A 57,671-nucleotide genomic window follows, 5' to 3' on the forward strand; every position below is an offset into this window, starting at 1 on the left:
GCTGCTGGGGAGGTTCGACGCCCGCCCACGAACTCGGCCACAACCTCGGCGCGGTCAACAACAGCGCCCCGCACACCAGCCGTGGCGGCCACTGCGTGGACGAGTGGGACATCATGTGCTACTCGGACACGCCGTACTACCCGCAGATGCAGATCCACTGCCCGAACCGCAGCAGCGACGACCGGCTCGACTGCAATCACGACGACTACTTCAACACCAACCCGCAGCCGGGCAGCTATCTGACGACGCACTGGAACATCGCCAACAACCAGTTCCTGCTCAGCAACGGCGGCAGCAACCCCAATCCCAACCCGACGCCGAGCCCGACGCCTTCCCCCACCAGGACGACCGGGCCGACGCCGAACCCGACCACCACGACGCCCGACCCGAACCCGACGACCGGTCCTGATGTCGTCGTGAGCCAGGTGACGCAGAACTCCGCGGTGCTCACCTGGAAGCCGGCCTCCGGCGCCACCGGGTACGACCTGCTGCTGGACCAGAAGGCCATCGGCAACGTCAAGGCCACCACCGTGCGCGTGGTCAGCCTGAAGCCCGGCACGCAGTACAAGGTCGCCGTAGCCGTGCACGGCGCGGACGGCAAGGTCTCCGCGCCCGGTCGCCAGGCGGCGTTCCGTACCCAGCCGGCCGGCGGAACCACGGCCGGCCCGGTCGAGCCCGGCAAGCGCTACCTGATGCTGAACAGCTTCACCGGACAGGCCGCCGACATGTACGGCGCCTCCCGTGCCAACGGTGCGGTGCTCATCGGCTACCAGCGCCACGGCTACACCAACCAGCAGTGGCTGTTCGAGAACGTCGGCGGCGGTTACGTCCGGGTCAAGTCCGCGGTCTCCGGCAAGTGCCTGCAGATCGGCGGGAAGCCGGTCGCGGGTCAGTGGATCGCCCAGCAGCCGTGCGGCACCGCCGCGTCGCAAGCGTGGAAGATCACTGCCAACGCCACCGGCTACACGCTCGGCGTCAAGGGCTCCCCGCTCGTCCTCGGCGTGAGCAACCGCGACTACTACGGCGGGGCGTTGCTGGAACTGCAGCAGCCCGGCAACCAGGCCTGGCAGCGCTGGACGTTCCAGCAGTCCACGTCCTGACGACGGCCGGAACCACATGAACTGACGGGCCCGCCCCACCGGGCGGGCCCGTCGGCACTCCTGTGGGCCCTCCCGCCGCCCGTCCCGCCGTGTCTCCCGATCCTCCCGAAAGCCGGTCCCCGATGCCCCTCCCGTCCCTCCGCCTGCTCCGGCCGCTCACGGCCGCACTGCTGATCGCCCTCACCACCCTGCTGTCGCTGCTGCCCACGGGCCCGGCGTCCGCCCACGGGGACACCATCCACCTGGAGATCACCGGCAATGCGGAGGGCCGCCTGACGGTCACGGCCACCTGGGACGAGGACCACCACCCCGTGGACGAGAAGGTCGCCGCGACGCTGCAGGCGACGGCGGCGGACGGCCGGCAGGTCGGGCCGTGGGCCCTCACCCCGCTGGACATGGCGCAGGGCACCTACACCGTCGCCGTACCGCTGCCGCCCGGCACCTGGCAGATCGCGGCGGAGTCCGCGTTCCCGGCCATCGGCGCCGGTAGGACCACCCTCAAGGTCACAGCCGTTCCGGGCCGCCCGGCGCCCAGCACGTCCGCCACCACGCCTGCTCCGCCGGTCTCCGCCTCCGCAGCCCCGGCCCCCGGCCACCCCACCGCGGCCGCCGGCACCGGCGATGACGGATCGTCGTCCGCCCTGCTGACAGCGGCCATCGCCGCAGCGGTCATCGCGGCGGTCATCGCCGCCCTCCTGATCACCCGTCGTCGCCGATCGGGTCCCCAGGAGTAACAACGGGAACCTGTCTGGCGGGACGAGGCATCAGACAGGTTGCAGCGAAGGCGTTGCAGGCGAGGCGTTGAAGCGCTTCGACTGAACTCTGGACACCAGCTTGGGCCGCGTCTAGTGTCGATACGCGGCAGCTGTCACAGGACAGGGTCGCGAATGTTGTCGAAGCGCTTCAATCGATAGGTTGTCCTGTGCAACCCCTTCGCCCTCGTCGGATGGAGACCCTCCATGGCCACGCTCGCCGAGGTCGCCCGGCACGCCGGTGTCTCCGCCAGCACGGTGTCGTACGTTCTCAGCGGCAAGCGCTCGATCTCGGAGGGGACCCGCGACCGCGTCGAGCGCAGCATCCAGGAACTCGGCTACCACCCCAACGCGGGAGCCAGGGCGCTCGCCAGCAACCGGTCGCACATCGTGGCGCTCATGGTGCCGCTGCGGACGGACATGTACGTGCCGGTGATGATGGAGATCGCCATCGCCGTGGCCACCACGGCACGTCAGTACGGCCATGACGTGCTGCTGCTGACCGGCGAGGAGGGCCCCGCCGCCGTGCGACGGGTGATCGGGAGCGGGCTGGCGGACGCCATGATCGTGATGGATGTCGAACTGGAGGACGAACGCGTCCCGCTGCTGCGGGATTCGGTCCACCCGTCGGTCCTGATCGGGCTGCCGGCCGATCCCTCCGGACTGACCTGCGTCGACCTGGACTTCACCGCCACCGGAGAACTGTGCGGGGATCATCTCGCCGACCTCGGGTACCGCGACATCGCGGTGATCGGCGAGGCTCCCGCGGTCTACCAGCGGCACACCGGATTCGCCGAGCGCACGATGGAGGGGTTGCGCCGGCGCGCCCGTGAGCGGGACCTGCGGCTCATCCACCGCCCCTGCGACGGCAGCTACGAGTCCACCGCCGGGGTCCTGTCGCGCATCTTCGAGGAGCGGCCCCGCACCAGCGCCCTCGTGGTGCAGAACGAGTCGTCCGTCGGCCCCCTGCTCAGCCTGCTCCAGCAGCAGGGCCGGGCGGTCCCCGAGGACGTGTCGGTGATCGCGATCTGTCCCGACCAGGTCGCCGAGCAGGCTTCCGTACGGCTCACGTCGGTGGCCATCCCCGCCCAGGACATGGGGCGCCGGGCCGTCGAGCTGGTGATGGGCAAGCTGGAGGGCCGCGAGCCGCGACCGCTCACGCTGCTCCCGCCGCAGCTCACCGTGCGCGGCAGCACCGGGCCCGCACCCGCCGTCTGAGATCTTCCACTCTCCTCCCGGGTCCCGCAGCCCACGGCGCCGGACCGCGATGCCGCACGCCCTGAGATCCCTCGCGCTCTGAAGGAGACCCCACCGTGAGTCAGACTCCGCCCGCCGTGTCCCTCGCCCAGTCCTCACCCACGGCCGGCACGTTCAGCGAACGCGCGGGCGGCCTGGAGTGGACCGGACGCCAGGAGACACTGCGCGTCGAAGCCTGGGGCCCGGACGCGATAAGGGTACGGGCCCGGCTCGGCGGCCCGCTGCTCGACGATCTGCCCGGAGCCCTCCTGGACGAGCCGCCGTCCGCCCCGTCCGTGGCTATCAAGATCGAGGACGGCCACGCACTGCTGGTCAACGGCGCGATCACCGCGACCGTCGACGCGGAGGGCATGCTGCGCTTCCTGCGCACCGACAGCGGCGAGGAACTCCTCGCCGAGGAGCGGGCGCACTTCTGGTGGCCAGGACCGCGGCTGCGCACCGCGACCGGCAACGGCTACCACCGCATCGAGCAGCGCTTCCGCGCCTACGACGGTGAGCGGTTGTACGGGCTGGGCCAGCACCAGCACGGCCTGCTCGACCAGAAGGGCGCCGTCATCGACCTGGTGCAGCGCAACTCCGAGGTGACGATCCCCGTCCTCACCTCCAGCCGGGGATACACCTTCCTGTGGAACAATCCGGCGATCGGCCGCGTCGAACTGGCCGCCACCGGCACCCGCTGGGTCGCCGACAGCGCACGGCAGACCGACTACTGGATCACGGCGGGAGATCCGGCCGCCGCGCAGCGCCGCTACACCGCGGTCACCGGCCGCACCCCGATGCTCCCCGAATGGGCCGCCGGTTTCTGGCAGTGCAAACTGCGTTACCGCACCCAGGACGAACTGCTCGGCGTCGCCCGCGAGTACCGGCGGCGCGGCCTGCCGCTCGCCGTGATCGTCTGCGACTTCTTCCACTGGACGCACCTGGGCGAGTGGAAGTTCGACCCCGCCGAGTGGCCGGACCCCGCCGCGATGACCCGCGAACTCGCCGAGATGGGCGTGCAGCTGGCCGTCTCCGTCTGGCCGTCCGTCTCGCCGCTCAGCGAGACCCACCAGCCGATGGAGCAGGCCGGGCACTTCATCGGCACCGAGTACGGTCCGATGGCGCATGCCGACTGGCCGGACAAACAGGTCGCGGAGCCGGTCCAGGTGGCCTTCTACGACGCCACCAATCCGCATGCCCGTGCATACGTGTGGCAGCGGATCAAGGACAACTACCTCACCCCTTACGGCATCAAGGCGTTCTGGCTGGACGCCTGCGAGCCCGAGCTCAAGCCCGGACACGCCGCCAACCTCCGCTACCACGCGGGCCCCGGCCTGGAGGTCGGCAACCTGTATCCGCGCGAGAACTCCCGCACCTTCCACGAGGGCCTGCTCGCGGCCGGGGACGAGGAGGTGGTGACCCTCAACCGTTCCGCGTGGGCCGGCAGCCAGCGCTACGGCGCCGCCCTGTGGTCGGGCGACATCGGCACCGACTTCCCCACACTGCGCGACCAGGTGACGGCCGGACTGCATGTCGCGCTGTCCGGCATCCCCTGGTGGAACACTGACATCGGCGGCTTCCACGGCGGCGACCCGGACGACGGCGCCTACCGGGAGGTGCTGGTGCGCTGGTTCCAGTACGGCGCCTTCAGCCCGCTCTTCCGGCTGCACGGCTTCCGCGACCCCGGCATGCCGCTCGGACCCGACATGACCGGCGGCCCCAACGAGGTCTGGTCGTACGGCGAGGAGGCGTACGGGATCCTCACCGGCTACCTGCGGTTGCGTGAGCGCCTCAAGCCGTACCTGCTGGCGCAGATGCGCACCGCGCACGAGGACGGCGTCCCGCCGATGCGCCCGCTGTTCCTGGAATTCCCCGAGGACGAGACGGCCTGGGGCGTCGGTGACGCCTTCCTCCTCGGTCCCGACCTGCTGGTCGCCCCCGTGCTGGAGGCGGGTGCGCGCGAGCGCACCGTGTACCTCCCGCGCGGCGCGCGGTGGACCGATGCCTGGACCGGCGACGCGTACGAGGGCGGGCGGTCCGTGACGGTGCCCGCACCCCTGGAACGCATTCCGCTCTTCCTGCGGGACGGGGCGGAGCTCCCGATTCGCCCGTAGGGCCGCAGCGCAGCGCCCCCGGCGGTCGGGCCGGGGGCGTTCTCGCGTCCGCGGGATCAGCGGGATCAGCTGGATCAGCGGGAGAAGTCCAGCCGGTCCAGGCGTACCGGGCCGCGCAGACTCAGGTGCAGGTCGTGGACGCCTGCCGGAACGGCGTCGAGCGGTACCCGCACGTCCGCGTAGGCGTAACGACTGCCGGTCACCGGCACGTCGACGGTCGCCAGCGCCGTGCCGTCGCCCAGGCGCAGTTCGAGCGATGCCCCGCTCGGAGCGGCCTCTTCCCGGGAGACCCGCACCACCACCGTGTCCGGCCCCTCCCTGCCGAAGTCGCAGCCGCGGAAGAGCAGCCAGCCCGGCTCCGTACCGCCCGGAGTGACCGCGTCGCCGCGCTCCTTCGACCGATCGACCAGCACCACGCCGCCCTGCTCGTCGAAGTCCGCGCCCGCGAGGCCGCGCCCGCGCACCTGGCGCGGGGCGGGTGGCTCGCCACCGACCGTGAGGATGCGCGTCACGCGGATGTCGGCACTGGACGCGCCGGCCTGGATCTCGTACGCGCCCGGGCCGACGGTCCACAGCCCGTGGGCCACGTCCCAGAAGCCGAGCCGGTCGAGCGGCACGGTGAAGGCGAGGGTGCCGGACTCACCGGGCGGCAGGGACAGCCGGCCGTACCCGATGAGGCTGCGGGCGGGCCGCCGCACCCCGGTGTCGGGCGCCCCGGCGTACAGCTGGACGGTCTCGGTGCCGGCGGTACGGCCGGTGTTGGTGACCGTGAGCGTGCCGGAGACCATGTCGCCCTCGAGTGACAGGTCCAGTTCGCGGTAGTCGAAGGACGCGTACGACAGCCCGTGGCCGAAGGGGTAGAGGGGCGTTCCCCGGAAGTAGAGGTAGGTGGCGCCCGCGCTGATGATGTCGTAGTCGAGCAGGTCCGGCAGGTGCTCGTCGGCGGCGTACCAGGTCTGGGGCAGGCGTCCGGACGGGGAGACGTCGCCGAACAGCACGCGGGCGAGGGCGGTGCCCGCCGACTGGCCGCCGTGCGCGGTCCACAGCAGCGCGGGAAGCGCGGCATCGGCCTCAGCGACGGCGTAGGGGTAGCTGGAGGTCAGGGCCAGGACCGTGCGCGGGTTGGCGGCGTGGGCGGCGCGCCAGAGGGCGTCCTGCCGCTCCGGCAGGGCCAGCGTCCGGCGGTCCTCGGTCTCACGGCCGTTGATGTGCGGGTCGTTGCCCGCCACGACGATCACGGTGTCGGCGGCGCCAGCGGCGTGCGCCACCTCCTCCAGGCCGCGCCCGGTGATCTCCACTGTGAACGCGGTGCCCTGGTCGGCAACCTTCAGCCCGTCGGCGGTGACTTGGATGTACCGGCCCGTACCCGGGTGTTCGAGGAGGTGAGCGTCGCCGTGCTGCTCCAGCCTGAACGTCTCCTGCACGATCCAGCCGCCGGGCTGGTCGGCGGCGGCGCGCACACAGCCGTCCTCGGCAACGGTCAGGTGGCGGCCGGAGGGCGCCCGCAGCGTCAGCAGGCCCTCGCCCCACTCCGTCAGGGTCAGTTCGGTGGGCCGGTCGCCAAGGCGCACGGGGGGCAGGTCCGTGCGGCCGGTGAGGTGTGCCGGGTTCAGGGAGGCCTCGCCCGCGCGGGAGGCGACGTCCGCGGCGGGCTCCGGCACCTGCACCCAGCCGTCGGCCGTCCGCAACCGGACCCGGTCCGCGCCCTCGGCGAAGATCACCCGGTCGGCGCCCAGGCGCTCGCGCAACGCGTCCACCAGCGAGGCGCGCCGGATCAGGCTGCCGCTGTACCAGTCCGTCTTCACCTCGTCGGCGAGCGGGCCGACCACCGCGACCGTTCGCGTACCGCTCCCGTCCAGCGGCAGCAGCCCGTCGTTCTTGAGCAGCACCACGTCGGCCTCCGCCGCCCGCAGCGCGAGCGCGCGATGGGCAGGGGTGTCGTAGGAGCTCAGGTCGGTGGCCGCGTACGGACCCCGGTCCGGGTCGAACTCACCGAGCCGGACGCGCAGGGCCAGCAGCCGGCGTACCGCGGTGTCGATGTCCTTCTGGTCGATCAGGCCGCGCCGCAGCGCACCGTTCAGCCTGTCGGTGATCTTCGACGAGTCCTGGTCGTGGTCGGTGAAGCTGTCCACTCCGGCGCGCAGCGCGGCGGCCGTCGCCTCCTCGTGCGAGTCGAAGTAGTGCTCGGAGTCGACCAGGTTCGACGGGGCGCCGGCATCAGAGCAGACGATGAGATCCTGGCCGGTCCACCGGCGCAGCTGCTCGTCGAGCAGCGGGGAGACGTGGTTCGGGCGGCCGTTGACCAGGTTGTACGCGGGCATCACTCCGGCGACGGTGCCCGCCTCGATGGGTCCGCGGAAGGCGGGCAGGTCGTATTCGTGCAGCACGCGGGGGCGCACGGAGGAGGAAGTGGTGTCGCGGGCGGTCTCGTTGTTGTGCGCCAGCCAGTGCTTGAGGACCGGCGCGGTGCGCCAGTGGACCGGGTCGTCGCCCCGCAGCCCGGAGGTGTAGGCGGTGGCGAGATCGGAGGTGAGTCGCGGGTCCTCCGAGTACCCCTCCTCGTTGCGGCCCCATCGCGGGTCCCGCAGCAGGTTGACAGTCGGCGCCCAGACGTTGAGCCCCACGCGGGAGTCGCGCGAGCGCATCGCCCGCACCTCGGTGCCGACGGCCTCCCCGACCGCGCGCACCAGCTCCGCGTCCCAGCTCGCACCGAGACCGACGGCCTGGGGGAACACGGTGGCCGGGCCGCTCCAGGCGACGCCGTGCAGCGCTTCCTGTCCGGTACGGAAGGCGTCCAGGCCCAGCCGCGGCACCGCGGGGGCGAACTGGTGCAGCATCGCGATCCGCTCGTCGGGTGTGAGCCGTCCGATCAGGTCCTCGACCCTGTCGGCCAGGGGGAGTCGCGGATCGCGGAACGGCAGGTCGTCGGTGGTCACACAGGCCCCTTCGAGTAGAACAGGCGCGGAACGACTATGGGCTTCGAAGCGCTTCGATGCTGGTGTGAGGGGTCGGCACTGTCAAGGCATACGACGGTAACGGCCCAAAGTCCCCAGTCCCTTGCCGGTGCGGTCGGCGATTCCGCGCACTGCGGACTCTTGCGCGGCCCGCCACACACACTTAACCTCATCGCAACATCGAAGCGCTTCGACCGATGGTTCCCCATCTTCTGCCAGACCCCATTGAGATGCCGGCCGGCGTGCTCCGCCACGTGTCCTGGTGCCGCCACGAAGGGTTGACGCAATGCCGAACTCCCAGGCCCCGGCTCCGGCCGAACCAGCCACTCCCAGCCGGAGAACCTTCCTCACCGGCGCGATAGCCGTAGCCGCGATCACCGCGGGCGGCCCCCTGTTCACCGCGTGCTCGTCCTCGAAGAGCACGAGCAACAAGGGAAGCGTCGCCACCGGCGACGCGCTGAAGAAGGTGCTGCCCGCCTACGTACCCTCGACGCTGGTCGCCCCGGACGTCCCCGGCGTGAACGGCTCGAGCCCCGGCTTCACCAAGCTCCCCGACCCGCTGGTCGTCTCGGTCAAGGCCAAACCCGGCAAGGGAAGCACCTTCAAGGCGATGACCCCGATCTGGGGGACCGTCCCGAAGAAGGACAACGCCTACTACAAGGCGGTCGACGAAGCGCTCGGAGCCACGGTGGAGTTCGACCCGCTGGACGGCACCACCTACCAGGAGAAGATCGGCGCGGTGCTCGCGTCGAGCGGCATCCCCGACCTGGTCACCATCCCCGGCTGGAACATGCAGGGCCAGATCCGCAACGCCATCGAGAACAGGTTCGCCGATCTGGGCCCGTACCTGTCCGGTGACGCCGTCAAGAAGTACCCGAACCTCGCGGCCATCCCCACCGGCGCCTGGCAGATGGCGGTCTTCGGCGGCAAACTGCGCGGCCTGCCCAACTCCGGCGGCGTGCTCGGCAACGCGATCTTCTACCGCAAGGACCTCGTCGACGCCGCCGGCGTGGCGCTGCCGAAGACGGCGGACGAGATCGTCTCCTTCGGCAAGTCGGTCACCGACGCGAAGAACAAGCGGTGGGCCTTCGACGACCTGTGGACATGCATCCAGAAGCTCTACGGCGTCCTCCCGGACGCGCCGCACTACTGGCAGCTCAAGGACGGCAAGCTCGTCCACAAGATAGAGACCCAGGAGTACCGCGAAGCGCTCGCCTTCGCCCGCAAGCTCCACGACCAGAAACTGGTCCACCCCGACGCCGACGCGGGCAAGGACGGCGACGCGAAGATCCGCTTCACCTCCGGCCAGACCGTCATGTACCAGGACGGCACCGGCGGCTGGTACGGCATGGTCTCGGAACAGTCCAAGCAGAACCCGAAGTTCGACATGCAGGCGCTGGACTACTTCGCGGCCGACGGCGGTACCCCGCTGCTGTGGCAGGACGACCAGGCCGGGATCTTCAGCTTCCTCAACAAGAACCTCCCCAAGGAGAAGATCGAGGAACTGCTCGCGATAGCCGACTACGCGGCCGCCCCGTTCGGCTCGAAGGAGTTCCAGCTCGTCAACTACGGCGTCGAGGGCACGCACTACCACCTCAAGGACGGCGCCCCGGCCTTCACCGACCAGGGCGTCCAGGAGGCCCAGCCCGCCACGCTCTACTTCCTCGCCGCCCCGCCGCCCTCCATCGCGCACCCCGACCAGCCGCAGATGGTCAAGGACTACGCGGGCTGGATGGCACGCCAGGCACCCCATCTGAAGAAGCCGATGTTCTACGGCATGCAGGTCGTCGAACCCACCCGCTACGCCTCCCTCTACACGGGCTTCGACGACCTGCAGAAGGACATCCGGCGCGGCCGCAAGCCCGTCAGCGCCGTCGAGGACGCCGTCAGCACCTGGAAGAAGAGCGGCGGCGAGCAGTTGCGCGCCTTCTACCAGGACATCCTCGACAAGAACGGCAGCGGGGCGTGAGGACGAGGGTCCGTGTCGCCGCGGGGCTGCCCCGGCACCCCGGCACCGACGGCACGGCCCGGCAGGAGCACGCCGCCCCGGCGGCGGCTCCGACGCCGAAGCCGCCCGCCCCCGGCATCACCCGCCGGCAGCGCTTCCGGCGCGACCGCACCCTGCTGCTGATGACGGTGCCGGCCGTCGTCCTGCTGCTGATCTTCAACTACGTGCCGCTGCTCGGCAACGTGGTGGCGTTCCAGGAGTACGACGTCTACGGCGCCGGCATCACCGGCAGCCCCTTCGTCGGCTTCGAGAACTTCCAGCGGCTCTTCGAGGACTACCGCTTCTGGGAGGTGATCGGCAACACCCTCAGCATCACCTTCACCCAGCTGATCCTCTTCTTCCCGATCCCCATCGCGCTGGCCCTGCTGCTTAACAGCGTCTTCAACGACCGCGTCCGCGCCTGGGTTCAGGGGATCGTGTACCTGCCGCACTTCTTCTCCTGGGTGCTGGTCATCACCGTCTTCCAGCAGATGTTCGGCGGCGCCGGACTCATCGCCCAGCACCTGCGGCAGCACGGCGTGGACGGCTTCGACCTGATGACGAACCCGGGGCTGTTCAAGTTCCTCGTGACCTGGCAGGCGGTCTGGAAGGACGCGGGCTGGGGCGTGATCGTCTTCCTCGCCGCGCTGAGCGCCGTCAACCCGGACCTGTACGAGGCCGCCGCCGTCGACGGCGCCAACCGCTGGCGCCGCATGTGGCACATCACGCTGCCCGCGCTGCGCCCGGTGATCGCACTGCTGCTGGTGCTGCGCGTCGGCGACTCGCTCAACGCGGGCTTCGAGCAGATCCTCCTCCAGCGGGACGCGGTCGGACCCGGTGCCTCGGAGATCCTCGACACCTACGTCTGGTGGACGGGCATCAAGACCGGCGACTTCGGCTACGCGGCCGCCGCCGGAATCTTCAAGGGCGTGTTCAGCGTGCTCCTCGTGCTGCTCGCCAACCGGGCCGCCCACTTGCTGGGCGAGCAGGGGGTGTACTCCAAGAAATGACCGCCATACTCACCGACCCGGACAGCCGGGGCGCCACGCCCCTGGAGAAGATCGACAGGACCGGCGGACGACCGGTGTGGGAGGAGCAACCCAGCGCGATCGGCCAGGGGATCAAGGGGCTCTCCCTCGTCGTCGTCTGCCTGTCCATCCTGGCGCCGCTGTGGGTGGTGGTCGTCACCAGCCTGTCCGACAGCAGGACCATCACCGAGGCCGGCGGCCTGGTGCTCTGGCCCAAGACGATCACCTTCCGGTCGTACACCGAACTGCTGAGCGGCGGGATCGTCACCCGCGCCGCCCTGGTCAGCATCGTGGTCACGCTGGTCGGCACGGCGTTCAGCATGGCGGTCTCCATCCTGTGCGCCTACGGGCTGTCCCGTACCGGCTCCTTCGCCCACCGCCCGATCCTGATGACGCTGATGCTGACCATGTTCTTCGGCGCCGGACTGATCCCCACCTACCTGCTGGTGACCGGTATCGGACTCCAGGACAGCTACTGGTCGATGATCCTGCCCAGCGCGATCAGCGTCTTCAACATCCTGGTCCTACGCTCCTTCTTCATGGGCGTGGCACCGGAACTCATCGACAGCGCCCGCATCGACGGGGCCGGCGAGTGGCGGATCCTGTTCCGGATCATCATGCCGCTGTCCCGAGCGGTGATCGCCGTCGTCTCGCTCTTCTACGCGGTCGGCTACTGGAGCCAGTGGTTCAACGCCAGCATCTACATCAACGACAGCGAGAAGTACCCGTTGCAGATGATCCTGCGGCAGATCGTGCTGAAGCAGGAAGTCCCGCCCGGCGCCATGGGACAGGCGGTCAGCAGCGGCGCGATCTCCAGCCTGTCGGTGCAGATGGCGGTGATGGTACTGGCGCTGGTGCCCGTCGCCGTGCTCTCGCCGTTCGTCCAGAAGCACTTCCACAAGGGCATGCTCATCGGCGCCGTCAAGGGCTGACGCCCCGTCCGACCCTCCGCTCACTCCCCCAGCACAGTGAGGTCTTCGTCATGCCCCTGCCCAGCCGACGCGGTGTGCTGCTCGGATCGGTCGCCGGTGCGGCCGCCGCCGCCCTGCCCGCGGTCCCGGCCCGTGCCGCGCAGCCCGACACACACCCGGCACGGCCCCACCGCTGGCGCACCGTGGCCATCGGCGGCGCCGGCTTCGTGACCGGCGTGCTGTTCCACCCGGCCGTGCGCGGCCTCGCCTACGCCCGCACCGACATCGGCGGCGCCTACCGGTGGGAGGAGCGCACCGCGCGGTGGACCGCGCTGAACGACTCGCTGGGCTGGGACGACTGGAACCTCCTCGGCGTCGAAGCGATGGCCGTCGACCCGTCGCACCCCGACCGCCTGTACCTGGCGGTCGGTACCTATGCGCAGTCATGGGCCTCCCCCGGCGCCGTACTGCGGTCCGACGACCGGGGCGCCACCTGGTCGCGCACGGATCTCACGGTGCGGCTCGGCGCCAACGAGGACGGGCGGGGAACGGGCGAACGCCTCCTCGTCGACCCGCGGAACAGCAGTGTGCTGTGGCTGGGGACCCGGCACGACGGACTGTGGAAGTCGTCCGACCGCGGCGCGAGCTGGGCCCGCGCCGAAGCCTTCCCCGGCGCGCCCTCCGCCACCGGGCAGGGCGTCACCTTCCTCGCCGCGGCCGGACGCGTCCTCTACGCGGGCTGGGGCGACGGAGGCAGCGCGCTGTACCGGACGACCGACGGCATGACCTGGGAAGCCGTACCCGGTCAGCCCACCGGGGCCAACGTCCGTACCCCACAGCGCGCTGTCCACTCCTGCGGCATTCTGTACGTCACCTACGCCGACGCTCCCGGGCCCAACGGCATGGCCGACGGCTCGGTGTGGAGGCTCGACACCGCCGCGGGCACCTGGCGCGACATCACTCCGGTGCAGCCCGCCGAGGGAGACCGGTTCGGCTATGCGGGCCTGGCCGCCGACGCCCGCCGCCCCGGCACGGTGATCGCTTCCACCAACAACCGCTGGGGTTCGGTCGACACCCTGTTCCGCACCACCGACGGCGGTCTGACCTGGACTTCGCTCAAGGACACCGCCGTCCTCGACGTAACCGGAACACCGTATCTCCGGTGGGGCGAGGCCGCGCCGAAGTTCGGCTGGTGGATCCAGACCGTCGGCATCGACCCGCACGACTCCCGCCACGTCGTCTACGGCACCGGCGCCACCGTGTTCGGCACCCGCGACCTGGTCCATTGGGCCCCGCAGATCCGCGGGCTGGAGGAGACCGCCGTCACCAAGCTCATCTCCCCTCCTACCGGAGCCGCCCACCTGCTGTCCGCTCTCGGCGACATCGGCGGCTTCTACCACGACTCCCTCGACTTCTCCCCCGCCGCCGGCATGTACACCGGCCCCGTCTTCGGCTCAACCACCGGCCTGGACCAGGCGGCGCTCAAGCCCTCGTACGTGGTCCGCACCGGCTGGTCGTCGACCCGGAACGGCGCCTACTCCGAGGACGGCGGCCGCAGTTGGACGCCTTTCGCCGCCCAGCCCGAGCAGGCCGCGAGCGCGCCCGGCCCCGTCTGCGTCAGCGCCGACGGCCGCACGCTGCTGTGGTCGCTGATCCACTGGAGCGGCACCACCTATCCGACGCAGCGTTCCACCGACGACGGCGCCCACTGGACCGAGGTGGGCACCTTCCCCCAGGGCGCCACCCCGGTGGCCGACCCCGTCGACCCGGCCCGCTGCTACGCCTACGACACCGGCTCCGGGACGCTGTTCGTCTCCACGGACGCCAGCGCGGTCTTCACAGCCGCCGCCACCGGACTGCCCGCCGGCGACACCCAGTACCGCATCGGCGCCGCTCCCGGACGCTGCGGCGATCTGTGGCTGTCGGCCAAGGACAGCGGTCTGCTGCGGTCCACCGACGGCGGCGCCACCTTCGTGCGCGTCCCGGGCGTGGAGGCCTCCTACACCCTCGGATTCGGCAGGTCCCTCACCCCGCGGGGATATCCGGCGCTCTTCCACGTCGCCCGGATCAACGGGGTCACGGGTGTCTTCCGCTCCGACGACGCGGGCGCCAGCTGGCTGCGGATCAACGATGACGCCCACCAGTGGGGCTGGACCGGACAGACGATCACCGGCGACCCCCGTATCCACGGCCGTGTCTACCTCGGCACCAACGGCCGCGGCATCCAGTACGCAGACGCCCTCTGACCTCCCGACGAAGCGAGTGTCCTCCATGCCCGATCTGAACGACGCCGCCCGCGGCCGGATCCTGTTCGGCGGCGACTACAACCCCGAGCAATGGCCCGAAGAGGTGTGGCAGGAGGACGTCCGCCTGATGCGTGACGCGGGGGTCAACACCGCGACCGTCGGGGTCTTCTCCTGGGCGCGACTCGAACCCCGCCCGGGAGCACGCGACTTCAGCTGGCTCGACCGCGTGCTGGACCTGCTGGACGCGAACGGCATCGGCGCGGTGCTGGCCACCCCCACCGCCTCGCCGCCGCCCTGGATGGGTGCCCGTCACCCCGAGACGCTGCCCCGCTCCGAGGACGGCTCGGTGATCTGGTACGGGTCGCGCAACCAGTTCTGCGCGAGCTCGCCCGTCTACCGCGACTGCGCCCGCCGGATCACCGAGGACCTCGCCGAGCGCTACCGCGATCACCCGGCACTGCGGATGTGGCACATCAACAACGAGTACTGCACCAGTTGCTGGTGCGACGAGACCGCCCGCCACTTCCGCCGCTGGCTGAGCGCGCGTTACGGATCGCTGGAAGCCCTCAACGAAGCCTGGGGCACCGCCTTCTGGAGCCAGCGCTATGACTCCTGGGAGGAGATCGTCCCGCCGCGCAAGGTCCAGTACATCGTCAACCCGACCCAGGGCCTGGACTTCCGCCGCTTCACCTCCGACGCGCTGCTGGAGTGCTTCACCGCAGAACGGGACATCGTCGCCCGGCACAGCCCCGGGGTACCGGTCACCACCAATTTCATGCCGATGTGGATCGGCCAGGACGGCTGGACCTGGGCGAGCCGCGAGGACGTCGTCTCGGTCGACATCTACCCGGATCCCAAGGACCCGCACGGCGGTGCGTACGGCGCGATGGTCCAGGACCTGACCCGCTCGCAGGCCGACGGCCCGTGGATGCTCATGGAACAGGCGGCGGGCCCGGTCAACTGGCGGGGGGTAAACCACCCCAAACCGCCCGGCCTGATGCGGCTGTGGTCGCTGCAGGCCGTCGCGCGCGGCGCCGACGCCGTGTGCTTCTTCCAGTGGCGGCAGTCCCGCCAGGGCAGCGAGAAGTTCCACTCCGGGATGCTCACGCACACCGGTGCGGGCGGCCGCACCTTCCAGGAGGTCAAGGGCCTCGGCGCGGACCTGGTCCGGCTGGCGGCCGCCGTGGGCGGCCGCGTCGAGTCGCAGGCCGCGATCCTGCACGACTGGAACGCCTGGTGGGCCGGCCAGCAGCCCGGCCGCCCCTCCACCCGTCTCGACTACGAGCAGGTCCTGCGCTCCTGGCACCAGGCGCTGTGGGAGAGCGGAATCACCACCGACTTCGCCCACCCCGAGACGGATCTGAGCCACTACCCGCTCCTGCTCGTCCCCCACCTCTACCTGCTCACCGATGCCGCCCTGGACAACCTGGCCGGCTACGTCCGCGGGGGCGGCACCCTGGTCTGCGGCTTCTTCACCGGAGTCGCCGACCAGGACGACCGCATCCGTGCCGGCGGCGTGGACGTCCGGCTGCGCGAACTCCTCGGCCTGGCCGCGGTCCACGAATGGTGGCCGCTCGACGACGGGGAGACGGTCACCCTCGAGGACGCCGCCCTGGGCACCTTCCTCGGCACGCTCTGGTCGGAAGACCTCGAAGTCTCCACCGCGCACCCGGTGGCCGTCCACAAAGGCGGCGTCCTGGACGGCCGCCCCGCCGTGACCCGCCACCCCTACGGAGACGGCACCGCCTGGTACGTGTCGGTCCTCCCCGAACCCGCGGCGCTGCGGGCCCTCCTCACCCGCGCCGCCGACGAGCCCGGTGTAAGGCCCCCACTGCCTGCCCTCCCCACAGCAGTGGAGGCCGTACACCGCGGCGACCTGCTCTTCCTCCTCAACCACGGGCGGCACCCGGCCACGGTGCCCGTCCCGGGCGCCCACACCGACCTGCTCACCGGCCGCGACCTCACGGACGAGATCCACCTCGACCGTTACGGCGTCGCCGTCCTGCGGCGGGCCGGATCGTGACCGCGATCCGCCGGCGCGGCAACTGGGATCCGCTCCCCGCCGCCCGCTGGGAGGACGCCTTCCTCACCGGCAACGGACGGCACGGTGCGATGGTGCACGGCGACCCGGCCGACGAGCAGGTGGTCGTCAACCACCACCTGCTCGTCCGGCCCAACGGCGCCGAGGACCGCCGCGCGCCGCACCTGGCCGACGGACTGGAGCGACTGCGCGACGACATCCTGGCGGGGCGCGCCGCCGAAGCCGTCCACCGCACCGTCGGCGACCGGCCCCTGCAGTGGGTCCGCCCCTTCCACCCCGCCTTCGCCGTCCGCGTCCGGCGACCGCGCACACCAATCACCGGCTACCGCCGCGCGATCGACTACCGCACCGGCACCGTCCGCACCACCTGGACCCAGGACGGCGGCCGCTGGACCGCCGAATGCTTCGTCTCGCGCGCCGACGACGTGATCGTCCATCGCCTCACCCCGCCCCCGTACGGCACGATCACCGCGGAGATCCGCCACGACGTACGGCTGCCCGGAGCCCCTGACGAGCTCCACGTGCAGAGCACCGCCGCCGACTGCGGAGAGCGGGTGGCCGAGGCGCTGATCTCCACCTCCGTGCGCTACCCGCACAGCGACCTCGGGTACTCCGGCTGGACCCGGGTCATCGCTCGCGCGGGCACACTGCGCACGTCGGGCGGCACGACGTCCGCCGAAGGCTGCACGGAGCTCACCCTCCTCACCCGCGTCGCCCCCTGGAGCGCCCCCGGCGCGCCCGCGGCGCGGCGGTCCTTTGAGTCGCTGTTCGCCCGCCACCGGCCCCTCCACCAGGAACCGTACGACCGCGTGGAGCTCGATCTCGACGCCCCGGAGGGGCATCGCGCGCTGCCCGCCTCGACGCTGCTCGCCGATCCCGTGACACACCGACTCGCGCTGCTGGAGCGGCTGTTCGACGCGGGCCGCCACCATCTGCTGTCCTCCTCGGGCCTGCTGCCGCCCCGCCTCACCGGGATCTGGACCGGTGACTGGGAGACGGCCTGGCAGGGCGCGTTCACCTGCGACGCCAACCTCAATCTGCAGATGTCCTCCGCCGCGGTGGCGGCACTGCCGGAGGTCTCCCTCGCCCTGGCCGCACTCATCCGCTCGCAGCTCGACGACTGGCGCGACAACGCGACCCGCCTCTTCGGCACGCGTGGCATCGTCGCCCCCGCCCACAGCGACGGCCTGTCCGGTCGCGCCTACCACTACTCCGACGCCTATCCGCTGCATCTGTGGACCGCCGGAGCCGACTGGCTACTGCACCCACTCCTGGACCACGCCGCCGTCACCGGCGACCGCTTCTTCGCGCACGAGGTCCTCGCCCCGCTGCTCGCCGAGACCGCCGCGTTCTACGAGGACTTCCTGACCCGCACCGGCCCCGGCGGAGCGCTCGTCCTCGTCCCCTCCTACTCCCCGGAGAACACCCCGGCCGGCGCCGACAGCCCCGTCACGGCCAACGCCACCATGGATATCGCTGCCGCCCGGCACGCTCTGCGAGCCACCGGTGAGCCCGCGCACGCCGCGCTCGCCGACCGGCTGCCGCCCTACCGGACCAACCGTGACGGCGCACTCGCGGAATGGTCCTGGCCGGGCGATCCGGAGCGTGCCCCAGACGCCTACGACCACCGGCACATCAGCCACCTCTACCCCGTGTGGCCGCTCGACGAGATCAACCCGTGCGACACCCCCGAACTGGCCCGGGCGGCACGCCGCGCCCTCGAACTGCGAGGCGCCGAGAACGACTCCGCCCACGGCCACCTGCACACGGCGCTCGTCGCGGCCCGGCTCGGGGACGCACAGCGCGTGGCGGGCGCCCTGCTCTCCGTGCTCGACCAGGACTTCTTCCACGCCGGCCTGATGAGCTCGCATTACCCGGGACGCGCGGTGTACAACGCCGACGCGGCGCACACCCTGCCCTCCGTGCTCATCGAGGCGCTGCTGCACTCGACCCGCGACCGCCTCGTGCTCCTTCCCGCGCTGCCGGTCTTCCTCCCCACCGGCACCCTGCGCGGCATCCGCACCCGCTGCGGCGTCACCGTCACCGAGCTGTCCTGGTCGGTGCCCGCCCGCCGGCTGCGGGTCGTCCTGCGGGCGGCCACCGACCTCACGGTGCGCCTGCAGACCGGAGCCGACTGCCGGCCGCACCCCCACCGTCTCCCCGCCGACCGGGACCTGGTCCTGAACCTCCCCCTCGGCGGGGTTCCCCCCACCAACCCCCCACTCAGCAAGGGAGTCCCCCCATGCGCAGAACCGCGCGCCCGTTCCTGAGGACGACGCTACTGACGCCGATCCTGGCGTTCCTCGCCGTCCTCGGCCTGCTCGCCGCGCCCGCCCAGGCCGCCACCTGGTCGTCCTCCGACCAGTGGGCCACCTGGTCCAACGGTGGCTACACCCTCTACAACGACGTCTGGGGCGGCGGAGCCGGCGCCCAGACCATCTGGGCCAACTCGTACAGCAACTGGGGTGTCTGGGCGAACCATCCCAACACCGGCGGCATCAAGTCCTACCCCAACGTCACCAAGTACGTCGGGAAGCCGCTGTCCTCGCTCTCCAGCGTGAAGAGCAGCTTCAACGTCACGGTCCCGAGCACTGGCGCGTACGAGACCGCGTACGACGTGTGGGACTCCGCCAACGCCTACGAGATCATGCTCTGGATGAACAGGACCGGCGCGGTCGGACCCCTCGGGACCTCCCAGGGCAACATAACGCTCGGCGGCCACACCTGGACCGTCTACAAGGGCAGCAACGGCTCCAACGCGGTCTTCTCCTTCGTCCGCACCGGCAACACCGGCTCCGGCACGGTCGACATCCTCGCCATCCTCAACTGGATCAAGAACACCAAGGGTTGGTTCTCCAACATCACCCTCGGCAACGTCCAGTTCGGCTACGAGATCACCTCGTCCTCCGGCGGCCTGAACTTCAACACCAACAGCTACAGCGTCACCTCGTCCTGATGGTCGCCACGCGGCCGAGCCTGCACAGGCTCCGCCGCGTGGCCGGCGGTGCGCAAGCCGCGTCAGACCTCCAGTTCGGCCTCGATCTTCTTGAGTTGATGCCTGGCCATCGCCAGGTTGGCCCGCCCCTTGTCCAGGGCCAGGTAGAGGAAGAGGCCGTTCTTGCCGCGCCCCTTGATCAGCCGGATCAGGTGGTACTGGCCGCCGAGGGTGATGAGGATGTCCTCGATCTCGTCCTTGAGGCCGAGCATCTCCATGGTGCGCACCTTGGCGCGCACCACGTCGGTGTTCCCGGCGGCGGCGACCGTCAGGTCGAGGTCCTTGCCGCCGCCCAGAGTGCCCAGTGCCATGCCGCTGGTGTAGTCGACGAGGGCGACACCCAGCGTGCCCTCGATCGATGTCGTCGCTTCCTTGAGGCAGATCTCGATGTTCGCCATGAGCGGGTACTTCCTTCCGGTCTTTCGGTGGTGTGCGGTAGGTGACGCGTCGGAACGGTGGTGCGGTCAGGTGGTCTCGGGCCGGATCAGCGTGCCGTCGGTCAGTTCGGCGATGCGGGCACTGCACCGGCGGGCCTCCAAATGGAGTCGGCCCACGTTGGCGTCCGTCCCTGCCCATGCGGTCAGAACGACGGAGACGCCCGCCGCATAGGTGGCGACATAGCCCTGCTCACCCCGGACCAGCAGCTCCCGGAACGCGCCCCGGTCGGTCCCGTCCGCCAGGCGGAGGGCGACCGAGAGCACGGCCGCGCTGAGCGCCGCGACGGTCTCGGACTCCGGGGTGGCAAGGTCCTGGGCCAGCACCAGACCGTCGGTACTCGCCGCGAGTACGCCGGTGAGATGCGGAACGCGGGCCCGTAACCTTCGGAGCTCTTCCAGGACATCGGCTTCCGTCGCCATCAGCTGTCTCCTCTCGGCGCGCTGTCTCATTGCGCGTCTCATGACGGCGTTGCCGGTGCCTCATGGGCGGGCCGGAAGATCACAGGGTTGCCTCCAATGCGTCACGCAGTCGGCGCAGCAGGGATATGTCGGGGTCCGCGGACAGGTCCGCGACCCAGGCCGGGATGGGGGAAGGCTCGGCCGCCGCCGCTCTGCGGGGGGTCCGCAGGTGCCCGGCGGCGGCCAGCCGGCGCACGTCGACGAGGGTGTGGAAGGCGGGACGGCCCAGCAGCCGGGCCATCGTGAACGGGGTCCGTATGCCGTCCGCCAGATCGAGGACGGCCCGCTGCCGCCGGGTGACCGCGGGGTTGTCGGCCGCCCGGTCGCGGACGACGGGCGCGCTGTCGACCTCGGGGTGCGGCCAGATCCGGTCCAGCAGCTCCTGCCGCCGCCGGGTCTCACGCTCGACGACTTCGGCGCGCAGCGGGCGCACGGGCCCGAACCAGTGGGTGGCTCCGTAGCGGAAGCGGGTCGGGCCGGTTCTGGGGGCGAGCGCGAAGAACGCGGCGTCGAAGACCGCACCGAGATGGCAGATCTCCAACTCCCCGCTGGTGAGCAGATTGCTCTCGACGAGGCTGCGCCCGACCCGGCACCGTGCCCCTGCCCGGTCGATCGTCTCCTGCCACTCCGCCGAGGAGAGCCGGCGGCGGGCGAGCAGCAGAACGTCGACGCCGGGTGCCGCGGGACTCTCGGCGTGGACGACCTCTCCGTCGAGCAGATAGACCGTGCCCGTCTCCCGCAGCAGGGCACCGGTGGCCCGGTCTCCGGCCATACGGACCAGCATCGAGGGGTTCAGCGCTCTCATCCGAGCACCAGACGCTCGGCCAGTCCCTGGAGCCGGATCCGGGCAAGGGCGAGATTTCCCTCGTCGCGGTCGAGCCAGAGATGGAAGAACACGCTGCTGTCGAAGGTGGTGTCGACGAAGCGCAGCAGGTGATAGCTGGTGGGGGTCGTGACGATGACGTCCTCGACGGGCGATCCCTTGGCGGCCTCGGCGTCCCCGTGGTTCCCAGCCGTTGCGAAGGCGGTGTGTTCGGCGGCCATCCGGGCCAGTTCGGCCGTCTCGACCGCCGTGGTCTCGTAGTCGTTCGTGGGGGATACACCGAGAGTGCCGAGTGCCAGTCCCGTGGTCCACTCGACGACGGCGGCTCCCCGTGCACCGGGCAGACCCATCGCTTCGAGTAAGCACTCATCGATTCCGGGCACGCGGATTCCCTCTCGGTTCGCGGCAGTTGAGCACCTCAGCCGCACTGCGGTGACCGTGAGACTACGCACGGCGATGCGCCGGATGCGGACGTAAGGTGATTTCCCGCGAAAACACGCAGCGTTGGACTATGCTCCGCCCTTGCCAGGTGCATAGTCGGTCGCGGGCGGGCCGGTCGTGTCGGCCCGCCCGGCGATCAAAAGTGCTGTCCCGCTACAGCCGCCCTGCGCCCGCGCCGCAGTCGACGAGGTGCGGAACCGCGGTGGGGCTGTCGACGCGGGTGCGCAGGGTGGGAGTCCAGCCCGCGTCACCGGCGATGACCGTGGTGGGGTGGCTGGCGTTGAACGCGCCGAGGAGGTCGGTTTCCTTGCCGTTGACGGCGTTGTGCTCCTCCGTCATCGCGGTGCCCTTCCAGTACGCGATGACCCGGTCGGCGCCGACCGACCCGGGCAGCGTGAACGCGTTGGCCTCCGCGACGAGTTGGGACCGGTAGCCGGCTCCGAGGCTGTAGACGTATTCCTGGCCCGGCGTTACGACGTAGTGGTTGTTGTAGGCGTCGACCTGTCCGAAGCGGACCCGCGGCGCTCGTTCGGTGATGCCCTGGAGAAGGTTGTGGTGAAGGGTCACGCGCAGCTTGCCTTCGTCGGTGGCACCGGCGCTGTCGCTGTTGCCGAAGAGCAGCGTCTTGTCGTGGTCGGTGAAGGCGTTCCAGGAGGCGGTGACGAGGTCGGCGCCTTTGACGATGTCGAGTTCACCGTCGTGCTGCTGGTAGATCCGTCCGAAGTAGAACGGCTGGGCGGCGTCGGGGCGGCGGCCGTCGGTGAACGTGTTGTGGTCGATCCAGACGTGGGTGGCGCCGTAGACGACGAGGTTGTCGTACTCGGAGTTCCAGTTGCCGGTGGCGCCGTCGGTGGGGTCCCACTGGGGGAAGCAGTCGAAGGCGTCCTCGAAGGTGAGATTGCGGACGATGACGTTGTCCGCGTTCTTGATCTGAAGATCGAGGGCGAGCAGCCCGGCGTGGTTGCCGAGGCCCACGATGGTGGTGTTGGAGCCGACCGCGAGCTCGACCCGCGCGGCCTGACGGGCGGCGGAGGCGCCGCGGGCGTCCTCCTGCGCACCGGCGGGCAGGGTGCCGGTGCCCCAGGTGGCCGGGTCGTACGCAGCGAGGTAGGAGTCGAGGGAGTAGCCGTCGGTGGCGTAGTCCGCGCAGGTCAGCGGCTGCCCGGCGTCGTCGGTGTTGCCGTCGATGGTGCCCTTGATCTGGATGATCTTGGGCGTGGCGTCGCCGCCGTTGAGAGCGGCGGCGAGCTGTGCGCGGGTGCTGACGGTGAACGTGTGGGCGGCGTCGGCCACCGCGCCGCCGGTGGTCCCGGTGCCCGAGGACGCCCAGCCGTCCCCTGCGGGCAGTACGGCACGGGCGGGTGCCGTGGGGTGGGCGGCCTGCGCGGGCACGGCCAGCGCCAGCGAGGCGCAGCCGATCAGTGCGGCAATTACATGGGCATGACACATTCTTCTCATTGCGGCTCCCGCTGAAAGGAAGTGAACGGGTGGAAGGACCAGGTGCGGTGAACGGGTGCGGTGAAGGGGGTGGGGCCGCTGCGGGGCGGCGGTCGGAGCGTCCGCCCCGCCGCGGACGTCAGCTCTTGTGCTTCTTGTAGTCCGCCTGCGCGGCGTTGAGCTTGTCCGCGAGCTTGTCGGCGAAGTCCTTGGCCGAGGTCTTGCCGAGCAGCAGCTTCTGGAAGTCCGGCTCGGAGTCGGCCTTGGTGATGCTGTTCCAGTCCGGCAGGTAGTAGGGGAACTGCACGATCTTGGTCTTGGGGTCGTTGGGTGAGTCCATCGCGGCTTTGGTCGGCTTGGCGTCAGTGATCCACTTGTCCCCCGCGGTGCCGGTGTTGGCCGGGATTGCGCCCGCCGACTCGTTCCAGAGGCTGTTCATCTCGGCGGAGGCGGCGAACTCGATGAACTTCCAGGCGGCGGCCTTGTTCGTGCCTGACTTGAACAGCCCGAGCCCGTCGACCGGGTTGGACACGACCGTCCGCACCCCGCCGTCGGTGGACGGCGGCAACGGGATGCCGTCGATCCTGTCCTTCCCGAACGCCTTCACATGGTCGGTGTACGAACCGAGGTTGTGCTGCAGCATCCCGATGCTGCCCTGGTCGAACTCGGCGACCATCTTCACGAAGTCGTTGTTGAGATCGGCCTCGGGAGTCGCCTTCTTGTACAGGCCGGCGTACTTCTCCAACGCGGCGATGTTCCTGGGGTCGTTGACCGTGGTCCGGTCGCCGTTCCAGAAGGTGTCGATCCCCGACTGGGCGTACATCATCTCCAGCGCCTGCGCGATCGAGCCCTTCCCACCGCGCAACGTGAAGCCGAACTTGTTGCTCTCGACGTCCGTCAGCTTGTCCGCCGCCGCGTACAGACCAGCCCAGGTGGTGGGCGGCTGCAGGCCGGCGGCGGTGAACAGATCCGTGCGGTACCACAGCGTGCCCTGGTTGGCGGAGGTCGGCACCTCATAGAGCTGCTTGGCATCGCCACCGGCAGCCAGAACGCTGGTGACCATGCCGGTGACGAGCTTGCCCTTCAGAGCGCTGCCGTCGATCCGGTCGGTGAGCGGCTCCAGGGCGTTCTGCGCGACCATGTTGGCCAGATACGCCGTGCCCACGCCGCCCACGTCGGGCAGCCCACCGCCCGCGATGGCGGTGTCGTACTTCTTCTGCACATCGGCGATCGGGATGCCGACGTACTCGACCTTGATGTCCGGGTTCTTCTTCTCGAAAGCGGCGATGATCTGCTTCCAGACGGCGGTGCGCACACCACCATTGTTGTCCCAGAAGACGATCTTCCCCTGGCCCTTGCCCTCGTCACCGGACTTGGTGCCGGAGTCGCCGCACGCGGTGGCGGTGAGTGCGAGGGTGGCGATGAGCGCAGTGGCGGCGATCAGACGGGATCTGCGGTGTGGGTTCGTCGGTTCTGACATGGCGGCTCTTTCGGTTGTGGGATTCAGTCGTGGGCTGCGGTTGTGGAATTCAGGGGGCGGGTTACAGGGAGCTGGGTTTGGAGAGATCGATGCGGGAAGCCGGTCATCGCGCGGGCCAGAGCCGCGGCCTCGTCACGGCCGAGCCGCCCGTCCGCGATACCGGTCACGATGCGCCGGGTGACGGTGGCCGCCGCCGGCATCGTCAGCCGCTCCCGCGCGGCGAGCGAGGAGCCGACGCCGGGGTACTCGTCGGTGCGCACGAACCACGGATCCGGTCCGCTGAACACCAGCGTCCAGTCGTCGCCGGCGAGCGCGAGCCAGTCGGCCGGGCGGCCGTGCACCGCCTCCTCACCGTCCGCATCCGCGCTGAAGACCCGCGGGAGGCGGCCGTTCTTCGGTGCCCGCCAGAAGAAGCCGCCGTATCCCGCGCCGGGCCGGCCGTTGGTGGTCGGGCTGCCGATGCTCAGCGGACGGCCGGTGGTGTTGGTGAGCATGAAGGCGAAGTCGAGTGCCCAGGCGGTGTCGTCGATCTGCCGGACGCCGACGGTGCGCCGCTCGTACAGCAGCTCACGATCGTCGGCCGTCCAGGACAGTTCCTCGGCGAAGCCGGCGGCCGTCCGCCGGAGCCAACCGCCATGCCGCTGCACACCGTGGTTGTCCAGCCCGGTGGGTCCCCGGCCGCGGACGAAGGTCCGGCCGCCCCAGAAGTTGCGGCCTTCCACGTCCGGGACCGCGACGCTCACCCCCAGATGGTGACGGTGGTCCTCGGGCATCAGCTCGGTGACCGCCACTCCGCCCAGGGTTCGGACCGGGTGCAGATACGGGCGCGGGGACAACTCCTGTTCCAGTTCGGGCCGGTGGACATAGCGGCCGACGACGCGGCCGCCGCACCGCAGTACGAGGGGAGGTGTCATCAGCAGCGCACCTCCCGGGACTGCTGCGATACGGCCCAGGGCGCGCCGAGTTCCGAGAAGAGCGCGAGCCTCTGCGCGGCGGCTTCGACCAGGCCGTCGACACCCGGGACCACACGCCGCTGGGAGCGCTCCCCCGCAACGGCACGCCACAGGCGGCCGGGGACCGGCATCGGATCGGCGGCGGTACGGATCGCCTCGACGACCTTCATGAAAGCGCCCGTGGCGCGCGGCGGGACGAGCAGTTCCTCGCTGTGCGCGATGTGGGCCAACAGGTTCTCCAGCAGGTCGGTACGCGCGAAGACGCGCTCCTCGGGGCCGCGGGAGGCACGCTGCAGCAGCACCCGGTCCTGCTTGTACCAGAAGGTGATGCGGCCCCTTGTGCCGTGCACGGCGATGTACGGTTCGGCGGCGGTCTCGGCGCACAGCGTGGCGGCGACGGTGACCCGGGTACCGCGCGCGGTCCTGATCCGGACGCAGGAGGTGTCATCGGACTCGATGTCGTTGGCGCGGAAGAGTTCGGTCTCGATCGCGGCCACATCTGTGGCACGATCACTGCCGTCCAGCCGCAGTGCGGTGGCCACGGCGTGCGCCAGCGGGTTGGTGAGCACGCCGTCGACCACGTCGACACCCCGTAGGGTGCGGCGCCCCGACCAGGCGGCACGTGCGAAGTACTGCTCGTCACGCACCCAGTTGCCTGCCGCTCCGATGCCCCGTACGCGGCCGATCGCGCCGTCGGCGATCAGTTCGCGCACCGCGGTCACGCCCTGCGAACCGAGCGACTGGAAGCCGACCTGGCAGGCCCTGCCACTCGCTTCGAGACCGGCGACCAGTCGTTCGTACTCGGCGTACGACGGCGTCGGGGGCTTCTCCAGCAGCACGTGCGCGCCATGGGCGGCGGCGGTCAGTGCCAGGTCGGCATGGGTGTGGATCGGTGTGCAGACGATCGCGACGACGGCGCCCGTCCGGTCGATCAGCTCCCCCAGGTCGGCTCCTTGCGCCGGAGTGCCGAGACCGGCCAGCCGGTCCTTCTCCGGCGGCCGCACGTCGCACACCCCGGCCAGCCGTACGGTCCCGGCGGCGGTGAGTCTGCGCAGGTTGTCCAGATGCCAGTGCCCGTGGCCGTGCGCGCCGGCCAGTACGACGGGTATCGCCCGCATGCCGTTCACCCCTTGACCGCGCCGGCGCTGAAGCCTGTGATCAGCCACTTCTGGATGAAGGCGAAGACGATCACGACCGGCACGGCGGCCACGACGCCGCCCGCGGCCAGCGCTCCGAGATCGACGCTGTCGGCGCCGATCAGGGTGTTGAGGCCGACCGGGATCGTCTGCTTGTCCTGCGAGCTGAGGAACATCAGCGCGAACAGGAAGTGGTTCCAGCTGTGGACGAACGCGAAGGAGCCGACCGCGATCAGACCGGGCCGCAGCACCGGCAGCACCACCGCGCAGAACCCCCGGAAGCGCGAGCAGCCGTCCACCCAGGCGGCCTCCTCCAGCGCCATGGGTACGTTCTTGATGAAGCCGCTGATCAGGATGATGGACAGCGGCAGTTGGAACACGGTCTCCGCGATGATCACGCTCCACAGTGAGTTGATCAGCTGCAGGTTCCTGAAGATCTCGAAGAGCGGGACGAGCATCAGCGCGCCGGGGATGAACTGCGAACACAACAGCCCCAGCATGAAGGCGCTCTTGCCCCGGAACCGGAAGCGGGCGAGCGCGTAGCCGCCGCACAGCGCCACCACAGTGGTGGTGATCAGGGTGGCGACACCGACCAGCATGCTGTTCTGGAAGTACATGCCGAACGACCGCTCGTTCCACACCTTCGCGAAGTGCTCGCCCGTGGCGGGCCAGGGCACCAGCGACGTCGACCCTGCCGGCCGCACCGCGAACAGCAGCATCCAGTAGAACGGGACGAGCGTGAACAGCAGGTACAGGCCGAGCGGCAGATAGATCTGCCAGCGAGGCGTGCCGTCGTCCACCGCGCGGCGCCGCCGCCGGGCGGTACGCGGCGGAGTGATACCAGCGGGAGGCACCGCTCGGATGCCCTTCTCCGCGAGTGCGGCGGTCATGTGCGGTCGCCTCCGAACTTGCTCAGGCGCAGATAGAGGATCGAGCAGAAGAGGAGGATCACGAAGGCGACGGTGGTCAGCGCCGACGCGTAGCCGAAGTCGTGTCCGTCGACTCCGGTGTTGGCGACGTACAGCGGCAGCGTGGTGGTCTGGCCGGCCGGTCCGCCGCCGGTGAGGGTGTACAGGAGGTCGACGTTGTTGAACTCCCAGACCCCGCGCAGCAGCGTCGACAGGACGATCGCGTCCCTCAGGTGCGGCAGGGTGATGTGGAGGAGCTTCCGGTACCGGTTCGCGCCGTCGACCGAGGCCGCCTCGTACAGCTCCTTGGGGATGGACTGGAGGTCGGCGAGGATGAGGATCGCGAAGAAGGGGACGCCGCGCCAGAGTTCGGCGAGGACCGCCGCCCAGAACACGGTGCCGGTGTCGGAGAGCACCGAGGTGCCGTAGGTGCCGATCCCGGCGTCGGCGAGATAGCGGCTGAACCCGGTGGACGGGTTGTAGAGCAGCATCCAGATGGTGGTCGTCAGAACGCCGGAGACCGCCCAGGGTGAGAAGACCAGGGCGCGGGCGATGCCCCGGCCGATGAAGGTCTGGTTGACCAGCAGTGCCAGCACCAGTCCGAGGGCGAGTTGCAGACCCACCTCGACGACGACCCATCGGGCGCTGAAGGCCAGGCTCTGCCAGAACAGCGGGTCGTCGGTGAAGATCCTGGTGAAGTTGGAGAAACCGGCGAAGCCGTTCCGCCAGGGCTTGGTGACGTTGTAGTCCTGCAGGCTGTAGTAGAGAACGCTGATCATCGGGTAGGCGATGAACCCGAGCATCAGCAAGGCTGCCGGGGCTATCAGCAGATACGGGAGGCGCCGGTCGCGCCGCCGGGATGGTTTCGCCACGGCGATGGCCATGACTGGGACTCCTTCACTACGGGGTAAGCGCTTGCTGAATGGTGTGCGGCGTCCCGGACGGCGAACGTCAGGGGCAGTTGCGATGCGGAAGGGGGCTGCGGCGGGCGCTCAGCCCGCGTAGGGCTCGGGCACTTCGCCGGGCCTGGCCAGGAAACGGAAGTCGCAGCCGGTGTCGGCCTGGGTGATCTGTTCCTGGTAGAGGGCGCCGTAGCCGCGTGAGAAGCGGGGCGGTGGCGGCTGCCACTCTGCGCGGCGGCGCTCCAACTCGGGTTCGTCCAGCTCCAGGTGGAGCCGTCGGGCCTCCACGTCGAGGGTGATCAGATCACCGGTGCGGACGAGCGCGAGCGGGCCGCCGACGTACGACTCGGGTGCGATGTGCAGCACGCAGGCCCCGTAACTGGTGCCGCTCATCCGGGCGTCGGAGATCCGGACCATGTCCCGCACGCCCTCTTTGAGAAGGTGATCGGGAATCGGCAGCATCCCGTACTCGGGCATCCCGGGGCCGCCGAGCGGGCCGGAGCCGCGCAGGACCAGGACGCTGTCGGCGGTGATGCCCAGCCCCGGGTCGTTGATGGTGGACTGCATCGCCCGGTAGTCGTCGAAGACCACGGCCGGGCCGGTGTGCTTGAGCAGCTGGGGATCGGCGGCGATGTGCTTGATGACGGCGCCGTCGGGACAGAGGTTGCCGCGCAGCACCGCGAGCCCGCCTTCGTCCGCCAGCGGGTTGCCACGGGGACGGATGACGTCCGGGTTGTGGACGAGCGCGCCCGCGAGCTGCTCGCGCAGCGTGGGGTGGGCCACCGTCGGGCGCTCCAGATGCAGTACGTCCGTCAGCTGTGCGAGGAAGCCGGGCAGGCCGCCGGCGAAATGGAAGTCCTCCATCAGATACCGGCCGCCCGGGCGCACGTTCGCCAGCACCGGTACTGTGCGGGCGATGCGGTCGAAGTCGTCGAGGGTCAGTTCGACACCGGAGCGGCCGGCCATCGCGATCAGATGGATCACGGCATTGGTGGAGCCGCCCAGGGCGAGGACGGTGGCGACCGCGTCCTCGTAGGCGTCACGGGTGAGAATCCGCGACAGCCTCAGGTCCTGCCACACCAGCTCGACGATGCGCGCTCCCGAGGCGGCCGCCATCCGCTCGTGACCCGAGTCGACCGCGGGGATCGAGGACGCGCCGGGCATCGTGACACCCAGCGCCTCGGCGGCCGCCGTCAGCGTCGAGGCGGTGCCCATCGTCATGCAGTGGCCGGGGGAACGCGCGAGCCCGTTCTCCAGTTCTGCCAGTTCGCCGTCGCCGATCAGCCCGGCGCGCCGGTCGTCCCAGTACTTCCACATGTCCGTGCCGGAGCCCAGCACTTCATTGCGCCAGTGTCCCGGCAGCATGGGTCCGGCCGGGACGAAGACGGCCGGCAGGTCCATGCTGGCCGCGCCCATCAGCAGCGCCGGGGTGGACTTGTCGCAGCCGCCCATCAGGACGGCGCCGTCCACCGGGTACGAGCGCAGCAGTTCCTCGGTCTCCATGGCGAGGAGGTTGCGGTAGAGCATCGGCGTCGGCTTCTGGAAGGTCTCCGAGAGCGTGGACACTGGGAACTCCAGTGGGAAACCGCCCGCCTGCCACACCCCGCGCTTGACCGCCTGAGCACGTTCCCGCAGGTGGGAGTGGCAGGGGTTGATGTCGGACCAGGTGTTGAGAATCGCGATCACCGGCTTGCCGAGGTGCTCCTCGGGGAGATAGCCGAGCTGCCGGGTGCGGGCCCGGTGGCTGAACGAGCGCAGCCCGTCCGTGCCGTACCACCGGTGGCTGCGCATTTCCTCGGGAGCCTTCCTCATATCGCCCAGTCCTTGATGAGTGCCGCGACCTCGGCGCGCTGCGCGTCGGGCAGCTGACGGCTCGGCGGCCGCACCTCGCGGCTGCACAGGCCGAGGACGGCGAGCGCCTCCTTGACGACGGTGACGTTGTTGGCGGACTGCTGCGCGGCGCGCAGGTCCTCGAAGGGGCGGATCTGTTCCCAGACCTTCATCGCTCCCGGATGGTCCCCGGCGCGCAGGGCCGTCAGCATGCCCAGCGACACGGACGGGGCGACGTTGACCAGGCCGGAGGTGAAACCGGTGGCGCCCATCGCCCAGTAGGCGGGCGCGTACAGCTCCGCGAGCCCTGCCACCCAGACGAAGCGGTCGAGCCCGGCGTCGCGCGCGAAGGCCGCGAAGCGGGCGGCGTCCGGCACCGCGTACTTCGCGCCGATCACGTTGGGGCACAGGTCGCCGAGCAGTGCCATCCGGTCGCCGCCGAGGAGCGGGTTGCGGATGTAGGGCACTACACCCAGTTCGGGGACGGACTCGGCGATGGCCCGGTGGTAGTCCACCCACCCGTCGGGCGAGACATAGGGATGGACGGGCTGGTGCACCATCACCATCCGCGCACCGTGGTCACGCGCGTGCCGGGCGGCGGCGACGGCGGTCGGCACGTCGTGGCCGACACCCACCAGGACGACGGCCGGTCGCTGCGCGGTCTCGGCGAGCGTGTCCTCGACGACCGTGAGGCGCTCCTCGGGGGCCAGCGCGTAGAACTCGCCGGTGTTCCCGTTGGGCGTGAGCGTCCGGACGCCGCCGTCCAGCAGCCTGCGCAGCAGAAGCCGGTACGCGGTCCGGTCGATCGCACCGTCGGCGTCGAACGGGGTCACCGGAATCGCGACGACATCGGCGAGCGCGGCCCGCAGCGCGGCACGGTCCATCGGTTCGGAGCGGGGCGTCGGTTCGGAGCGGGGCGTCGGTTCGGAGCGGGGCGTCGGTTCGGAGCGGTCCATCAGGCGCCCGTCTCTTCGTGGTCGGGGAACGCGCGGCGGACGAAGTCCGAGATGTGGGCGTGCAGCAGCCCGGCCGCGCCGTCCGCGTCGCCGGCGAGCGCCGTCCGGAGGATCTCCTGGTGCTCGCGGGCCTCCTGCTCCCAGGAGGGGGAGGCCGCCCAGGCGACGGTCGACACCAGGGCCGCCTGGTCACGCACCTCGTCGAGCATCCGCGTCAGGAGCGGGTTGCCGCAGGGCAGATAGAGCGCCCGGTGGAAGTCACGGTTGGCGAGGCTCCGGTCGGCCCGGTCCTCCGCGCCCTCGGCCCGTACGAGCGCGTCCCGCGCCGCCGCGAGCGACTCCTTCCTGACGATGCTGCGGCGCAGCGCCTCGGGCTCCAGCAGCAGCCGCACGTCGTAGATCTCCCGCGCCATGGCCGCATCCACGGTCCGCACCGTGACGCCCTTGTACTGGCTCATCACGACGAGCCCGGTACCGGCCAGCGTCTTGAGCGCCTCGCGCACGGGGGTCTTCGAGACACCGAACTGCGCCGCCAGATCGGCCTCGACGAGTGGCTGTCCAGGACTCAACTGCCCGGTGAGGATGCCGTGCTTGATCGCCTCCAGCACGTACTGCGTCCGGGAGGGGATCGGGGCGGGAGCAAAGGTCATGTGCGCTCTCAGATCTCAGGTATCGCGTCTCATATATGACGTACGAAGTACGACGCGATGAAAGGTAGAGCCGCGCCGGAGGTCCGTCAATGCTTTGAACAGAACTGATCCCGCACCCGGGCGTCGGCCGGCCGGGGAAGGCCGGCCGACGCCGCGCTGACGTTCGGCCGGTCAGCCGATGGTGAGTTGGGTGACCGAGTTGGCGGGGAAAGTGCGGGTGAAGGTGGCTCCCAGGCCGGTCACCGCGGTCGTGACCGGGGCGACGTGCCGGGGGTCGGTGATGGTGTTGGTGTCGGACGGATGGGCGGAGGTCAGCGTGACGGCGGTGCCGGTGGTCGGGACGGCCGCGCCGGCGCCCGTCAGGCGGACGGTGATCGACTGCGGATTGCCGCCCGGGTTCACGACCGTGACGTAGTACTTCCCGGTGCTGGACGAGCGGCTGACCACCTGGTTGACGGTGCTGGTGCCGCTGTACGAGGCGGCCAGGATCTGGTCGCCGTGGGCGGCGGCCATCATCTGCTGGACGTAGGCGCTGGGAGAGCTGTAGCTGGTCGAGGCGTCGAAGGCGATCAGGTTGGTGTTCCACTGCACGCTGTTCACATTGGCCAGCAGCGGGGCGTACGCCTCCATCGCCACCACATCGGAATTGCGCTGCAGATTGGTGAGCCAGGAGGCGTCACCGATCGCGCCCGCCAGTGTCGGGGTCGGCCGGCCGACCTGGGAGGCCCACTCCCCCTCGAACACCTTCGGGCCGCTCCGCGAGTAGGTGTCGTAGGCGTTGGCGTTCGCGTTGAACCAGCCGGGCGAGCGGTAGTTGTGCAGGTCCAGGACATCGGGAGTGCGCGCGGAGACGGCGGTGGTGGCGATCAGCTTGAGCGCCGGGTAGGCGGCCCTGATGGCATCGTGGAACTGTGCGTAGCGGCCGTTGGCGCCGTCGTAACTGCCGGTGGTGTCGAACCAGTCCTCGTTGCCGATCTCGACGTACTTGAGGGGGAACGGCGCGGGGCGCCCGTCGGCGGCGCGCTTGGCCCCCCAGGGGGTCGTGACGGCGCCGGTGACGTACTGGATCTCGTCCAGGGCGTCCTGGACGTACGGTCCGAGCTGGTCCAGCGGGACGACGTCGTGCTGCAGGGAGTACCCGGCGTAGACCCCCAGGAGGGGCTGGGCGCCGAGGTCTTCGCACCACTCGAGGTATTCCAGCAGGCCGAGGCCGTCCGTGGACCAGTAGCCCCAAGGGTCCTGGTGGCCGGGCCGGCTCTCGGTCGCGCCGAGGGTCTTCTTCCAGTCGAAGCGTTCGGCGACCGTGTTGCCCTCGAGGTAGTTGCCGCCCGGCAGCCGGATGAAGGAGGGCTTGAGGGCCTTCATCCTCTCCATCAGATCGACCCGCAGGCCGTTGGGGCGGTTGTTGTAGGTGGGCGGGAAGAGCGAGACGTTGCTCAGCCACAAGGTGGCTCCCGTCGCGCTCTCCGAGGAGAGCACGAAGCGGTTGGTGGAGCTGGTGGGAGCGCCGGCCGCGGTCTTCAGGGTGACGGTGTACTTCTTCCAGCCGCTCGTCAGGGCGGGGATGGTGGCCGTCGCGTACGGCGTGCCCGCGGTGCTCTCCAGGGAGAGCTTGAGCGGACCGGTGAAGCCGGGGGCGGCCTTGGCGTACAGCGAGGCGGTGTAGGTGGTGGACGGCTTGACGGGGATGCCCCAGAAGCCGCCGTTGGCGACCCCGGCCCGGTTGCCGGCCGTGGCCTTGGCCAGGGAGACCTTCAGCGAGCGGGTCAGCGCGGTGTTGAGCGGGTTCGCCGTGTCCAGCGTGATGCTCGCCGAGCCGCCGGTGGAGCTGACGGCGGACCACGAGTCCGGGTTGCCACTGGCCATCAGGGAGCGGTTCTGCAGCAGTTCGCCGTACAGGCCGCCCTCGCCCGAGTGGTTGATGTCCTCGGTCATCAGGCCGAAGAAGTCACTGGGCAGTGCGTGCGCGGCGGTGCCCGCGTCGACGGAGAGGGTGCCGTTGCCCTGGCCGAGGATCGTCTCCAGCTCGGGAGCGGTGACCGGATGGTCGTGGATCACCACGTCGTCGATGGTGGCGTCGGCGAAGTCGGCCGGGTTGCCGTTGAACCTGCCGCGGCCGACCGCTGTGCCCGCGGACGCCTTCCACGGAGTGGCGTAGGCGACCGTGGACTGCAGGATGCCGTTGACGTACAGCCTCAGTTGACCGGACGCGTTGTCGCTGACGCCGGTGAGATGGTACCAGGTGCCGGTGCTGGGCGCGGCCGTCGCGTCGGCGTGGCGCGCGGTGGCCGTGGAGCTGTCCGACGCCAACCGAGTGAAGGCGAACTTTCCGGTGTCGCCCCGCAGTTGTAGATAGAAGCCGGAGACGGCGGTCCCGTCCGCGCTCACGAAGGTCTGATACCCGGTGAGGGTGTTGAGCTTGACCCAGGCCGAGACCGAGAACGGCTGCGAGGTGTCCGTCGCGGCGGTGGCGGCGGTCGCGGACGAGGCGGCGGTCCCGTTGGACCGCAGCGCATGGCCACCGGTCCTGCCGGTGGTCCACGCGGCCGTCGCGCCCAGGGTGAGGGGGTGGCCGTGGCCGGAGTCGTCCGCGGCGGTGGTTCCGGTGCCCGCTTCGAACGCCCAGTGCGCGCGCTGGTCCAGTGCGGTCACCGCGGACGCGGCGAGCGCCCCCGTGTAGAACCGCAGGTCGTCCACGCCTCCGTTGAGGAAGTCCACCGGAGTGCCGGCGTATTTGCCGCGGCCGACCACCGCGTGCCCGGCGGCCTTCCACGGGGCGGTGTACGCGACGGTCGTCTGCAACGCGCCGTTGACGTAGAGCGCGAGCGTGCCGGCCGCGGCGTCCTGGACCCCGGTGAGGTGGTACCAGGTACCGACGGCCGGAGTGTCGACGGCGGCTGCGACGGCGGCCGCCCCGGGGGTGTCGGAGGGCAGCCGGGCGAAGGCGAACGTCCCGGTGTCGCCACGCAGTCCGAGGTAGAAGCCGCTGACCTCACTGCCGTCGATGCTGACGGCGGTCTGGTAACCGTCGGTGTTGTTGAGCTTCACCCAGGCGGAGACACTGAACGAGGCGGAGGTGTCGACGATCGGGGCACCGAGGTCGATGTTGCCGGTGCCGGTGCCGTTCGTCGCGACGCTCCCGGCTCCCACCTGTCCAGCCACGTGGGTGGCTCCGGCCCCGAGGCTGCCCGGGTGGGCGCCACTCGAGTCGTCGGCCGCCGTGCTGCCGGTGGCCTCGTCCAGGGCCCAGTGTCCGGCGAGGGCGGTGTCGGCTGCCGCGGGGGTGGCCGCGAGGGGGACGAACGCGACGGTGAGGAGCGCCGCGCTCGTGGCGAGGACGGCAGCGGTACGCAGCCGTTGCCGGTGATGGCGGCGTGGCAGAAGGGATCTGGTGAAGTGCATGGGTCTCCCTTGAACGGTGGGGAAGGGTGGATTCCATGGCGCGGGACGTGCTGGTGGGGTCTGGGCCCGACGGGGTGGCGGGCGGATGTTCGTCCCCGTGCCGCACGACCGCGCGGGTCAGGACCGCGCGGCCGTGCGGCCACTCGTCGTCCGGCCGCTCAAGCGCGCTGACGAAATGTCAGGCGCGTCGGCGGGACGTCATCAGGCGCTGCAGCAGGACGAAGGCGAACAGCAGCGTGCCGACCGCGATCTTCGTCCACCAGGAGCTGAGCGTGCCTTCGAAGGTGATGATGGTCTTGATGACGCCGAGGACGAGGACGCCCAGCAGGGTGCCCAGGACGTAGCCGGAGCCGCCGGCCAGGATCGTCCCGCCGATCACCACGGCGGCGATCGCGTCGAGCTCCGTCCCGACCAGGTGCAGGCTGTACCCGGACAGCGTGTAGAGCGTGAACAGCACTCCGCCCAGGGCCGAGCACAGCCCGCTGACGGTGTAGGCGCGGATCACCGTCCGGCCGACCGGGACCCCCATCAGCAGCGCCGACTGGGCGTTGCCGCCGACCGCGTACACCGCGCGGCCGAACCCCGTGTAGTGCAGCGTCAGGAACGCGACGGCGACGACGGCCAGCGCGATGACCACCGACCAGGAGATGAACACGCCGCCGGGGAAGGTGACATGGGACTGCGCCAGGGTGGTGAAGACCGGGTCGTCGATCGGGATCGCGTTGGTGCTGATCAGGTAGCACAGGCCCCGGGCGAAGAACATCCCGGCCAGTGTCGCGATGAAGGGCTGCACCTCGAAGTGGTGGATGGCGTAGCCCATGGCGCCACCGATCAGGCCGCCGGCCGCCAGGACCAGCGGGATGACCAGGGCCGGCGGCCATCCGTGCTGCTCGACGAGCGTGGCGCACAGCATCGTGGAGAGCGCGGCGACGGCTCCGACCGAGAGATCGATGCCGCCGGTGAGGATCACGAACGTCATGCCGACGGCGATGACCAGCAGGAACGCGTTGTCCACGAAGAGGTTGGCGATGGTCTGGCCGGCCAGGAAGTCCAGGTAGCGGTAGTTGCCCGCTTCGAGGGTCAGCGCGAACAGGACAGCGGTGGCCATGACCGGGACGTAGTCGCGGTGCTGGGCCAGAAAGGTGCGGACGCCGCGGCCGGCGGCGGCGCGGGGCTGGGTCGTACTCATAGGGTGGTCGCCTCCTTCGGGCTCTGGGCGGCGCTAGCCGGTGTGCTGCTCCGGGAGCTGCCGGTGCTCGTCGCGGTGCCGGCCGCGGGTGCGCCGACGCCCGTGTCCGAGCGGCGGGGCAGTTTGCGCGACAGCACCTTGGCGCGGAACGCCGGGGACTGCAGCAGACAGACCGCCATGACGACCAGCGCCTTGAACACCAGCGTCGACTCGGGCGGCACGCCGACGGTGTAGACCGTGGTGGAGAGCGTCTGGATGACGAGGGCGCCGATGGCGGTCCCGCCGAGGTGGAAACGGCCCCCGGTGAGTGAGGTCCCGCCGATGACCACGGCGAGGATCGCGTCGAGCTCGATCCACAGGCCCGCGTTGTTCCCGTCGGCGGCGGCCACGTTGGAGCTGACCATCAGTCCGGCGCCGGCCGCGCACAGCGCACAGAACGCGTAGACCGCGATCGTGAGGCCCCGGGCCCGGATGCCGACCAGCCGGCTGGCCTCCCGGTTTCCGCCGACCGATTCGAGCAGCAGCCCGAGTGCGGTGCGCCGGACGACGAGGCCGGTCAGTACGAGCACCGCCGCGGCGATCACCACGGAGAGGGGGAGACCGAGTTCGTACCCGCCCCCGATCAGGTGGTAGGGCTCGCTGTTGACGGTGACGATCCGGCCGCTGGTGATCATCTGTGCGACGCCGCGCCCCGCCACCATCAGGATCAGGGTGGCGATGATCGGCTGCATGCCGATCCCGGCGACCAGCACGCCGTTCCACACCCCCAGAGCGACGCACACGCCGAGCGCCAGCAGTACTGCGACGACGACACCACCCACACTCTGCTGGTCGGCGAGGTCGCTGATGTTCAGGCAGGCGACGGCGCCGGAGATGGCGACGACCGCGCCGACCGACAGGTCGATCCCGCCGATGGCGATGACCAGGGTCATGCCGAGGGCGACCAGCAGCAGCGGGGAGCCGAGCCGCAGGATGTCGACAAGACTGCCGAAGAGATGGCCGTCACGGATCTGGATCGAGAAGAAGTCGGGGGTATAGGCGACGTTGGTCACCAGCAGGGCGGCCAGCAGCGCGAGAGGCCAGAACAGCCGGTGGCCGGCCAGCCTGGCGACGGTGGGCGGCATCAGTGGGTCCCTCCGGTCGCGATGGTCTCCATCAGCCGGTCCAGGGTGAGTTCGGCGGTGTTGGGCAGGGTCGCCACGAGCTCGCGGTCGCGCAGAACCGCGACGGTGTCGGACAGGCTCAGCACCTCTTCGAGTTCGGCGGAGACATAGACGACCGCCATGCCGTCCGCCGCGAGTGAGGCCACCAGGCGCTGGATCTCTGCCTTGGCACCGATGTCGATGCCCCGGGTCGGTTCGTCGAGGATCAGCAGTTTCGGTTCGGTGATCAGCCAGCGGGCGAGCAGCACCTTCTGCTGATTGCCGCCGCTCAGATTGCGGACGACCGCCTCCGGGTCGGCCGGGTGGATGTGCAGCGCCGATATCCAGTGCGTTACCAGCTCCTCCGTCCGGCGGGCGGGGAGCGCTCTGACCCAGCCGCGGGCGGCCTGCAGGGCCAGGACGATGTTCTCCCGGACCGTCAGATCGGGGATGATGCCCTCGCGCCTGCGGTTCTCCGAACAGAACGCGATGCCCCGCCGGCTGGCGGCGCGCGGGCTGCGCAGGGTGGCGGTCCGGCCGTCGACGGTGAGCCTCCCGGTGTCGGCGCGGTCCGCGCCGGCCAGCAGCCGGGCGGTCTCCGAGCGCCCCGCGCCGAGCAGCCCGGCCAGGCCCAGTACCTCCCCCGGGCGCACAGCGAGGTCGAACGGAGCGATGGCGCCCTTACGTCCGAGTCCGTGCGCCTCGGCGAACGGGGTCCCGGCCGGGCGCTCGCGGTCGCCCCGTCCCCGGTCGGTGAGTTCACCGAGTTCCTGCCCGAGCATCGCCGACACCAGCTCGATCTGCGGCAGGCGCGCGGTGCGGTACTCACCGACGAGACGGCCGTCACGCAGCACGGTGATCCGGTCGGAGACGTCGTAGACCTGGTCCAGGAAGTGCGTCACGAACAGGATCGCCACGCCCTCGCCGCGCAGCCGGCGGATCACCGTGAACAGCTGGGCCACCTCCTCGCGGTCCAGGCTGGAGGTGGGTTCGTCGAGGATCAGCACCTTCGCCCGGATGTCCACGGCGCGGGCGATGGCGACCATCTGCTGCAGGGCGAGCGGGAGGGTGTCCAGCGGTGCGCGGACGTCGATCTCCAGGTCGAGCCCGGACAGCAGGTCACGGGCCCGCCGGCGCAGTTCCGACCACATGATGCGGCCGAGCCTGCGGGGCTCGCGGCCGAGGAAGATGTTCTCCGCGACCGACAGGTTGGGGCAGAGGTTGACCTCCTGGTACACGGTGCTGATCCCGGCCTGCTGCGCCTGTAGCGGCCCGGCGAACCGGACCGGGACACCGTCCAGCGTGACGGTCCCGGCTTCGGCCTCGTGCACTCCGGTCAGCACCTTGATGAGGGTGGACTTCCCGGCGCCGTTCTCGCCCATCAGGGCGTGCACCTCACCGGGATACAGGTCGAGGCCGACTCCGGAAAGGGCCCGGACGCCGGCGAACTCCTTGGTGATGCCGGTCATCCGGAGGACGGGTTGAGCGGGGTTGAGCTGCGGCGTCGACATGGGAGCTCCTCTCCTCGGGCCGCTGGTCGGCTCCGGCCGGGTCCGGGGCGCCCGCCTGGGGCGCCCCCGTCCCGGATCGCCGGAGCAGTACTGGCAGATCAGTACTGGCGGTTGGGGAGTTCGGCAGCTGCCTTGTCCTTGGTGAAGACGCCTTCCTTGGACTCGACCCGGGCCGGCACCTCGGCCTTGTCCTTGAGCTTCCGCACGAGATCCATGACCTGCGGGCCGATCAGCGGATTGCACTCGACGACGACCTCGATCTTGCCGTCGACCATCGCCTGGAAGGCGTCCTTGACCCCGTCGATCGAGACGATGCGGATGTCCTTGCCGGGCTTGAGACCCGCCTCCTCGATCGCCTGGATGGCGCCCATCGCCATGTCGTCGTTGTGCGCGAAGAGGATGTTGATGTCCTTGTGCGCCTTCAGGAAGGCCGTCATGACCTCCTTGCCCTTGGCCCGGGTGAAGTCACCGGTCTGGTCCGCGACCAGCTTGAACCGGGGGTCCTTCAGGACCAGGTCCTCGAACCCCTTCTTGCGGTCGATCGCCGGGGCGGAGCCGGTGGTGCCTTCGAGCTCCGCTATGTTCACCGTGCCGGTCCCGCTCTTCTCCGCGTCGACCAGCCACTGGCCGGCGGCGGTCCCCTCCTTGACGAAATCCGACCCGATGAAGGTCTTGTAGAGGGTCTTGTCCTGGGTGTCGATCGCCCGGTCGGTGAGTATCACCGGGATGCCGGCGGCCTTGGCTTCCTTCAGTACGGTGTCCCAGCCCGTGACGACCACCGGTGAGAAGCCGATGACGTCCACCTTCTGCTGGATGAAGGTGCGGATCGCGGCGATCTGGTTCTCCTGCTTCTGCTGCGCGTCGGAGAACTTGAGCTCGAAGCCGGCGGCCTTCGCCGCGTCCTGGATGGACTTGGTGTTGGCGGCACGCCAGCCGCTCTCGGATCCGACCTGGGAGAATCCGAAGACCAGCTTCTTGGCGCCGTTCGCGTCCGTGCCGCTGCCGGCGGGTGCCTTCTTGCCCGCCCCGCCGCAGGCGGCGAGGGACATGCACAGCGCGACGGCCAGAAGGGTCGCGGCGGTCTTGCGCGTACGGGGTCTTGCTGGGGTGGTGGCAGTGAGGGACATCGTGCACTCTCCTTTGAGGCGGGAAAAACCCTGCGATGTATGACCTGGGTGGTACGCCTGCGATGTCGGCCGAAGCCGCTCAGAAACCTCGCGCCAGACGGTGGTACGCCTGGTTCCAGCGGATCTCCTTGGTGAACTGGCGGATCGTGGTCTCCGCGTCGATGACCAGGAGTTCCGCTCCGGCCATCTCCGAAAAGTCCTCGAGCTCCTCCGTGCCGACGGCGCTGGAGAGCACGGTGTGGTGCGGGCCGCCGGCCGTGAGCCACGCCTCGGTCGAGGTCCGCAGGTCGGGCTGCGGCTTCCACACCGCGTGCGCCACGGGGAGATTCGGCAGCGGCTCGGCGGCGGTGACCACGTCGATCTCGTTGGCGACCAGCCGGAACCGGGCCCCCATGTCGGCGAGGCCGACGACCACCGCCGGGCCCGGGGCGGCTTCGAAGACCAGCCGGACCGGGTCCTCCCGGCCGCCGATGCCCAAGGGATGGATCTCGCACGAGGGGACCTCGGCGGCGATCGACGGACAGACCTCGAGCATGTGCGCGCCGAGGATGACCTCCTGCCCCGCCTCCAGGTGGTACGTGTAGTCCTCCATGAACGAGGTCCCTCCGGGCAGACCGGCGGACATCGCCTTCAGCGTGCGCAGCAGCGCCGCGGTCTTCCAGTCCCCCTCGCCGCCGAAGCCATAGCCGTCCGCCATCAGGCGCTGCACGGCCAGACCGGGCAGCTGGCGCAGCCCTCCGAGGTCCTCGAAGTTGGTGGTGAACGCCTGGAAACCGCCGTCGGTGAGGAACTCGCGCATGCCGAGTTCGATCCGCGCCGCGTACCGCAGCGCGTCGTGCCGCTCCGCTCCTGAGCGCAGCTCCGGCGCGACCCGGTAGGTCTCCTGGTACTCCTTGGTCAGCTCGGTGACATCAGCGTCGGTCACCGCGTCGACCACGTCGACCAGGTCGTTGACGCCGTAGGTGTTGACCGAGACGCCGAACCGCAGCTGCGCCTCGACCTTGTCGCCCTCGGTGACCGCGACGTCCCGCATGTTGTCGCCGAACCGTGCCACCCGCAGGCTGCGCAGCGCCGCATGACCGACCGCGGCACGGGCCCAGGACCCGATCCGCAGGGCCACCGACGGGTCGCTGACGTGCCCGGCGACCGTCTTGCGGGCCACCCCGAGACGGGACTGGATGTACCCGAACTCACGGTCCCCGTGCGCCGCTTGGTTGAGGTTCATGAAGTCCATGTCGATGGAGCCCCACGGCAGCGCCCTGTTGGCCTGGGTGTGCAGGTGCAGCATCGGCTTGCGGAGGGCGTCGAGGCCGGCGATCCACATCTTGGCCGGGGAGAACGTGTGCATCCAGGCGACCACCCCGACGCAGTCGTCGGCGGCGTTGGCGTCGAGGCAGACCCGCCGGATCGCTTCCGCGTCGGTGAGTACAGGCAGCCACACCACCCGGACCGCGATGTCCGGGCCGTCGTTGAGTGCCTCGGCGATCTGCTGGGACTGTTCGGCGACCTGCCGGAGGGTGTCCTGCCCGTAGAGTCCCTGGCTTCCGGTGAGGAACCAGACTTCGCGGCCTTCGAGCGACTTCATTCCTGGACTCCTTCGCGGCCGGCGGGCTGCTGGCCGTATACGTTCTGATAGCGGTCGTAGAGCGAGTCGATGTCCGGTGCGGCGATGCCCACCGGTTCCCCGAGCTGTCGGGAGATGTGAACGGTGCGGGCCACGTCCTCGCACATCACGGCCGCCTTGACGGCTGCCTTCGCGTCCTTGCCGATGGTGAACACGCCGTGGCTCTGCATCAGCACGGCGGGCGATCGGTGGCCCTTGAGGGTGGCGACGATGCCCTGGCCGATCGAGTCGTCGCCGATCAGCGCGAACGGGCCGACGGGTATCTCCGCGCCGAACTCGTCCGCCATCGCGGTGACGACGCAGGGCACCGCCTCACCGCGGGCCGCCCAGCCGGTGGCGTACGTGGAGTGCGTGTGCACCACGCCCCCCACCTCGGGCATGTTGCGGTAGACGTAGGCGTGGGCGGCGGTGTCCGAGGACGGGTTGTGCGTACCTTCGACGACCTTGCCGTACAGATCGCAGACGATCATGTTCTCGGGCGTCAGGTCGTCGTAGGAGACACCGCTGGGCTTGATGACCATCAGGTCGTGGCCCGGTACGCGGGCCGAGACGTTGCCCGCCGTCCACACCACGAGCTGGTAGCGGACGAGTTCCTGGTGCAGATCACTGACCTGCTGGCGAATCAGCTGGATCGCGGGGTCGATCGTGGGGTCGGTCATGATGGCGGCCTTCCGTACGGGTCAGTTGGCGACAGAGGTGCTGGTCTCGTTGCGCAACTCGCGCAGTCGGTGCAGCACGCCCCTGTGCTCGCCGCCGAGCAGGTCGTGCAGGGCGCGGTACTCGGCGAACAGCCGGTCGTACGCGTCGGCACGGGCCGCGTCCGGGAGGTACCGGTCACGGTGCACCCGCCCCATCGCCTCGGCCGCGGCCGGCACGTTCTCGTACGCCCCGGCCGCCACCGCCGCGTGGATGGCGGAGCCCAGCGCCGGCGCCTGTTCGGAGGCGGCGACGCTCAGCGGACGGCGCAGCACGTCCGCGTAGATCTGCATCAGCAGCGCGTTCCTGGTGAGGCCTCCGGCCACCGTGAAGCGGGTGACGGGGACGCCGGACTTCTCGAAGGCCTCGACGATGACCCGGGTGCCGAAGGCGGTCGACTCGAGCAGCGCGCGGTAGATGTCCGGCGGCCGGGTGGCCAGCGTGGCACCGACCAGCACTCCGGAGAGCCGGTGGTCGACCAGCACCGAGCGGTTGCCGTTCCACCAGTCGAGCGCCACCAGGCCGTGCCCGCCGACCGGTTGACCGGCGGCCAGCCGGGTCAGCAGCTCGTGCACGCTGATGTCCTCGGCGACGGCCTGTTCGTGGAAGACGGGCGGGACACCGTGCTCGACGTACCAACCGAAGATGTCGCCGACGCCGCTCTGCCCGGCTTCGTAACCCCACAGCCCGTCGACCACTCCCCCGTCGACCACCCCGCACATGCCGGGGACCTCGGCCACCTGCTCGCCGTTGAGGATGTGGCAGGTGGAGGTGCCCATGACGGCGAGCAGCTCGCCGGGTCCGGCCGACCGTGCCGCCGGGGCGGTGACATGGGCGTCCACGTTGCCGACCGCGACGGCGATGCCTTCGGGCAGTCCCGTCCAGGCGGCGGCCCGGGCCGTCAGGCCGCCGGCCCGGCCGCCCAGCGGGGAGAGCGGGTGCTCCAGCCTGGTCCGCGCGAAGTCCGCGAAGCCGGGGTTGAGAGCGGCCAGGTACCCGGTCGACGGGTAGCCACCGTTCTGGTGGATCCCCTTGTATCCGGCCGTACAGGTGTTGCGGGTCTCGACGCCGGTGAGCTGCCAGACGATCCAGTCCGCCGCCTCGATCCAGCGGTCCGTGCGTCCGTAGGTGTCCGGGTCCTCCTCCAGCACCTGGAGGGCCTTGGCATACTGCCACTCGGAGGAGATCAGACCGCCGTAACGGGCGATCCAGTCCTCACCGCGCTCATGGGCCAGCGCGGTGATCCGGTCGGCCTGGGGCTGGGCCGCATGGTGCTTCCATAGCTTCGGCCAGGCGTGCGGCCGGGATCCCAGCTCCGGACGGAGGCAGAGCGGGGTGCCGTCGGCGCTGGTGGGAAGGCAGGTGGAGGCCGTGAAGTCGGTGCCGATGCCGATCACCGTGGCGGGGTCGATCCCGGCGGCGGCGATGGCCTCGGGGACGGCTCGCCGGATCACGTCCAGCCAGTCCTCGGGATGCTGGAGCGCCCAGTCCGGTGGAAGCGGGGCGTCGGTACCGGGCAACCGGTCGTCGATCACCGCGTGTGCGTACGCATGGACGGCGCTGCCGACTTCGGCACCGTCCGAGACGCGGACGACGACGGCGCGGCCGGAGAGCGTGCCGTAGTCGATCCCCAGGACATAGCCGGGCCGAGAGGAATTGTTAGCGTTAACACTCATGGGTCGCGCTTTCCGTTCAAGATGGTGGAGCCGTGGGGTACAACGAGTGGGGCTGGTCTCCGACGCGCAGCCGACCACCCCGGAATGTTGCACCGAGGTTACCGACCCCCAGAGTGTGAGCGTTAACAAGAGGTGGCGTCAATGCTCCGCGCTGGTCACAAATCGACAACGGCCGGGGTTCCGCGACGGCTCCGGTTCAGCCATCGGGCATCTCCGGCGAAGAAATCTCCTGATCGGCGGCAACCTTCCGGGCAGCCGTGGCAACTGAAGAGCCGAACCCTCACTTCGCACCGGAGGAACGACTTCACGTGTCTGCCCCCTTGCACCGCCGCAAGCCGTCCCGACGCCTGATGGCACTGATCGGCGTCGCCTCCCTGGCGGCCGCCGGCCTCGCCGTCGTGCCCCTGACCACGGGCGCCGGCGCCGCCGCCGTCGACCTCGCGCATGCGGCCCTGCCCGCCGACGACGGCTGGGCCGCCACCGGCTCGGGCACCACCGGCGGCCAGACCGCCGACACCGCTCACACCTTCACCGTCTCCACCAGGGCCCAACTGGCCAAGGCTCTCAAGGCCGGCCCCATTGGCGCGCCACGGATCATCCAGGTCAAGGGCGTCGTCGACGCCAACACCGACGACTCGGGCAAGACCCTCGGCTGCGCGGACTACGCCGCCGGCACCGGCTACTCGCTCAGCGCCTACCTCAAGGCCTACGACCCGGCGACCTGGGGCCGCGGCAAACTGCCCACCGGCCAGCAGGAGTCGGCACGCGACGCGGCGCAGGACCGGCAGGCCGCGCGCGTGGTCCTGACCGTCCCCTCCCGCACCACGATCGTCGGCGTGCCCGGCTCGGGTGCGGCGATCGTCGGCGGCAGCCTCCAGGTGAAGAACGCGGACAACGTCATCATCCGCAACCTCAACCTCACCGACACTCGTGACTGCTTCCCCCAGTGGGACCCGACCGACGGCTCGACCGGGAACTGGAACTCCCAGTACGACGCGGTCACGGTGCGCGGCTCCACGCACGTGTGGGCCGACCACAACACCTTCGGCGACGGCCCGCACTACGACAGGGCGAACCCGTCCTACTTCGGGCGCGAGTACCAGGTCCACGACGGCGCCCTGGACATCACCAACGCCTCCGACCTCGTCACCGTCGAGTACAACCGGTTCGCCAACCACGACAAGACCATGCTCATCGGCAGCAGCGACAAGGACACCAGGCTGCGGGTGACGCTCCACCACAACGTCTTCCAGGGCATCGTCCAGCGCGCCCCGCTCGCCCGGGTCGGCCAGATACACCTGTACGACAACTACTACGACACGGCGACGCTCAACAACTACACCCACGGCTACAGCGTCAACGCACGCGCCAAGGCCCAGGTCGTCGCCCAGAACAACTACTGGGCCCTGTCCGGCGACCGGAAGGCCTCACAACTGCTCAGCGGGGACGGGACCGGCTCGGTGGCGGGCAGCGGCAACCTGGTCAACGGCACCGTGACCGACCTCGTCGCCGCATACAACGCCGAGCACTCCGCCAAGAAGATCAAGACGTCCGTGAACTGGACACCCAAGCTGACGGCGGGCCTGGAGCCCGCCGCCGGGCTGCCCGCCGCACTCGCCAAGAAGGCGGGCGCGGGCGTCCTCACCGCCGCAGGCGGCACCTCCTGACTCCGCACCGGACGTCCCGTACCCCTGGGGCCCGTCGTCGACCAGCGGTTGCTAAGCTGCCTCCCTGTATGTGAACGCTCACATTCCTGGAGAGGTCGCAACGGACATGCTTCTCGAGGACGCATCTGCCGAGTTCCACGACTTCTTCGAGCGCCACTACGCCGAGCTCGCCCGCCTCGCCCATCTCCTGACGGGCGAGGCGGACGCGGCGGACGACCTCGCCGCGGACGCGCTGACCGCGCTCTGGCACCGCTGGGACCGCGTGCGACAGGCCGACCACCCCGTCGCCTACGCCCGGGGTGTGGTGTCAAACATGGCGCGCAACCGCATCCGCGGCGCGGTCCGTGAGCGCCGCCGCGTCGCGTTGTTCTGGAGCCGGCACGGCGACGGTGCGGAGGACCCGGACGTCGCGGCCGTCCTGGACGTCCGCACGGCGCTCGACCGGCTCCCCTTCCGCAAACGCGCGTGCGTGGTGCTGCGGCACGCCTTCGACCTCTCGGAGAAGGACACCGCGCTCGCCCTGGGGATATCGGTCGGTACGGTGAAGAGCCAGACCTCCAAGGGCCTGGCGGAGCTGGAACGCACCCTCAGCGGACAGGCCGCCGAGGAACTCGCGGGGAGGAGGAACTGATGGACGACATAGGCAACCAGCTGCGGCGGGCCGCCGCTGCCCATCAACCGGATCGCGCGCGCATGCTCGCCCGCGTTCAGCGCGGCATGCTCTCCTCGTCCGCCACCGATACCGCCGACTTCGACTCTCCCGGTGCCCGCACGGCACCGCAACCGGATCGCCCAGTCCTGGCCGAAGGTCGTGCTCACCACACTCGCGACCGCCGCGACCCTGGCCGTCGGAGGGTTCGCCGTCGGTGCCGTCGTCCACGGTCATGAACCGCGGCAGGAGTCCGCCGCAGGCCCCGGGACAACGCTGGCACCCGGTTCCCCGTCCCCGCACGCCGCCGGCCCCGGTCAGCAGGACCCCACCACACCGCCGCCCGCCGGGACCGGCCGCCCATCGGCGCCGCCCACCACACCCGGACCCGGCCACACGTCCGCAACGCCGCCGAGCCGTCCGCACACCGAGGACGGACCCCTGTGGGCGGACGGATCCGTCGATCCCCACAGCAACAGCTTCTGGGCCCAGAGCAACGTCACCCTCAAGGCGCGGAAGCCCCTCACCGCGCTGAGCGTGGAGCTCCGCATCGCCCAGACCGGCGGTGTCCACAGCGCCGGCAGCTGGCAGACGCTGCCCGCCGCCGACTTCACCCTCTCCGTACGGGAGGAGGGCGACGCGCTCATCTACCGCTGGACCCTCAGAGCGGGCAGAACCGTCCCCGCGGGACAGCACGTCTTCGCCGGCCAGTACGACCACACCGCGGGGGGTCGGAACGCCAGGGCCGACAGCTACCGGGTGAACGCCGGCACGTCGGACGCGAAACCCGCGGTCTGGGGCGACTTCGCCCGCAGCACCTGAGCGGCAGCGGGAGGCAAGAGAGCCCGTCGGCGGGACGCCCGCCCTCGGGGCGGCATCCGCGCCTTAGAAGGCGCGGCAACCTTTTCGCCTGCGGTGGTGACTGGTGGGTGCGACAACCACCAACCGCCCCCAGGTAGATGAGGTCACGAAAACCACTCAGCACACAACACGCCACCGCCGGCGCCGGGGCGCCGTACAGGCGGCGGCCGCCCCCGCGGCGCCCTGCGATGCGAAACGGTGACCCTCGGGCCCTTGACGCCCATTCTGTTAGCGTTAACACTCTTGTAACGCCAGGCCAGCGACATGGTCGGGCCGGGCACCGGCGGGCTTGTCAGCAGCCACCGGGCCCCTGTCGGCCGAGCCCGATCCGTGCGCGACCCCCGCGCCGTCATCGCACCCCGCCATCCACGGGGACTCGACCGGTCCGAGGACACCGGGTCACGCGGAGGCCGTACGCGAATCTCGCTGACCGCGGCACATCACTGGAGGAAGTGTGCGGAAAATATCGACAGGCCTCGCCCTGGTTGCGCTAACAATGGTGTTGGCCGCCTGCGGACAAGCCGCCAACGGCGTCGGCCCCCACGCAAAACACGCTGATGCCAAGGGCGGCCTGGTGGGTATCGCGATGCCCACCAAATCCTCGGAACGCTGGATCAACGACGGCGCCAACATGGTGAAGCAGTTCCAGGCCAAGGGGTACAAGACCGATCTCCAGTACGGCGACAACGTCGTGGAGAACCAGGTGTCCCAGATCGAGAACATGGTCACCAAGGGCGCCCGGCTGCTGGTCATCGCCGCGGTCGACGGCTCGTCGCTCACCGATGTGCTGCAGAAGGCCGCCGACGCCGACATCCCGGTGATCTCCTACGACCGGCTCATCCTCGGCACCAAGAACGTCGACTACTACGCGACCTTCGACAACTACAAGGTCGGTGTCCTCCAGGGCACCTATATCGCCGACAAGCTCGGCCTCAAGGACGGCAAGGGGCCGTTCAACGTCGAGCTGTTCGGCGGCTCACCGGACGACAACAACTCCCCGTTCTTCTTCCAGGGCGCGATGAGTGTGCTCAAGCCGTACATGGCCGACAAGAAGCTCGTCGTCCGCAGCGGCCAGACCAACTTCAACCAGGTCGCCACCCTGCGCTGGGACGGCGGACTCGCGCAGTCCCGGATGGACAACCTGCTCAGCAAGTCCTACACGACGGCCCGGGTCGACGCTGTGCTCTCCCCCTACGACGGCATCTCGATCGGTATCCTCTCCTCGCTCAAGGGCGTCGGTTACGGCGAGCCGGGTAAGGAACTGCCCATCGTCACCGGGCAGGACGCCGAGCTGGCGTCGGTGAAGTCCATCCTGGCCGGCGAGCAGACCCAGACCGTGTCCAAGGACACCCGCGCCCTCGCCAAGGTGGCCGTGCAGATGGGCGACGCGCTGCTCAGCGGCGGCAAGCCCCAGGTCAACGACACCAAGCAGTACAACAACGGCGCCAAGGTCGTGCCGGCCTTCCTGCTGCAGCCGGTCAGTGTCGACAAGGACAACTACCGCAAGGTGCTGGTCGACAGCGGGCAGCTTTCCGCCGCTCAGCTCAAGTAGGGCGCCCTGGGCCGCTGTTTCCCACCGGCCGCCGAACTTCCCCGACCCGACCCGTCCCCGACCCGAACGGATGCCCATCATGGCCGGACCCGTCCTGGAGATGCGTTCGATCAGCAAGTCCTTCCCCGGCGTCAAAGCGCTCTCCGACGTCAATCTGAGCGTCGCACCCGGCGAAGTCCACGCCGTCTGCGGCGAGAACGGCGCCGGCAAGTCCACTCTGATGAAGGTGCTCAGCGGGGTGTACCCGCACGGCACGTACGAGGGCGACATCCTCTTCGAGGGTGAGCCGTGCGCGTTCAAGGACATCCGGGCGAGCGAGCAGCACGGCATCGTGATCATCCACCAGGAACTCGCCCTGGTGCCCTACCTCTCCATCGCGGAGAACATCTTCCTCGGCAACGAGCACGCCTCGCGCGGCATCATCAGCTGGCACCGCACCCTCACCCACGCGAAGAAGCTGCTCCAGCGGGTCGGTCTGCACGAGAACCCGCAGACCCGGATCGCGGACATCGGGGTGGGCAAACAGCAGTTGGTCGAGATCGCCAAGGCCCTCGCCAAGGAGGTCAAGCTCCTGATCCTGGACGAGCCGACAGCCGCGCTGAACGACGAGGACAGCCGCAAGCTGCTCGATCTCATCCTCGAACTCAAGGCGCAGGGGATCTCCTGCATCATCATCTCGCACAAGCTCAACGAGATCGCCCGCGTCGCCGACTCCGTCACCATCCTGCGGGACGGCCGGACCATCGAGACCGTCGCCGTCGGCACCGAGGGCATCTCCGAGGACCGCATCATCCGGGGTATGGTCGGCCGCGACCTCGACCACCGCTACCCCGAGCGCACTCCCGACATCGGCGACGTCGCATTCGCCATCGAGGACTGGACCGTCCTCCATCCGATCGACCACCAGCGCAAGGTGGTCGACGACGTCTCGGTTCATGTGCGGCGCGGCGAGATCGTGGGCGTCGCCGGCCTGATGGGCGCAGGCCGCACCGAGCTCGCGATGAGCGTCTTCGGCCGCTCCTACGGCCGCTACACCGGCGGCCGGGTGCTGTTGAACGGGGTGGAGATCAGGACGCGTACGGTTCCGGAGGCTATCGGGCACGGCCTCGCGTACGTCACCGAGGACCGCAAGCAGCTCGGGCTCAACCTGACCGAGGACATCAGCCGCAACATCTCGCTGAGCGCGCTCGGCAAGGTCTCCCGGCACGGCTGGGTCAACGAGCACGAGGAGATGCGGGTCGCGGAGAAGTTCCGCGCGTCGATGAACATCAAGGCGCCCTCGGTCTTCGCGGAGACCGGCAAGCTCAGCGGCGGCAACCAGCAGAAGGTCGTCCTCAGCAAGTGGATCTTCTCCGAGCCCGACGTGCTGATCCTCGACGAGCCCACCCGAGGCATCGACGTCGGCGCGAAGGCCGAGATCTACTCGGTGATCGCCGATCTGGCCGCTCAGGGCAAGGCGGTGCTGGTCATCTCCTCGGAGCTGCCCGAGCTGCTCGGCCTGTGCGACCGCATCTACACGATGGCCGAGGGCCGGCTCACCGGCGAGGTGGACCGCACCGACGCCACCCAGGAATCACTCATGCGCCTCATGACCGTGAGCGCGGCAACCCAGAACGAGCAGGTGTGACGCATGGCCCAGACACAGACCTCCGGTATCGAGGCGAGCACACCCACCGACGGTAAGCCGAGCGGCCCCACGGGCTCCGGCGGCGGGGTGGGACAGCAGCTGGTCCAGGCTCTGCGCGGCAACATCCGCCAGTACGGCATGCTGGTCGCGCTGGCGCTGATCATCCTGCTCTTCCAGATCTGGACCGACGGCACGCTCCTCAAGCCGCTCAACGTCACCAACCTGATCCAGCAGAACAGCTACATCCTGATCCTGGCCATCGGCATGATGATCGTCATCATCGCGGGCCACATCGACCTGTCGGTCGGCTCGCTCGCCGCCTTCGTCGGCGCGGCGGCCGCGGTGATGATGGTCAAACACCAGGTGCCCTGGCCGGTGGCGCTCGTCGCCGCACTGCTGATCGGCGCGGTCGCCGGCGCCTGGCAGGGGTTCTGGATCGCCTACGTGGGCATCCCGTCCTTCATCGTCACGCTGGCAGGCATGCTGCTGTTCCGCGGCGGCACGCAGATCCTGCTCCAGGGCCAGTCGGTGGCCCCGTTCCCGCGCGGTTTCCAGAAGATCAGCAGCGGTTTCATGCCGGAGGTCGGCCCGTACACCGACTACCACAACCTGACGCTGCTGCTCGGGATCGGAGTGCTCGCGATCGCGGTGCTCCAGGAGGTCCGCGGCCGACGGCAGGCCGCCGCCTTCGGGCTCGAACTGCTTCCGCTGGGCTTCTTCCTCGCCAAGCTGGCCGCCATCACCGCCGCGGTGACCGTGTTCACCCTGCTGCTCGCCAGCTATCACGGCTTCCCGATCGTCCTGCTCATCCTGGGCGCCCTGCTGGTCGGCTTCGGCTATCTGATGCGCAACTCGATCCTCGGCCGTCACACCTACGCGATCGGCGGGAACGAACCGGCCGCCCGGCTGTCCGGCGTGAAGAGCAAGCGCGTCGTCTTCCTGGCCTTCGTGAACATGGGCGTCCTGGCCGCGCTGGCCGGCATGGTCTTCGCCGCCCGGCTCAACGCCGGTACGCCGCAGGCCGGTATCAACTTCGAACTGGAGGCGATCGCGGCGGCCTTCATCGGCGGCGCCTCGGCCGCCGGCGGCGTCGGCACCGTCCTCGGCGCGATCATCGGCGGGCTGGTGCTCGGCGTGCTCAACAACGGCATGTCGCTGGTGGGCATAGGCACCGACTACCAGCAGGTCATCAAGGGCCTGGTGCTGTTGGCGGCCGTCGGCTTCGACGTCTACAACAAGCGCAAGGTCGGCTCCTGACCCGACCCCTTCGCCCCGCGGTACGCCGCCGGCCCCCGGAGCTGATCCCGGGGCCGGCGGCGTATCGGGGTCGGCCGGGTGGCCGGGCCGTTCAGACCACCGGGGTCGTCGTGCTGCCGCGCACGATGAGCTGCGGTTCGATCACATGGTGCGGGATGGCCGTACGGTCGCGGTCGCCGCCCTCGATCCGGTCCAGGAGCAGCCGGATGCTGGCCCGGCCGACCGCGGCGAAGTCCTGCCGGACGGTGGTCAGCGGAGGTGCGAAGAACTCCGCCTCGGGGATGTCGTCGAATCCGGCGATCGCCACGTCCACGGGGATCCGCACTCCGGCCTCCCGGAAGGCGCGCATGATGCCCAGTGCCATCTGGTCGTTGGCGGCGAACACCGCCGTCAGGTCGGAGCCGCTGGCTCCCCGGCGCCCGACGCGGCCGGCGAGTTCCTGGCCGGCACGGTAGCCGGAGAGCGGGCTCCAGTCGCCGATCAGCGGCGGTGGCACGTCGGCGCCCGCCTCGTGCAGGGCCGCACGCCAGCCCGCCATGCGGGCCGCCGCCTCCAGCCAGTCCTGCGGTCCGGCCACGTGCCAGACGGTGCGATGGCCGCACCCCAGCAGATGGTCGGTGACCAGCCGGGCACCGAGGTTCTGGTCCACCGACACACTGGGAATCTCCAGGTCGTGGCCGCCCTCGACGGTCACCACCGGGAAGGGGTGCCGCAGCTCGAAGAGCGCGGCCGCCGCCTCGCGCTGCGGGGTGATGACCACGGCCCCCTCGACGCCCCATTCACCGAGGTGCTTCAGCGCCTCGGTGAGGCTGAGCCGGCTGAGCGCCCGCCCGCTCACCGTCGAGACCATGTACCCCTCGGCCCGGGCCGACTCCGCCAGCCCCGCGACCGTGCTGGCCGGGCCGAACAGCGTGGTGTCCGCCGCGACCACGCCGAGCGTGCGGGTGCGACGGGTGGCCAGGGCCCGCGCGGTGGAGTTACGGCGGTACCCCAGCTCGTCGATCGCCTTCTGCACCCCCGCCCGCGTCACCTCGCGCACGTTCGGATGGCCGCTGAGCACCCGGGAGACGGTCTGGTGCGAGACCCCCGCCAGTTGGGCGACGTCCGCCATGGTGGGGAGACGGGTCTCTTCGGCAGGCCGCGGCACAGACCCTCCTGGAGCTGACACGATACGAGCGGGTGTAATTGTTAACGATAACAAAGTTGTCGGATCAGGAAGACAAGCGATGACGACAAGCACGCCGACCAACTGGGCCGGCAATGTCACTTTCACGGCCCGCCAGGTGCACAGCCCGACCTCGGTCGAGGAGCTGCGGCACCTCGTGGCCTCGGCGGAGAGCATCCGCGCGCTCGGGACCGGACACTCCTTCAACCTCGTCGCGGACACCGACGGTGATCTCGTGCGCCTGGACGGCCTGCCGCCACGGATCGACATCGACCGCCGCGCGTCGACCGTGACCGTCGCGGGCGGACTACGGTACGCGCAGGTCGCCCAGCGGCTGCACCAGGAGGGCTTCGCCCTGGCGAACATGGCGTCGCTGCCGCAGATCTCGGTCGCGGGCGCCGTCGCCACCGGCACGCACGGCTCGGGCAACGGCCTGCGCGGCCTGGCCTCGGCGGTGGCAGGGCTGCGCCTGGTCGGTCCCGGCGGCCGGCTGACCGAGCTGCGCCGGGAGAATCCGCGGGACCGGCTGCCCGGCGCCGTGATCGGGCTGGGCGCCCTCGGCATCGTCACCGATGTCACCCTGGACATCGAGCCGACCTACGACGTCGCGCAGTGGGTCTACGACGGGCTCTCGCTGGAACGGCTGTCGGACGGTTTCGACGAGGTCTCCGGCGCCGGCCACAGCGTCAGCGTGTTCACCGACTGGCACGCGGACACCGCCCAGGTCTGGCTCAAAACGCGGACGGACCAGCCGGGCGCCGGGCACCCCGGCGAGCGGTGGCTGGGAGCCCGGCACGCCGACGGCCCGCGCCACCCGATCCCCACCATGCCGGGCACCTGGTGCACCGTGCAGTCGGGCGTCCCCGGACCCTGGCATGAACGGCTCCCCCACTTCCGTCCCGACTTCACGCCGAGCAGCGGCGCGGAGCTGCAGTCCGAGCTGATCCTCCCCCGCGCGGCGGCCCGCGAAGCCTTCGCGGCGCTGCGCGACCTCGGCAACCGCATACGGCCCTGCCTGCAGATCGCGGAGGTCCGCACCGTCGCGGCGGACGATCTCTGGCTCAGCCCCGCCTATCGGCAGGACTCGGTCGCCCTGCACTTCACCTGGCACGAGGAGACAGCGGCGATCCTGCCGGTCCTGGCCGCCGTCGAGAACCGGCTCGTACCGCTCGGTGCCCGGCCCCACTGGGGGAAACTGACCACCCTCGCACCGGAGGACGTCATCGCCCGCTACGAACGGGCCGCTGATTTCGAACGGTTGATGGCCCTGCACGATCCCGCCGGGGTCTTCCGCAACACCTTCGTGGACGACCTGTTCCCCCGCCGGTCGTAGCCCGCTCCGCCCTCCCCCGGGCGAGCCGTGGCGCCCGGCGGGAAGGGGGGGTCCGATTCAGCGGGACGGGGCCGGGCCCGTGCTCCGGCGCAGCACCATTTCCGGTGGCACCAGGATGTGGTGCCGGGAGTGGCCGGCGCCGGTCAGCTCCTCCACCAGAAGCTCCAGCGCGCGGCGGCCCAGCTCGCCGAAGTCCTGGCGCACGGTGGTCAGGGGCGGGGAGAAGTAGGCGGCCTCGGAGATGTCGTCGAACCCGACGACGCTGATGTCGCCGGGGATCGCGCGGCCCGACTCGTGGAGCGCTCGGAGCAGCCCCAGTGCCATGTGGTCGTTGGCGCAGAACACCGCCGTGACCGCGGGGTCCGCCGCGAGCCCCAGCCCCGCCTCGTATCCCGAGCGGGCACTCCAGTCCCCGCTCCGCACCGGAGGCACCGGCGCTCCCGCCGCCTTGAGCGCCTTGCGCCAGCCGTCCTGGCGGGCCGTGGTCTCCAACCAGCCGGGCGGGCCCGCGACATGGTGCACCGTGGTGTGCCCGAGGTCGAGCAGGTGCCGGGTGGCGGCCAGCGCGCCGGACTCGTTGTCGATCGCCACCACCGGTACGCGGGACTCGCTGCCGGACCCGACCGCGACCACCGGCACAACGGTCGACAGCTTCCCGATCGCGCTCACCGCCGACGTCTGCGGCGCGATCACCGCGATGCCCTCCACGCCCTGGTCACGAAGCCGGTCCACCGCTTCCTGCACCGAGCGGCTGTCCAGGGACCGCAGACTCGCCACACTGACGAAGTAGCCCGCGCTGCGCGCCGCCTGCTCGATCCCGTCCAGCATCGAGGCCGGGCCGTAGAGCACACTGCCGAAACTCACGACACCGAGCGTCTGGGAGCGCCGGGTGACCAGGGCCCGCGCCGCCGAATTGGGCCGGTAGTCCAGCTGCCGGATCGCGGCGAGCACCCGGTCCCGGGTCTCCTCGCGTACGTGCGAGGCCCCATTGAGGACCCGCGACACGGTCTGATGGGACACGCCCGCGACCCGCGCCACATCCGCCATCACCGGCGGACGCGCATCAGGATCCATCCGTCCGCTTCCCACGTGTCGGCCCTCTCATCGGCGAGTACCTGCGGCTGCACGCCCTGGGGCGACCTTCGCACGGGCATGGGGAAGAGTCTATTTGTTCACGATCACAGAACAAGGCACGGCCCGTCGGCGGCCCCAGAGTGACGGCCTGCTTCGTCGGCCGCTGCGCAACGGCCTAGGTCAGGACCATCCAGCGGCGGCCGTCCAGCAGTTCTCGGGCCGCGTCGAGGTGGCCGGCGTGGCAGGCGGTTTCTGTGATGACGTGCAGCAGGACGTCCCGGAGGGTGTGGAGGTGGGGTTCGCCGAAGAGGTGGTGGGGCCACCAGGCCAGGGGTGCGTCCGCGGCCGTGCCGGTGATGACCGCGTTCGCGAGGTCCGTCTCCCGGCGGTACTGCTGGAGGACGTCGGCGGCCGCGGTGTCGGGTCCCACCACCCACGCGTCGTCGATCTCGTCCAGGCTGCGGATGACGTCCTTGTCCCCGGTGAGGACGGCACGGAACCAGAATCGCTCGACGTCCAGGGCGAGATGTTGGACGAGCCCCAGGCAGTTCCATCCCGACGGCAGCACGACGCGGCGCAGCGCGTCCGCGTCCAGCCCGTCGAGGATTCCCAGAACGTGCCGTCGCTGTCCGTCCAGGGACGTCAGGAGTGCCCTGATCTCGGCATCCGGTGTCGGTTCCTGAGTCACTGCGCTCTCTCCCGGATATGGCCGCCGGCGACGGTGGCCGCCGGTCCCGGCAGCTTCTGTCGGTTACAGCTCCAGAGGATCTCCGAAGCGGCGGTGCCGTGTACAGGGGGTGGCGGCAGACGTGACGAAGCTGCCGCGCCCGGACTCCGCTGTGCTCCGCTCGCGCGGCCTCAGGGCGGCAGCCCGATGGGCGATCGCCCGGCTGGGGCGCGCGGCACCTCGCGACACCTCCCCCGCATAGAGACACGAGAGCAGACACGGAGCCGGCAGGCCAGCAGATTCGGTGGCTGCGGCGGCCGGCCGCTCTCCTACCGGCGGACTCAGTGGTGCGAGCGGCTGACCGCCCAGCCCGCGAGGCCGGCAGCCAGGCTCAGCGCGGCGCCGACCGTCAGCCTCCGGGGCCAGCGGACAGTGCCACCCGGCGACTCACCCGACTCCCCCGGCTCCGCCTCGCGCTCGCCGGCCCCGCCGTCCCCTTCGAAAGGTGAGTCGGTCGACGTCAGCCGGGCCACCACGTACTCCGGGAGCGCTTCCCAGCGCACCGCACCGCCCTGCGTCCGCGCGGCGGCGAACGCCGCCGACGGGTGGGGCGCCCGCGAGCCGTCGCCGCTCTCCCAGAACTCCCGGAACCGCTGCCGGCAGCGGCGGCGGCCCTCGTCCAGCACGCCGGCACCCGTCGTCGGATCGAAGCGCCGGACGCGCTCCACCACCCCGTCGATCACGGGAATCCGCCGGCCGTGCTCGTCCCGTAGCGGTGCTCCAGGCTGTCCCGCGCTGCCCTCCAACTCGCCCAGCTGGACCCGGAACATCAGCACGAAGTCACCGGCGGCCGTGCCGCGCACGACCCGGTATCTGCCATGGCCCGGCGGTGTGGGTTCACCCCCCGCAAGGTCGTACAACAGGCCCGCCAGATCGGCCTCGCAGAGGAACTGCGGGGCCACGACCACCCGGTAGGTCGTCACGTGGCCGCGGCTGATCAGGAACGGCCAGAACTCCTCAGCTGAGGACCGTGCCGTCATTCTCCGGACTCCTCTCGAAGGCCTGCAGCTCCTCGACGAGCCGGTGCAGGACGAACTGCGCCGCGGCGGCGTCATCGGTGACCGCGTTGACGCTCCGCTTGCGGAAGGACCTCTGCAGACGGCGGGCCTTGCGCAGTTCACTGGGCGGAATGTTCACGGCGTTCGCGACCGCGCCCGTGCCGGAGGACAGGAAAGCGGCGATCAGGTGCACGGGCACCTGGATGCCACGGGTCGCCAGCACCGTCGACACGGGGGCCGCCACCGTCGAGGCGACGACCCGGGTGAAGTCGGCGAACCAACCCCGCCACTGACCCCGCGCCTCCCGCCGCGCCCGCTCCTGATCCGCTTTCGCAGCATCGTAGGCGCGCGCGACGAGGTCGGGAAGCACCGCCGCGAAGGCCACGTCCACGTTGAGCGGCCTCGGCCGGGCGTTGGCCCGCTTGTGCATCCCGCCGTCGGCGCCGAGGACCGCGAACTCACGGCCCACGGAGCTGACGGGTATCAGCCGCATCCGGCCCGGCGGGACCGGCATCCCCCTGATGTGCCAGTCGCTCCTGCTCGTGGCCAGCACCGCGAAGTCCGGGTGCTCCATGAGGCGTTCGCGGATCTGTCGCAGCGAGTAGTGACCCGCCAGCA

The 57,671-nt window shown here is 70.3% G+C and carries 45 protein-coding genes (2 of these 45 only partly in view); 18 read left to right on the top strand and 27 right to left on the bottom strand.

Annotated features, from left to right (window positions below):
• From C6N31_RS18055 to C6N31_RS18070, 4 genes are all read left to right on the top strand, one after another.
• Window positions 1-1,100: the 3' portion of an RICIN domain-containing protein gene (locus C6N31_RS18055; RefSeq protein ID WP_232485350.1), read on the top strand. It extends 976 nt beyond the left edge of the window; only the last 1,100 of its 2,076 coding nucleotides appear in the window; the start codon falls outside the window, past its left edge; its stop codon occupies window positions 1,098-1,100.
• Window positions 1,101-1,222: 122 nt separating this feature from the next.
• On the top strand, window positions 1,223-1,834 hold the full coding sequence (locus C6N31_RS18060; protein WP_138354574.1) for a hypothetical protein: 612 nt from the start codon (window positions 1,223-1,225) through the stop codon (window positions 1,832-1,834).
• 225 nt (window positions 1,835-2,059) lie between these two features.
• The gene (locus tag C6N31_RS18065; RefSeq protein WP_138354573.1) at window positions 2,060-3,070 is read left to right on the top strand and encodes a LacI family DNA-binding transcriptional regulator; all 1,011 of its coding nucleotides are present in this window, start codon (window positions 2,060-2,062) and stop codon (window positions 3,068-3,070) included.
• A 95-nt stretch (window positions 3,071-3,165) separates the two neighbouring features.
• Entirely contained in the window at window positions 3,166-5,202 is a 2,037-nt protein-coding gene (locus C6N31_RS18070; protein WP_198357830.1) for a glycoside hydrolase family 31 protein, read from the top strand.
• 74 nt (window positions 5,203-5,276) lie between these two features.
• Here C6N31_RS18070 and C6N31_RS18075 read toward each other — a convergent pair whose 3' ends face one another.
• The gene (locus tag C6N31_RS18075) at window positions 5,277-8,138 is read right to left on the bottom strand and encodes a glycoside hydrolase family 3 C-terminal domain-containing protein (RefSeq protein WP_269283765.1); all 2,862 of its coding nucleotides are present in this window, start codon (window positions 8,136-8,138) and stop codon (window positions 5,277-5,279) included.
• A 304-nt stretch (window positions 8,139-8,442) separates the two neighbouring features.
• On the opposite strand from C6N31_RS18075, the gene C6N31_RS18080 reads away from it, so the two are divergent.
• From C6N31_RS18080 to C6N31_RS18110, 7 genes are read left to right on the top strand one after another with little or no spacing between them, the layout of a single operon-like run.
• Entirely contained in the window at window positions 8,443-10,125 is a 1,683-nt protein-coding gene (locus C6N31_RS18080; protein WP_232485351.1) for a type 2 periplasmic-binding domain-containing protein, read from the top strand.
• Entirely contained in the window at window positions 10,122-11,153 is a 1,032-nt protein-coding gene (locus C6N31_RS18085) for an ABC transporter permease (RefSeq protein ID WP_138354571.1), read from the top strand. Before C6N31_RS18080 ends, C6N31_RS18085 begins: the two co-directional genes overlap by 4 nt.
• Complete coding sequence (locus C6N31_RS18090) at window positions 11,150-12,103, top strand: carbohydrate ABC transporter permease (RefSeq protein WP_198357831.1); 954 nt, start codon at window positions 11,150-11,152, stop codon at window positions 12,101-12,103. Before C6N31_RS18085 ends, C6N31_RS18090 begins: the two co-directional genes overlap by 4 nt.
• A 50-nt stretch (window positions 12,104-12,153) precedes the next feature.
• Window positions 12,154-14,328: a WD40/YVTN/BNR-like repeat-containing protein gene (locus tag C6N31_RS18095; protein WP_138354569.1), complete on the top strand. Its 2,175-nt coding sequence runs from the start codon at window positions 12,154-12,156 to the stop codon at window positions 14,326-14,328.
• A 25-nt stretch (window positions 14,329-14,353) separates the two neighbouring features.
• A complete protein-coding gene (locus C6N31_RS18100; RefSeq protein ID WP_138354568.1) occupies window positions 14,354-16,351 on the top strand; it encodes a beta-galactosidase in 1,998 nt (665 codons plus the stop codon).
• Window positions 16,348-18,639 carry a glycosyl hydrolase family 95 catalytic domain-containing protein gene (locus C6N31_RS18105; RefSeq protein ID WP_307811461.1) on the top strand — a complete coding sequence of 764 codons (2,292 nt, stop codon included), beginning with the start codon at window positions 16,348-16,350 and terminating at the stop codon, window positions 18,637-18,639. Before C6N31_RS18100 ends, C6N31_RS18105 begins: the two co-directional genes overlap by 4 nt.
• The gene (locus C6N31_RS18110) at window positions 18,612-19,325 is read left to right on the top strand and encodes a glycoside hydrolase family 12 protein (RefSeq protein ID WP_138351596.1); all 714 of its coding nucleotides are present in this window, start codon (window positions 18,612-18,614) and stop codon (window positions 19,323-19,325) included. The genes C6N31_RS18105 and C6N31_RS18110 overlap by 28 nt, the downstream gene beginning before the upstream one ends.
• Window positions 19,326-19,387: 62 nt before the next feature.
• Here the strand turns inward: C6N31_RS18110 and C6N31_RS18115 are convergent, their stop codons facing one another.
• From C6N31_RS18115 to araB, 21 genes are all read right to left on the bottom strand, one after another.
• A complete protein-coding gene (locus C6N31_RS18115) occupies window positions 19,388-19,762 on the bottom strand; it encodes a hypothetical protein (protein ID WP_138351595.1) in 375 nt (124 codons plus the stop codon).
• A gap of 66 nt (window positions 19,763-19,828) precedes the next feature.
• Window positions 19,829-20,263, bottom strand: a complete 435-nt coding sequence (locus C6N31_RS18120) for a roadblock/LC7 domain-containing protein (protein WP_138351594.1) — start codon at window positions 20,261-20,263, stop codon at window positions 19,829-19,831.
• Window positions 20,264-20,300: 37 nt separating this feature from the next.
• Complete coding sequence (locus tag C6N31_RS18125; protein ID WP_198357832.1) at window positions 20,301-21,065, bottom strand: transcriptional regulator; 765 nt, start codon at window positions 21,063-21,065, stop codon at window positions 20,301-20,303.
• The gene (locus C6N31_RS18130; RefSeq protein WP_198357833.1) at window positions 21,062-21,466 is read right to left on the bottom strand and encodes a hypothetical protein; all 405 of its coding nucleotides are present in this window, start codon (window positions 21,464-21,466) and stop codon (window positions 21,062-21,064) included. The genes C6N31_RS18125 and C6N31_RS18130 overlap by 4 nt, the downstream gene beginning before the upstream one ends.
• 211 nt (window positions 21,467-21,677) lie before the next feature.
• Window positions 21,678-22,982, bottom strand: coding sequence for a pectate lyase family protein (locus C6N31_RS18135; protein ID WP_198357834.1), 1,305 nt, complete (start codon window positions 22,980-22,982; stop codon window positions 21,678-21,680).
• Window positions 22,983-23,100: 118 nt separating this feature from the next.
• Complete coding sequence (locus C6N31_RS18140) at window positions 23,101-24,441, bottom strand: ABC transporter substrate-binding protein (RefSeq protein ID WP_198357835.1); 1,341 nt, start codon at window positions 24,439-24,441, stop codon at window positions 23,101-23,103.
• 23 nt (window positions 24,442-24,464) lie between these two features.
• Complete coding sequence (locus C6N31_RS18145; protein WP_198357836.1) at window positions 24,465-25,355, bottom strand: DUF6807 domain-containing protein; 891 nt, start codon at window positions 25,353-25,355, stop codon at window positions 24,465-24,467.
• Window positions 25,355-26,512, bottom strand: a complete 1,158-nt coding sequence (locus C6N31_RS18150) for a Gfo/Idh/MocA family protein (protein ID WP_198357837.1) — start codon at window positions 26,510-26,512, stop codon at window positions 25,355-25,357. The genes C6N31_RS18145 and C6N31_RS18150 overlap by 1 nt, the downstream gene beginning before the upstream one ends.
• 5 nt (window positions 26,513-26,517) lie before the next feature.
• Entirely contained in the window at window positions 26,518-27,420 is a 903-nt protein-coding gene (locus tag C6N31_RS18155) for a carbohydrate ABC transporter permease (protein ID WP_138351588.1), read from the bottom strand.
• Window positions 27,417-28,322, bottom strand: coding sequence for a carbohydrate ABC transporter permease (locus C6N31_RS18160; protein WP_198357838.1), 906 nt, complete (start codon window positions 28,320-28,322; stop codon window positions 27,417-27,419). Before C6N31_RS18160 ends, C6N31_RS18155 begins: the two co-directional genes overlap by 4 nt.
• A 108-nt stretch (window positions 28,323-28,430) precedes the next feature.
• The gene (gene araD / locus C6N31_RS18165; protein ID WP_198357839.1) at window positions 28,431-30,152 is read right to left on the bottom strand and encodes an L-arabinonate dehydratase; all 1,722 of its coding nucleotides are present in this window, start codon (window positions 30,150-30,152) and stop codon (window positions 28,431-28,433) included.
• Window positions 30,149-31,054, bottom strand: a complete 906-nt coding sequence (locus tag C6N31_RS18170; RefSeq protein ID WP_198357864.1) for a dihydrodipicolinate synthase family protein — start codon at window positions 31,052-31,054, stop codon at window positions 30,149-30,151. Before C6N31_RS18170 ends, araD begins: the two co-directional genes overlap by 4 nt.
• 71 nt (window positions 31,055-31,125) lie before the next feature.
• Entirely contained in the window at window positions 31,126-31,776 is a 651-nt protein-coding gene (locus C6N31_RS18175; protein WP_138351585.1) for a GntR family transcriptional regulator, read from the bottom strand.
• A gap of 171 nt (window positions 31,777-31,947) precedes the next feature.
• Window positions 31,948-35,178, bottom strand: coding sequence for an alpha-L-arabinofuranosidase family protein (locus tag C6N31_RS18180; RefSeq protein ID WP_198357840.1), 3,231 nt, complete (start codon window positions 35,176-35,178; stop codon window positions 31,948-31,950).
• A gap of 178 nt (window positions 35,179-35,356) precedes the next feature.
• A complete protein-coding gene (gene yjfF, locus C6N31_RS18185) occupies window positions 35,357-36,367 on the bottom strand; it encodes a galactofuranose ABC transporter, permease protein YjfF (protein WP_164292536.1) in 1,011 nt (336 codons plus the stop codon).
• The gene (locus C6N31_RS18190; protein ID WP_198357841.1) at window positions 36,364-37,491 is read right to left on the bottom strand and encodes an ABC transporter permease; all 1,128 of its coding nucleotides are present in this window, start codon (window positions 37,489-37,491) and stop codon (window positions 36,364-36,366) included. Before C6N31_RS18190 ends, yjfF begins: the two co-directional genes overlap by 4 nt.
• Window positions 37,491-39,020 carry a sugar ABC transporter ATP-binding protein gene (locus C6N31_RS18195; protein WP_138351581.1) on the bottom strand — a complete coding sequence of 510 codons (1,530 nt, stop codon included), beginning with the start codon at window positions 39,018-39,020 and terminating at the stop codon, window positions 37,491-37,493. The genes C6N31_RS18190 and C6N31_RS18195 overlap by 1 nt, the downstream gene beginning before the upstream one ends.
• 98 nt (window positions 39,021-39,118) lie before the next feature.
• A complete protein-coding gene (locus C6N31_RS18200) occupies window positions 39,119-40,147 on the bottom strand; it encodes an ABC transporter substrate-binding protein (protein ID WP_164292538.1) in 1,029 nt (342 codons plus the stop codon).
• Between the two features lie 79 nt (window positions 40,148-40,226).
• A complete protein-coding gene (gene araA / locus C6N31_RS18205) occupies window positions 40,227-41,732 on the bottom strand; it encodes an L-arabinose isomerase (RefSeq protein WP_198357842.1) in 1,506 nt (501 codons plus the stop codon).
• Window positions 41,729-42,430 (bottom strand): L-ribulose-5-phosphate 4-epimerase, encoded by a 702-nt coding sequence (locus tag C6N31_RS18210; RefSeq protein WP_198357843.1) that lies wholly within the window; start codon window positions 42,428-42,430, stop codon window positions 41,729-41,731. Before C6N31_RS18210 ends, araA begins: the two co-directional genes overlap by 4 nt.
• A 21-nt stretch (window positions 42,431-42,451) precedes the next feature.
• The gene (gene araB, locus C6N31_RS18215) at window positions 42,452-44,143 is read right to left on the bottom strand and encodes a ribulokinase (protein WP_198357844.1); all 1,692 of its coding nucleotides are present in this window, start codon (window positions 44,141-44,143) and stop codon (window positions 42,452-42,454) included.
• 308 nt (window positions 44,144-44,451) lie between these two features.
• Here araB and C6N31_RS18220 point away from each other — a divergent pair, with 308 nt between their 5' ends.
• The 6 genes from C6N31_RS18220 to mmsB all read left to right on the top strand — a co-directional run bounded on the left by C6N31_RS18220 (window position 44,452) and on the right by mmsB (window position 51,756).
• Complete coding sequence (locus tag C6N31_RS18220; protein ID WP_307811465.1) at window positions 44,452-45,810, top strand: pectate lyase family protein; 1,359 nt, start codon at window positions 44,452-44,454, stop codon at window positions 45,808-45,810.
• 106 nt (window positions 45,811-45,916) lie between these two features.
• Window positions 45,917-46,441, top strand: coding sequence for a SigE family RNA polymerase sigma factor (locus C6N31_RS18225; protein WP_198357845.1), 525 nt, complete (start codon window positions 45,917-45,919; stop codon window positions 46,439-46,441).
• A 132-nt stretch (window positions 46,442-46,573) separates the two neighbouring features.
• Window positions 46,574-47,281, top strand: a complete 708-nt coding sequence (locus C6N31_RS18230) for a hypothetical protein (RefSeq protein WP_381586959.1) — start codon at window positions 46,574-46,576, stop codon at window positions 47,279-47,281.
• A 493-nt stretch (window positions 47,282-47,774) separates the two neighbouring features.
• On the top strand, window positions 47,775-48,872 hold the full coding sequence (chvE, locus tag C6N31_RS18235; RefSeq protein ID WP_381586961.1) for a multiple monosaccharide ABC transporter substrate-binding protein: 1,098 nt from the start codon (window positions 47,775-47,777) through the stop codon (window positions 48,870-48,872).
• Window positions 48,873-48,951: 79 nt separating this feature from the next.
• Window positions 48,952-50,499: a multiple monosaccharide ABC transporter ATP-binding protein gene (gene mmsA, locus C6N31_RS18240; protein ID WP_138351575.1), complete on the top strand. Its 1,548-nt coding sequence runs from the start codon at window positions 48,952-48,954 to the stop codon at window positions 50,497-50,499.
• A gap of 3 nt (window positions 50,500-50,502) precedes the next feature.
• Window positions 50,503-51,756 carry a multiple monosaccharide ABC transporter permease gene (gene mmsB, locus C6N31_RS18245; RefSeq protein ID WP_138351574.1) on the top strand — a complete coding sequence of 418 codons (1,254 nt, stop codon included), beginning with the start codon at window positions 50,503-50,505 and terminating at the stop codon, window positions 51,754-51,756.
• A 91-nt stretch (window positions 51,757-51,847) separates the two neighbouring features.
• Here the strand turns inward: mmsB and C6N31_RS18250 are convergent, their stop codons facing one another.
• On the bottom strand, window positions 51,848-52,903 hold the full coding sequence (locus C6N31_RS18250; RefSeq protein WP_138351573.1) for a LacI family DNA-binding transcriptional regulator: 1,056 nt from the start codon (window positions 52,901-52,903) through the stop codon (window positions 51,848-51,850).
• Window positions 52,904-52,982: 79 nt separating this feature from the next.
• Between C6N31_RS18250 and C6N31_RS18255 the strand changes: the two genes are divergently transcribed.
• Window positions 52,983-54,254 carry an FAD-binding protein gene (locus C6N31_RS18255; RefSeq protein ID WP_138351572.1) on the top strand — a complete coding sequence of 424 codons (1,272 nt, stop codon included), beginning with the start codon at window positions 52,983-52,985 and terminating at the stop codon, window positions 54,252-54,254.
• A 57-nt stretch (window positions 54,255-54,311) separates the two neighbouring features.
• Here C6N31_RS18255 and C6N31_RS18260 read toward each other — a convergent pair whose 3' ends face one another.
• The 4 genes from C6N31_RS18260 to C6N31_RS18275 all read right to left on the bottom strand — a co-directional run.
• The gene (locus C6N31_RS18260; RefSeq protein ID WP_232485352.1) at window positions 54,312-55,328 is read right to left on the bottom strand and encodes a LacI family DNA-binding transcriptional regulator; all 1,017 of its coding nucleotides are present in this window, start codon (window positions 55,326-55,328) and stop codon (window positions 54,312-54,314) included.
• Window positions 55,329-55,503: 175 nt separating this feature from the next.
• Window positions 55,504-56,016, bottom strand: coding sequence for a DinB family protein (locus tag C6N31_RS18265; RefSeq protein WP_138351571.1), 513 nt, complete (start codon window positions 56,014-56,016; stop codon window positions 55,504-55,506).
• 320 nt (window positions 56,017-56,336) lie between these two features.
• Window positions 56,337-57,035, bottom strand: coding sequence for a hypothetical protein (locus C6N31_RS18270; RefSeq protein ID WP_138351570.1), 699 nt, complete (start codon window positions 57,033-57,035; stop codon window positions 56,337-56,339).
• On the bottom strand, window positions 57,013-57,671 hold the 3' portion of the coding sequence (locus C6N31_RS18275; protein ID WP_198357847.1) for a hypothetical protein. It continues 508 nt past the right edge of the window; only the last 659 of its 1,167 coding nucleotides appear in the window; the start codon falls outside the window, past its right edge — the gene reads right to left on this strand; its stop codon occupies window positions 57,013-57,015. The genes C6N31_RS18270 and C6N31_RS18275 overlap by 23 nt, the downstream gene beginning before the upstream one ends.

Source organism: Streptomyces fildesensis (assembly GCF_016107395.1).
GTDB lineage: Bacteria > Actinomycetota > Actinomycetes > Streptomycetales > Streptomycetaceae > Actinacidiphila > Actinacidiphila fildesensis.

Coding starts and splice junctions, on each gene's coding strand:
- C6N31_RS18060 (WP_138354574.1), top strand. CDS start 1,223: ATGCCCCTCCCGTCCCTCCGCCTGCTCCGGCCGCTCACGGCCGCACTG.
- C6N31_RS18065 (WP_138354573.1), top strand. CDS start 2,060: ATGGCCACGCTCGCCGAGGTCGCCCGGCACGCCGGTGTCTCCGCCAGC.
- C6N31_RS18080 (WP_232485351.1), top strand. CDS start 8,443: ATGCCGAACTCCCAGGCCCCGGCTCCGGCCGAACCAGCCACTCCCAGC.
- C6N31_RS18090 (WP_198357831.1), top strand. CDS start 11,150: ATGACCGCCATACTCACCGACCCGGACAGCCGGGGCGCCACGCCCCTG.
- C6N31_RS18095 (WP_138354569.1), top strand. CDS start 12,154: ATGCCCCTGCCCAGCCGACGCGGTGTGCTGCTCGGATCGGTCGCCGGT.
- C6N31_RS18100 (WP_138354568.1), top strand. CDS start 14,354: ATGCCCGATCTGAACGACGCCGCCCGCGGCCGGATCCTGTTCGGCGGC.
- C6N31_RS18110 (WP_138351596.1), top strand. CDS start 18,612: ATGCGCAGAACCGCGCGCCCGTTCCTGAGGACGACGCTACTGACGCCG.
- C6N31_RS18115 (WP_138351595.1), bottom strand. CDS start 19,762: ATGGCGAACATCGAGATCTGCCTCAAGGAAGCGACGACATCGATCGAG.
- C6N31_RS18120 (WP_138351594.1), bottom strand. CDS start 20,263: ATGAGACGCGCAATGAGACAGCGCGCCGAGAGGAGACAGCTGATGGCG.
- C6N31_RS18125 (WP_198357832.1), bottom strand. CDS start 21,065: ATGAGAGCGCTGAACCCCTCGATGCTGGTCCGTATGGCCGGAGACCGG.
- C6N31_RS18135 (WP_198357834.1), bottom strand. CDS start 22,982: ATGAGAAGAATGTGTCATGCCCATGTAATTGCCGCACTGATCGGCTGC.
- C6N31_RS18140 (WP_198357835.1), bottom strand. CDS start 24,441: ATGTCAGAACCGACGAACCCACACCGCAGATCCCGTCTGATCGCCGCC.
- C6N31_RS18145 (WP_198357836.1), bottom strand. CDS start 25,355: ATGACACCTCCCCTCGTACTGCGGTGCGGCGGCCGCGTCGTCGGCCGC.
- C6N31_RS18150 (WP_198357837.1), bottom strand. CDS start 26,512: ATGCGGGCGATACCCGTCGTACTGGCCGGCGCGCACGGCCACGGGCAC.
- C6N31_RS18155 (WP_138351588.1), bottom strand. CDS start 27,420: ATGACCGCCGCACTCGCGGAGAAGGGCATCCGAGCGGTGCCTCCCGCT.
- C6N31_RS18160 (WP_198357838.1), bottom strand. CDS start 28,322: ATGGCCATCGCCGTGGCGAAACCATCCCGGCGGCGCGACCGGCGCCTC.
- araD (WP_198357839.1), bottom strand. CDS start 30,152: ATGAGGAAGGCTCCCGAGGAAATGCGCAGCCACCGGTGGTACGGCACG.
- C6N31_RS18170 (WP_198357864.1), bottom strand. CDS start 31,054: ATGGACCGTGCCGCGCTGCGGGCCGCGCTCGCCGATGTCGTCGCGATT.
- C6N31_RS18175 (WP_138351585.1), bottom strand. CDS start 31,776: ATGACCTTTGCTCCCGCCCCGATCCCCTCCCGGACGCAGTACGTGCTG.
- C6N31_RS18180 (WP_198357840.1), bottom strand. CDS start 35,178: ATGCACTTCACCAGATCCCTTCTGCCACGCCGCCATCACCGGCAACGG.
- yjfF (WP_164292536.1), bottom strand. CDS start 36,367: ATGAGTACGACCCAGCCCCGCGCCGCCGCCGGCCGCGGCGTCCGCACC.
- C6N31_RS18190 (WP_198357841.1), bottom strand. CDS start 37,491: ATGCCGCCCACCGTCGCCAGGCTGGCCGGCCACCGGCTGTTCTGGCCT.
- C6N31_RS18195 (WP_138351581.1), bottom strand. CDS start 39,020: ATGTCGACGCCGCAGCTCAACCCCGCTCAACCCGTCCTCCGGATGACC.
- C6N31_RS18200 (WP_164292538.1), bottom strand. CDS start 40,147: ATGTCCCTCACTGCCACCACCCCAGCAAGACCCCGTACGCGCAAGACC.
- araA (WP_198357842.1), bottom strand. CDS start 41,732: ATGAAGTCGCTCGAAGGCCGCGAAGTCTGGTTCCTCACCGGAAGCCAG.
- C6N31_RS18210 (WP_198357843.1), bottom strand. CDS start 42,430: ATGACCGACCCCACGATCGACCCCGCGATCCAGCTGATTCGCCAGCAG.
- araB (WP_198357844.1), bottom strand. CDS start 44,143: ATGAGTGTTAACGCTAACAATTCCTCTCGGCCCGGCTATGTCCTGGGG.
- C6N31_RS18225 (WP_198357845.1), top strand. CDS start 45,917: ATGCTTCTCGAGGACGCATCTGCCGAGTTCCACGACTTCTTCGAGCGC.
- mmsA (WP_138351575.1), top strand. CDS start 48,952: ATGGCCGGACCCGTCCTGGAGATGCGTTCGATCAGCAAGTCCTTCCCC.
- mmsB (WP_138351574.1), top strand. CDS start 50,503: ATGGCCCAGACACAGACCTCCGGTATCGAGGCGAGCACACCCACCGAC.
- C6N31_RS18255 (WP_138351572.1), top strand. CDS start 52,983: ATGACGACAAGCACGCCGACCAACTGGGCCGGCAATGTCACTTTCACG.
- C6N31_RS18260 (WP_232485352.1), bottom strand. CDS start 55,328: ATGGATCCTGATGCGCGTCCGCCGGTGATGGCGGATGTGGCGCGGGTC.
- C6N31_RS18270 (WP_138351570.1), bottom strand. CDS start 57,035: ATGACGGCACGGTCCTCAGCTGAGGAGTTCTGGCCGTTCCTGATCAGC.